At 53.8% G+C, this 49,711-nt stretch carries 83 protein-coding genes; 24 read left to right on the top strand and 59 right to left on the bottom strand.

The features are described from left to right. The first annotated feature begins 445 nt into the window (after positions 1-445). Positions 446-571 (top strand): hypothetical protein, encoded by a 126-nt coding sequence (locus tag KPHS_p300830; protein ID YP_005221031.1) that lies wholly within the window; start codon positions 446-448, stop codon positions 569-571. 141 nt (positions 572-712) lie between these two features. On the opposite strand, the gene KPHS_p300820 is transcribed toward KPHS_p300830, so the two are convergent. After that, on the bottom strand, positions 713-2,083 hold the full coding sequence (locus KPHS_p300820; protein ID YP_005221030.1) for a putative transposase: 1,371 nt from the start codon (positions 2,081-2,083) through the stop codon (positions 713-715). On the opposite strand from KPHS_p300820, the gene KPHS_p300810 reads away from it, so the two are divergent. Next, a complete protein-coding gene (locus KPHS_p300810; RefSeq protein YP_005221029.1) occupies positions 2,082-2,231 on the top strand; it encodes a hypothetical protein in 150 nt (49 codons plus the stop codon). The genes KPHS_p300820 and KPHS_p300810 overlap by 2 nt on opposite strands. Here KPHS_p300810 and KPHS_p300800 read toward each other — a convergent pair. Then, the gene (locus KPHS_p300800) at positions 2,198-3,334 is read right to left on the bottom strand and encodes a hypothetical protein (RefSeq protein YP_005221028.1); all 1,137 of its coding nucleotides are present in this window, start codon (positions 3,332-3,334) and stop codon (positions 2,198-2,200) included. The two genes, KPHS_p300810 and KPHS_p300800, sit on opposite strands and share 34 nt — an antisense overlap. Positions 3,335-3,384: 50 nt before the next feature. Beyond that, positions 3,385-3,612, bottom strand: coding sequence for a hypothetical protein (locus tag KPHS_p300790; RefSeq protein YP_005221027.1), 228 nt, complete (start codon positions 3,610-3,612; stop codon positions 3,385-3,387). A 23-nt stretch (positions 3,613-3,635) separates the two neighbouring features. Between KPHS_p300790 and KPHS_p300780 the strand changes: the two genes are divergently transcribed. Beyond that, the gene (locus KPHS_p300780; protein YP_005221026.1) at positions 3,636-3,809 is read left to right on the top strand and encodes a hypothetical protein; all 174 of its coding nucleotides are present in this window, start codon (positions 3,636-3,638) and stop codon (positions 3,807-3,809) included. A gap of 497 nt (positions 3,810-4,306) precedes the next feature. Here KPHS_p300780 and KPHS_p300770 read toward each other — a convergent pair whose 3' ends face one another. Together KPHS_p300770 and KPHS_p300760 are read right to left on the bottom strand one after the other, a co-directional pair. After that, a complete protein-coding gene (locus KPHS_p300770) occupies positions 4,307-4,849 on the bottom strand; it encodes a hypothetical protein (protein ID YP_005221025.1) in 543 nt (180 codons plus the stop codon). Between the two features lie 12 nt (positions 4,850-4,861). Beyond that, positions 4,862-5,635 carry an extended-spectrum beta-lactamase/aminoglycoside modifying enzyme fusion protein gene (locus KPHS_p300760; RefSeq protein ID YP_005221024.1) on the bottom strand — a complete coding sequence of 258 codons (774 nt, stop codon included), beginning with the start codon at positions 5,633-5,635 and terminating at the stop codon, positions 4,862-4,864. Between KPHS_p300760 and KPHS_p300750 the strand changes: the two genes are divergently transcribed. Both KPHS_p300750 and KPHS_p300740 read left to right on the top strand, forming a co-directional pair. Then, positions 5,626-6,330, top strand: a complete 705-nt coding sequence (locus KPHS_p300750; RefSeq protein YP_005221023.1) for a hypothetical protein — start codon at positions 5,626-5,628, stop codon at positions 6,328-6,330. The two genes, KPHS_p300760 and KPHS_p300750, sit on opposite strands and share 10 nt — an antisense overlap. Positions 6,331-6,466: 136 nt before the next feature. After that, the gene (locus KPHS_p300740) at positions 6,467-6,646 is read left to right on the top strand and encodes a putative transcriptional regulator (RefSeq protein ID YP_005221022.1); all 180 of its coding nucleotides are present in this window, start codon (positions 6,467-6,469) and stop codon (positions 6,644-6,646) included. Here the strand turns inward: KPHS_p300740 and KPHS_p300730 are convergent. Next, the gene (locus KPHS_p300730; protein YP_005221021.1) at positions 6,605-7,618 is read right to left on the bottom strand and encodes a class I integron integrase; all 1,014 of its coding nucleotides are present in this window, start codon (positions 7,616-7,618) and stop codon (positions 6,605-6,607) included. The two genes, KPHS_p300740 and KPHS_p300730, sit on opposite strands and share 42 nt — an antisense overlap. A 144-nt stretch (positions 7,619-7,762) precedes the next feature. On the opposite strand from KPHS_p300730, the gene KPHS_p300720 reads away from it, so the two are divergent. Together KPHS_p300720 and KPHS_p300710 are read left to right on the top strand one after the other, a co-directional pair. Then, positions 7,763-8,218, top strand: coding sequence for a dihydrofolate reductase (locus KPHS_p300720; protein ID YP_005221020.1), 456 nt, complete (start codon positions 7,763-7,765; stop codon positions 8,216-8,218). 151 nt (positions 8,219-8,369) lie between these two features. Beyond that, positions 8,370-8,492, top strand: a complete 123-nt coding sequence (locus KPHS_p300710) for a hypothetical protein (protein YP_005221019.1) — start codon at positions 8,370-8,372, stop codon at positions 8,490-8,492. 13 nt (positions 8,493-8,505) lie between these two features. Here the strand turns inward: KPHS_p300710 and KPHS_p300700 are convergent, their stop codons facing one another. Continuing rightward, positions 8,506-8,619: a hypothetical protein gene (locus KPHS_p300700; protein ID YP_005221018.1), complete on the bottom strand. Its 114-nt coding sequence runs from the start codon at positions 8,617-8,619 to the stop codon at positions 8,506-8,508. Between the two features lie 57 nt (positions 8,620-8,676). Between KPHS_p300700 and KPHS_p300690 the strand changes: the two genes are divergently transcribed. The 5 genes from KPHS_p300690 to KPHS_p300650 all read left to right on the top strand — a co-directional run bounded on the left by KPHS_p300690 (position 8,677) and on the right by KPHS_p300650 (position 12,573). Next, positions 8,677-9,456, top strand: a complete 780-nt coding sequence (locus tag KPHS_p300690; RefSeq protein YP_005221017.1) for an aminoglycoside adenylyltransferase — start codon at positions 8,677-8,679, stop codon at positions 9,454-9,456. A gap of 163 nt (positions 9,457-9,619) precedes the next feature. Next, on the top strand, positions 9,620-9,967 hold the full coding sequence (locus tag KPHS_p300680) for an Orf3/QacEdelta1 fusion protein (RefSeq protein ID YP_005221016.1): 348 nt from the start codon (positions 9,620-9,622) through the stop codon (positions 9,965-9,967). Next, the gene (locus tag KPHS_p300670) at positions 9,961-10,932 is read left to right on the top strand and encodes a truncated dihydropteroate synthetase (protein YP_005221015.1); all 972 of its coding nucleotides are present in this window, start codon (positions 9,961-9,963) and stop codon (positions 10,930-10,932) included. Before KPHS_p300680 ends, KPHS_p300670 begins: the two co-directional genes overlap by 7 nt. Before the next feature lie 216 nt (positions 10,933-11,148). Beyond that, positions 11,149-12,363: a putative chloramphenicol and florfenicol resistance protein (CmlA) gene (locus KPHS_p300660; RefSeq protein ID YP_005221014.1), complete on the top strand. Its 1,215-nt coding sequence runs from the start codon at positions 11,149-11,151 to the stop codon at positions 12,361-12,363. Between the two features lie 27 nt (positions 12,364-12,390). Beyond that, positions 12,391-12,573: a hypothetical protein gene (locus KPHS_p300650; protein ID YP_005221013.1), complete on the top strand. Its 183-nt coding sequence runs from the start codon at positions 12,391-12,393 to the stop codon at positions 12,571-12,573. On the opposite strand, the gene KPHS_p300640 is transcribed toward KPHS_p300650, so the two are convergent. Continuing rightward, complete coding sequence (locus tag KPHS_p300640) at positions 12,570-13,196, bottom strand: tetracycline repressor protein class G (protein YP_005221012.1); 627 nt, start codon at positions 13,194-13,196, stop codon at positions 12,570-12,572. The genes KPHS_p300650 and KPHS_p300640 overlap by 4 nt on opposite strands. A gap of 103 nt (positions 13,197-13,299) precedes the next feature. Between KPHS_p300640 and KPHS_p300630 the strand changes: the two genes are divergently transcribed. Then, positions 13,300-14,475 (top strand): tetracycline resistance protein, encoded by a 1,176-nt coding sequence (locus tag KPHS_p300630; RefSeq protein YP_005221011.1) that lies wholly within the window; start codon positions 13,300-13,302, stop codon positions 14,473-14,475. A gap of 98 nt (positions 14,476-14,573) precedes the next feature. On the opposite strand, the gene KPHS_p300610 is transcribed toward KPHS_p300630, so the two are convergent. Further along, entirely contained in the window at positions 14,574-14,852 is a 279-nt protein-coding gene (locus KPHS_p300610) for a hypothetical protein (protein YP_005221010.1), read from the bottom strand. On the opposite strand from KPHS_p300610, the gene KPHS_p300620 reads away from it, so the two are divergent. After that, positions 14,808-15,287, top strand: coding sequence for a putative LysR-type transcriptional regulator (locus KPHS_p300620; protein YP_005221009.1), 480 nt, complete (start codon positions 14,808-14,810; stop codon positions 15,285-15,287). The genes KPHS_p300610 and KPHS_p300620 overlap by 45 nt on opposite strands. A gap of 91 nt (positions 15,288-15,378) precedes the next feature. Here KPHS_p300620 and KPHS_p300600 read toward each other — a convergent pair whose 3' ends face one another. Together KPHS_p300600 and KPHS_p300580 are read right to left on the bottom strand one after the other, a co-directional pair. Continuing rightward, positions 15,379-16,224, bottom strand: coding sequence for a transposase (locus KPHS_p300600; RefSeq protein YP_005221008.1), 846 nt, complete (start codon positions 16,222-16,224; stop codon positions 15,379-15,381). After that, entirely contained in the window at positions 16,221-16,874 is a 654-nt protein-coding gene (locus KPHS_p300580) for an ISCR15b transposase (protein YP_005221007.1), read from the bottom strand. The genes KPHS_p300600 and KPHS_p300580 overlap by 4 nt, the downstream gene beginning before the upstream one ends. Between KPHS_p300580 and KPHS_p300590 the strand changes: the two genes are divergently transcribed. Beyond that, positions 16,826-16,984, top strand: a complete 159-nt coding sequence (locus tag KPHS_p300590; RefSeq protein ID YP_005221006.1) for a hypothetical protein — start codon at positions 16,826-16,828, stop codon at positions 16,982-16,984. The two genes, KPHS_p300580 and KPHS_p300590, sit on opposite strands and share 49 nt — an antisense overlap. A 154-nt stretch (positions 16,985-17,138) precedes the next feature. Here the strand turns inward: KPHS_p300590 and KPHS_p300570 are convergent, their stop codons facing one another. Next, positions 17,139-17,516 (bottom strand): GroEL-like/integrase protein, encoded by a 378-nt coding sequence (locus tag KPHS_p300570; RefSeq protein ID YP_005221005.1) that lies wholly within the window; start codon positions 17,514-17,516, stop codon positions 17,139-17,141. 35 nt (positions 17,517-17,551) lie between these two features. On the opposite strand from KPHS_p300570, the gene KPHS_p300560 reads away from it, so the two are divergent. After that, the gene (locus KPHS_p300560; protein YP_005221004.1) at positions 17,552-18,100 is read left to right on the top strand and encodes a putative Na(+)/H(+) antiporter; all 549 of its coding nucleotides are present in this window, start codon (positions 17,552-17,554) and stop codon (positions 18,098-18,100) included. An 80-nt stretch (positions 18,101-18,180) separates the two neighbouring features. Here KPHS_p300560 and KPHS_p300550 read toward each other — a convergent pair whose 3' ends face one another. The 5 genes from KPHS_p300550 to KPHS_p300510 form a co-directional block, all read right to left on the bottom strand. After that, positions 18,181-18,936, bottom strand: a complete 756-nt coding sequence (locus KPHS_p300550) for an RmtB (RefSeq protein ID YP_005221003.1) — start codon at positions 18,934-18,936, stop codon at positions 18,181-18,183. Positions 18,937-19,105: 169 nt separating this feature from the next. Then, positions 19,106-19,966, bottom strand: coding sequence for a beta-lactamase (locus KPHS_p300540; protein ID YP_005221002.1), 861 nt, complete (start codon positions 19,964-19,966; stop codon positions 19,106-19,108). Between the two features lie 182 nt (positions 19,967-20,148). Then, the gene (locus tag KPHS_p300530) at positions 20,149-20,706 is read right to left on the bottom strand and encodes a hypothetical protein (RefSeq protein ID YP_005221001.1); all 558 of its coding nucleotides are present in this window, start codon (positions 20,704-20,706) and stop codon (positions 20,149-20,151) included. A 304-nt stretch (positions 20,707-21,010) separates the two neighbouring features. After that, entirely contained in the window at positions 21,011-21,715 is a 705-nt protein-coding gene (locus KPHS_p300520; protein ID YP_005221000.1) for a putative transposase, read from the bottom strand. 46 nt (positions 21,716-21,761) lie between these two features. Next, positions 21,762-21,959, bottom strand: coding sequence for an ArsR family transcriptional regulator (locus tag KPHS_p300510; RefSeq protein ID YP_005220999.1), 198 nt, complete (start codon positions 21,957-21,959; stop codon positions 21,762-21,764). A 425-nt stretch (positions 21,960-22,384) separates the two neighbouring features. Between KPHS_p300510 and KPHS_p300500 the strand changes: the two genes are divergently transcribed. Continuing rightward, the gene (locus KPHS_p300500) at positions 22,385-22,513 is read left to right on the top strand and encodes a Fip (protein ID YP_005220998.1); all 129 of its coding nucleotides are present in this window, start codon (positions 22,385-22,387) and stop codon (positions 22,511-22,513) included. A 173-nt stretch (positions 22,514-22,686) separates the two neighbouring features. Here KPHS_p300500 and KPHS_p300490 read toward each other — a convergent pair whose 3' ends face one another. The 11 genes from KPHS_p300490 to KPHS_p300390 are packed head-to-tail and all read right to left on the bottom strand — an operon-like array spanning position 22,687 to position 29,593. Further along, positions 22,687-23,220, bottom strand: a complete 534-nt coding sequence (locus KPHS_p300490; protein ID YP_005220997.1) for an endonuclease — start codon at positions 23,218-23,220, stop codon at positions 22,687-22,689. Further along, positions 23,220-24,215, bottom strand: coding sequence for a protein TraG (locus KPHS_p300480; RefSeq protein YP_005220996.1), 996 nt, complete (start codon positions 24,213-24,215; stop codon positions 23,220-23,222). Before KPHS_p300480 ends, KPHS_p300490 begins: the two co-directional genes overlap by 1 nt. Before the next feature lie 41 nt (positions 24,216-24,256). Then, on the bottom strand, positions 24,257-25,417 hold the full coding sequence (locus KPHS_p300470) for a protein TraF (RefSeq protein YP_005220995.1): 1,161 nt from the start codon (positions 25,415-25,417) through the stop codon (positions 24,257-24,259). After that, positions 25,417-26,301 carry a TraO gene (locus tag KPHS_p300460; RefSeq protein ID YP_005220994.1) on the bottom strand — a complete coding sequence of 295 codons (885 nt, stop codon included), beginning with the start codon at positions 26,299-26,301 and terminating at the stop codon, positions 25,417-25,419. The genes KPHS_p300470 and KPHS_p300460 overlap by 1 nt, the downstream gene beginning before the upstream one ends. Positions 26,302-26,311: 10 nt before the next feature. Next, entirely contained in the window at positions 26,312-26,614 is a 303-nt protein-coding gene (locus KPHS_p300450) for a protein TraE (RefSeq protein YP_005220993.1), read from the bottom strand. Then, a complete protein-coding gene (locus KPHS_p300440) occupies positions 26,568-27,056 on the bottom strand; it encodes a hypothetical protein (protein YP_005220992.1) in 489 nt (162 codons plus the stop codon). Before KPHS_p300440 ends, KPHS_p300450 begins: the two co-directional genes overlap by 47 nt. Positions 27,057-27,067: 11 nt before the next feature. After that, positions 27,068-27,631, bottom strand: a complete 564-nt coding sequence (locus tag KPHS_p300430; protein ID YP_005220991.1) for a hypothetical protein — start codon at positions 27,629-27,631, stop codon at positions 27,068-27,070. After that, positions 27,624-28,052 (bottom strand): hypothetical protein, encoded by a 429-nt coding sequence (locus KPHS_p300420; protein ID YP_005220990.1) that lies wholly within the window; start codon positions 28,050-28,052, stop codon positions 27,624-27,626. Before KPHS_p300420 ends, KPHS_p300430 begins: the two co-directional genes overlap by 8 nt. Further along, on the bottom strand, positions 28,049-28,396 hold the full coding sequence (locus KPHS_p300410; protein ID YP_005220989.1) for a hypothetical protein: 348 nt from the start codon (positions 28,394-28,396) through the stop codon (positions 28,049-28,051). The genes KPHS_p300420 and KPHS_p300410 overlap by 4 nt, the downstream gene beginning before the upstream one ends. Before the next feature lie 11 nt (positions 28,397-28,407). Continuing rightward, on the bottom strand, positions 28,408-29,079 hold the full coding sequence (locus tag KPHS_p300400) for a hypothetical protein (RefSeq protein YP_005220988.1): 672 nt from the start codon (positions 29,077-29,079) through the stop codon (positions 28,408-28,410). After that, positions 29,060-29,593, bottom strand: coding sequence for a hypothetical protein (locus tag KPHS_p300390; protein YP_005220987.1), 534 nt, complete (start codon positions 29,591-29,593; stop codon positions 29,060-29,062). Before KPHS_p300390 ends, KPHS_p300400 begins: the two co-directional genes overlap by 20 nt. Positions 29,594-29,610: 17 nt before the next feature. Here KPHS_p300390 and KPHS_p300380 point away from each other — a divergent pair, with 17 nt between their 5' ends. After that, positions 29,611-30,270 carry a hypothetical protein gene (locus KPHS_p300380; protein ID YP_005220986.1) on the top strand — a complete coding sequence of 220 codons (660 nt, stop codon included), beginning with the start codon at positions 29,611-29,613 and terminating at the stop codon, positions 30,268-30,270. On the opposite strand, the gene KPHS_p300370 is transcribed toward KPHS_p300380, so the two are convergent. From KPHS_p300370 to KPHS_p300310, 7 genes are all read right to left on the bottom strand, one after another. Continuing rightward, on the bottom strand, positions 30,227-30,556 hold the full coding sequence (locus tag KPHS_p300370; RefSeq protein ID YP_005220985.1) for a hypothetical protein: 330 nt from the start codon (positions 30,554-30,556) through the stop codon (positions 30,227-30,229). The two genes, KPHS_p300380 and KPHS_p300370, sit on opposite strands and share 44 nt — an antisense overlap. A 5-nt stretch (positions 30,557-30,561) precedes the next feature. Then, positions 30,562-30,708: a hypothetical protein gene (locus tag KPHS_p300360; RefSeq protein YP_005220984.1), complete on the bottom strand. Its 147-nt coding sequence runs from the start codon at positions 30,706-30,708 to the stop codon at positions 30,562-30,564. Between the two features lie 3 nt (positions 30,709-30,711). Beyond that, positions 30,712-32,175 (bottom strand): ATPase, encoded by a 1,464-nt coding sequence (locus KPHS_p300350; RefSeq protein YP_005220983.1) that lies wholly within the window; start codon positions 32,173-32,175, stop codon positions 30,712-30,714. Between the two features lie 73 nt (positions 32,176-32,248). Beyond that, positions 32,249-33,181 carry a hypothetical protein gene (locus KPHS_p300340; protein ID YP_005220982.1) on the bottom strand — a complete coding sequence of 311 codons (933 nt, stop codon included), beginning with the start codon at positions 33,179-33,181 and terminating at the stop codon, positions 32,249-32,251. 194 nt (positions 33,182-33,375) lie between these two features. Continuing rightward, positions 33,376-33,546: a hypothetical protein gene (locus KPHS_p300330; protein ID YP_005220981.1), complete on the bottom strand. Its 171-nt coding sequence runs from the start codon at positions 33,544-33,546 to the stop codon at positions 33,376-33,378. A gap of 196 nt (positions 33,547-33,742) precedes the next feature. After that, complete coding sequence (locus KPHS_p300320; protein ID YP_005220980.1) at positions 33,743-34,240, bottom strand: hypothetical protein; 498 nt, start codon at positions 34,238-34,240, stop codon at positions 33,743-33,745. A 2-nt stretch (positions 34,241-34,242) separates the two neighbouring features. Further along, on the bottom strand, positions 34,243-34,731 hold the full coding sequence (locus tag KPHS_p300310; protein ID YP_005220979.1) for a hypothetical protein: 489 nt from the start codon (positions 34,729-34,731) through the stop codon (positions 34,243-34,245). A gap of 96 nt (positions 34,732-34,827) precedes the next feature. Here KPHS_p300310 and KPHS_p300300 point away from each other — a divergent pair, with 96 nt between their 5' ends. Continuing rightward, positions 34,828-35,163: a hypothetical protein gene (locus KPHS_p300300; RefSeq protein ID YP_005220978.1), complete on the top strand. Its 336-nt coding sequence runs from the start codon at positions 34,828-34,830 to the stop codon at positions 35,161-35,163. Between the two features lie 14 nt (positions 35,164-35,177). Here KPHS_p300300 and KPHS_p300290 read toward each other — a convergent pair whose 3' ends face one another. From KPHS_p300290 to KPHS_p300260, 3 genes are read right to left on the bottom strand one after another with little or no spacing between them, the layout of a single operon-like run. Further along, entirely contained in the window at positions 35,178-35,648 is a 471-nt protein-coding gene (locus KPHS_p300290) for a hypothetical protein (RefSeq protein ID YP_005220977.1), read from the bottom strand. Beyond that, positions 35,641-36,012, bottom strand: coding sequence for a hypothetical protein (locus KPHS_p300280; RefSeq protein YP_005220976.1), 372 nt, complete (start codon positions 36,010-36,012; stop codon positions 35,641-35,643). The genes KPHS_p300290 and KPHS_p300280 overlap by 8 nt, the downstream gene beginning before the upstream one ends. 10 nt (positions 36,013-36,022) lie before the next feature. Next, positions 36,023-36,217: a hypothetical protein gene (locus tag KPHS_p300260; protein YP_005220975.1), complete on the bottom strand. Its 195-nt coding sequence runs from the start codon at positions 36,215-36,217 to the stop codon at positions 36,023-36,025. 27 nt (positions 36,218-36,244) lie between these two features. Here KPHS_p300260 and KPHS_p300270 point away from each other — a divergent pair, with 27 nt between their 5' ends. After that, a complete protein-coding gene (locus KPHS_p300270) occupies positions 36,245-36,436 on the top strand; it encodes a hypothetical protein (protein YP_005220974.1) in 192 nt (63 codons plus the stop codon). 121 nt (positions 36,437-36,557) lie between these two features. Here KPHS_p300270 and KPHS_p300250 read toward each other — a convergent pair whose 3' ends face one another. After that, positions 36,558-37,106, bottom strand: a complete 549-nt coding sequence (locus KPHS_p300250) for a transcriptional regulator (protein YP_005220973.1) — start codon at positions 37,104-37,106, stop codon at positions 36,558-36,560. A 162-nt stretch (positions 37,107-37,268) separates the two neighbouring features. Here KPHS_p300250 and KPHS_p300240 point away from each other — a divergent pair, with 162 nt between their 5' ends. Then, positions 37,269-37,619, top strand: coding sequence for a hypothetical protein (locus KPHS_p300240; RefSeq protein ID YP_005220972.1), 351 nt, complete (start codon positions 37,269-37,271; stop codon positions 37,617-37,619). A gap of 4 nt (positions 37,620-37,623) precedes the next feature. Continuing rightward, positions 37,624-37,926: a Cro-like protein gene (locus tag KPHS_p300230; RefSeq protein YP_005220971.1), complete on the top strand. Its 303-nt coding sequence runs from the start codon at positions 37,624-37,626 to the stop codon at positions 37,924-37,926. A gap of 26 nt (positions 37,927-37,952) precedes the next feature. On the opposite strand, the gene KPHS_p300220 is transcribed toward KPHS_p300230, so the two are convergent. The 19 genes from KPHS_p300220 to KPHS_p300040 form a co-directional block, all read right to left on the bottom strand. After that, a complete protein-coding gene (locus tag KPHS_p300220; protein ID YP_005220970.1) occupies positions 37,953-38,246 on the bottom strand; it encodes a putative plasmid-like protein in 294 nt (97 codons plus the stop codon). A gap of 87 nt (positions 38,247-38,333) precedes the next feature. Continuing rightward, positions 38,334-38,606, bottom strand: a complete 273-nt coding sequence (locus KPHS_p300210; RefSeq protein ID YP_005220969.1) for a DNA-binding protein HU-beta — start codon at positions 38,604-38,606, stop codon at positions 38,334-38,336. 57 nt (positions 38,607-38,663) lie between these two features. Next, positions 38,664-39,191 (bottom strand): SNase-like micrococcal nuclease, encoded by a 528-nt coding sequence (locus tag KPHS_p300200; protein ID YP_005220968.1) that lies wholly within the window; start codon positions 39,189-39,191, stop codon positions 38,664-38,666. 16 nt (positions 39,192-39,207) lie between these two features. Continuing rightward, complete coding sequence (locus tag KPHS_p300190; protein ID YP_005220967.1) at positions 39,208-39,354, bottom strand: hypothetical protein; 147 nt, start codon at positions 39,352-39,354, stop codon at positions 39,208-39,210. A 67-nt stretch (positions 39,355-39,421) separates the two neighbouring features. Next, positions 39,422-40,279, bottom strand: a complete 858-nt coding sequence (locus KPHS_p300180; RefSeq protein ID YP_005220966.1) for a hypothetical protein — start codon at positions 40,277-40,279, stop codon at positions 39,422-39,424. Then, positions 40,266-40,496 carry a hypothetical protein gene (locus KPHS_p300170; RefSeq protein YP_005220965.1) on the bottom strand — a complete coding sequence of 77 codons (231 nt, stop codon included), beginning with the start codon at positions 40,494-40,496 and terminating at the stop codon, positions 40,266-40,268. Before KPHS_p300170 ends, KPHS_p300180 begins: the two co-directional genes overlap by 14 nt. After that, positions 40,496-41,014, bottom strand: coding sequence for a formate-dependent nitrite reductase (locus KPHS_p300160; RefSeq protein YP_005220964.1), 519 nt, complete (start codon positions 41,012-41,014; stop codon positions 40,496-40,498). The genes KPHS_p300170 and KPHS_p300160 overlap by 1 nt, the downstream gene beginning before the upstream one ends. After that, positions 41,011-41,457 carry a Fe3+-siderophore ABC transporter permease gene (locus KPHS_p300150; RefSeq protein ID YP_005220963.1) on the bottom strand — a complete coding sequence of 149 codons (447 nt, stop codon included), beginning with the start codon at positions 41,455-41,457 and terminating at the stop codon, positions 41,011-41,013. The genes KPHS_p300160 and KPHS_p300150 overlap by 4 nt, the downstream gene beginning before the upstream one ends. Then, positions 41,457-41,816, bottom strand: coding sequence for a hypothetical protein (locus KPHS_p300140; RefSeq protein ID YP_005220962.1), 360 nt, complete (start codon positions 41,814-41,816; stop codon positions 41,457-41,459). The genes KPHS_p300150 and KPHS_p300140 overlap by 1 nt, the downstream gene beginning before the upstream one ends. A 56-nt stretch (positions 41,817-41,872) precedes the next feature. Continuing rightward, a complete protein-coding gene (locus KPHS_p300130; protein YP_005220961.1) occupies positions 41,873-42,301 on the bottom strand; it encodes a putative lipoprotein in 429 nt (142 codons plus the stop codon). A gap of 33 nt (positions 42,302-42,334) precedes the next feature. Next, a complete protein-coding gene (locus tag KPHS_p300120; protein ID YP_005220960.1) occupies positions 42,335-43,195 on the bottom strand; it encodes a Protein-disulfide isomerase in 861 nt (286 codons plus the stop codon). Positions 43,196-43,210: 15 nt separating this feature from the next. Further along, positions 43,211-44,170: a peptidase gene (locus tag KPHS_p300110; protein ID YP_005220959.1), complete on the bottom strand. Its 960-nt coding sequence runs from the start codon at positions 44,168-44,170 to the stop codon at positions 43,211-43,213. Next, positions 44,170-45,024, bottom strand: a complete 855-nt coding sequence (locus KPHS_p300100; protein ID YP_005220958.1) for a hypothetical protein — start codon at positions 45,022-45,024, stop codon at positions 44,170-44,172. Before KPHS_p300100 ends, KPHS_p300110 begins: the two co-directional genes overlap by 1 nt. 4 nt (positions 45,025-45,028) lie before the next feature. Next, positions 45,029-45,322 (bottom strand): hypothetical protein, encoded by a 294-nt coding sequence (locus KPHS_p300090; protein ID YP_005220957.1) that lies wholly within the window; start codon positions 45,320-45,322, stop codon positions 45,029-45,031. A 10-nt stretch (positions 45,323-45,332) separates the two neighbouring features. Further along, positions 45,333-45,806, bottom strand: a complete 474-nt coding sequence (locus KPHS_p300080; RefSeq protein YP_005220956.1) for a hypothetical protein — start codon at positions 45,804-45,806, stop codon at positions 45,333-45,335. A 96-nt stretch (positions 45,807-45,902) separates the two neighbouring features. Beyond that, the gene (locus tag KPHS_p300070) at positions 45,903-46,424 is read right to left on the bottom strand and encodes a hypothetical protein (protein ID YP_005220955.1); all 522 of its coding nucleotides are present in this window, start codon (positions 46,422-46,424) and stop codon (positions 45,903-45,905) included. A gap of 2 nt (positions 46,425-46,426) precedes the next feature. Next, positions 46,427-46,948 carry a hypothetical protein gene (locus KPHS_p300060; RefSeq protein ID YP_005220954.1) on the bottom strand — a complete coding sequence of 174 codons (522 nt, stop codon included), beginning with the start codon at positions 46,946-46,948 and terminating at the stop codon, positions 46,427-46,429. A gap of 4 nt (positions 46,949-46,952) precedes the next feature. After that, on the bottom strand, positions 46,953-47,561 hold the full coding sequence (locus KPHS_p300050; RefSeq protein ID YP_005220953.1) for a hypothetical protein: 609 nt from the start codon (positions 47,559-47,561) through the stop codon (positions 46,953-46,955). Continuing rightward, positions 47,558-47,686: a hypothetical protein gene (locus KPHS_p300040; protein YP_005220952.1), complete on the bottom strand. Its 129-nt coding sequence runs from the start codon at positions 47,684-47,686 to the stop codon at positions 47,558-47,560. Before KPHS_p300040 ends, KPHS_p300050 begins: the two co-directional genes overlap by 4 nt. Positions 47,687-47,829: 143 nt before the next feature. Here KPHS_p300040 and KPHS_p300030 point away from each other — a divergent pair, with 143 nt between their 5' ends. Together KPHS_p300030 and KPHS_p300020 are read left to right on the top strand one after the other, a co-directional pair. Further along, a complete protein-coding gene (locus KPHS_p300030) occupies positions 47,830-48,945 on the top strand; it encodes a phosphosulfate sulfotransferase (PAPS reductase)/FAD synthetase (protein ID YP_005220951.1) in 1,116 nt (371 codons plus the stop codon). 17 nt (positions 48,946-48,962) lie between these two features. After that, positions 48,963-49,397, top strand: a complete 435-nt coding sequence (locus KPHS_p300020; RefSeq protein YP_005220950.1) for a hypothetical protein — start codon at positions 48,963-48,965, stop codon at positions 49,395-49,397. Positions 49,398-49,483: 86 nt separating this feature from the next. On the opposite strand, the gene KPHS_p300010 is transcribed toward KPHS_p300020, so the two are convergent. Beyond that, on the bottom strand, positions 49,484-49,648 hold the full coding sequence (locus tag KPHS_p300010) for a hypothetical protein (RefSeq protein YP_005220949.1): 165 nt from the start codon (positions 49,646-49,648) through the stop codon (positions 49,484-49,486). Positions 49,649-49,711 lie beyond the last annotated feature (63 nt).

Genomic DNA, 49,711 nt, shown 5'->3' with positions numbered 1-49,711 from the left:
ATTTCCCCGAAAAGTGCCACCTGACGTCTAAGAAACCATTATTATCATGACATTAACCTATAAAAATAGGCGTATCACGAGGCCTGTGGGAGGAAAATAAAGTGTCATCCTAACTACAGGACCCTGCAACGTAGCAATTCCTGCAAAAATCCATTTAAAACAATGACTTATTTCAATTCTGCCATCTGCAAGCGTTTTGTGGGGATGGAGGCCGGAATCATTAAAGTATCATCCTAATTTTCGCTCAACCTTGGAAAATGCTGAGAATCGTAAAAATAAAGTTTCATCCTTTCCGCTACTAGTTCAAGGCTTTCTTCCGGCCGCCGGCAACAACGCTGCTTGGCTGAGGCGATCCACTTGCGCTACCGCTCACTGATCAGATCGAACTTGAACTCGACGAGCAGCCAACCATCAGGCCGAGCGTGATCGCCAAAAAAAACGGATCATGCGAAATCCTTCGTTGAGTTTGGCGCGGGTTTTAGCAAATCAGCTGGCCCGCGATCCGGTTGAGAGTGATCCGAAGCGGTCCTTGACGACCGGCACAAATCGGCCGATTCTGTTGAAAAAGTAGCTTTAGCGGCAGCCTGCCGATCAGGTGTGCCTGCTGTCGAAGTGGCTGCAAGCCACTTCAAGTTGCCTTCCGGCGTTTCACTGAGCGTCCTTGCTCAGGTTTAAGGGTTAATTTGAGGGTTTCTGCTCGTAGCAGGCATACCTATCCCGTCAGCGGTGGCCCTTGAGGCAAAAGCTTGGCCATGCGGCGCAGGTTCTGCACCATCGCAGCCAAGGTGAATTCGTCAGTGGCACCCGTTAGGCCACGCAGTCGTAAACGGTCGAGTTTCATGATCCGTTTGAGGTGGGCGAAAAGCATCTCCACCTTCTTTCGTTCGCAGCGAGAGACGAGGTACTCCGGTGTCTTGGCGATGCGTCGAGCCACGTCGCGGGCAGCCTCATGGATGCTGCGGACGATCTTCCGATTCGGCGTGTTGGGGCAGCATTTCGCTTTCAACGGGCAGGTGGCGCAGTCGGTTTGGCTGGAGCGGTAAATGACGGTTTTGGCCTTAGTTACCCGCGACCTTTGCTGGGTGAAGGCGCGCCATTCACTGCGTAGCGGTTTGCCGGCTGGGCAGCGATATTCATTGGCGTCCTGACTCCAGTGAAAGTCGTTACTGGAGAGGCTGTCGTCCTTGCGCTCGGTCTTGTCCCACACCGGCACATGCGGTTCGATGTCCTTTTCTTCGACCATCCAGGCCAGCATCGGGGCGGTGCCATAAGCGGTATCGCCGATAAGGCGTTCCGGTGTGAGATCGAACTGCGCCTCGACACGCTCGACCATCGTCCTAGTCGAATCGACTTCGGCGGTACGGTGCGCCGGGGTAGCTTCCACGTCCATGATCACACCGTGCTCAGTGTCGATCAGGTAATTCGTGGAGTAGGCAAAAAAGGCCGGGCCACCTGGCGCTGCTGTCCAACGGGACTGAGGATCAGTGAGCGAAATTTTCTTGGGAAGAGCCTCAGCCAGCGCCTCTTCATCAAGGGCTTCGAGGTACTCGCGCACTGCGCGGCTGCTGAGCTTTGGATCGTTCCAATCGACCTCATCTCCCGCCACCCCACGTTGCCGGCTGGCATCCGCCTTAATGATGCTGGCGTCGACGGCGAAACCTTCACCCTTGACTAGGCCGGCTGCCATGCAGCGCCGCAGCACCTCATTGAATAACCAGCGGAATAGATCGCTGTCACGAAAACGCCCATGGCGATTCTTCGAGAAGGTCGAGTGATTGGGGACTTCGTCTTCCAGACCCAACCGGCAGAACCAGCGATAGGCCAGGTTCAGGTGCACCTCTTCGCACAATCGCCGCTCGGAACGAATGCCATAGCAGTAGCCGACGACCAGCATGCGCACCATCAACTCCGGGTCAATCGAGGGACGCCCGATGGGGCTATAGAAATCTGCCAGGTAGGCACGTAGATCACTGAGATCCAAGCACTGGTCGATGCTGCGCAGGAGATGTTGGGCCGGGACGTGATCTTCCAGATTGAACGAGTAGAACAGGCGCTGCTGTCCTCCCGGTAACTGTCCCATCATGCTGTTCGCCCCCACGCTCGCTGACAAAGCAATTTTGCCAACGGCATGGGGAGGCCGCTACTTTTTCAACAGAATCGGCCGCACACAGCCATTCGGCTCAACAGAACCCTGCCTTTACCCCACCAAACTCCGGAAACTCGCCCGGTAGTCCGTCGGCTTGAGATGCACATGTTGGCTGAGGTCGCCGGGTAGCGTGAACAGGCGCGGACCGTCCCGAAACTGGAACACGCGATACAGATGGAATTGATCGCCCGCCTCCTTGGAGAATTCGAGTTCGTTGTGGCTGACCAAGAAAGACGAGCCTACCCCGCCATTGGTGGTTTTCACCTCGATGAAGCGCTCATGGGCGTCCTCTTCGAACGACAGGATGTCGAACCCCGCACCGTCTCCCTGGGTGTCGGACACCCAATCCAGCCGCTGAAAAAGCTCTGGGTGGCCGAGCTCGGTCAGGCGTTGCTGTTCGTAGCCAATCACCCACTGCTCCCCTGCCCGGCCCAGCTTGCGGTTGGCTTCATCGCGAGCGGCATAATCGAACTTTCGCGGTAGGCGTTGCCGTAGAGATGCCGGGGTACGCACAAGCACTTCACGGGCGGGTGGTTCTACCAAAGCCGCTCGGTAGGTTTTGTCACCCGGAAGTTTTACCTCCTCCAGGGCATCGACAAGAGCGCCGACCGTCTGCTGATGTTCCAGAACGTAGGCGTGTACGGATTTACGCAGCAGCAGTTGGCTGTTGCCGCGTGGCTTGTAGCCGTTGATATAGGGCAGGCCCAGGGCATCGAGTACGGCGCTAATGTTCTGGTGCTTGAGCTCGACTGAAGACTTGCTGCGACCGTTCAGCAGTTGGCGCAGTGCCTGGTTGTGCTCGGACTTGTGGTACGGCTCCCCAGCCGCCTCGGCACGCAGCATGTCGAAATAGTCTTCGACCGTGGCCAGGACCTCTTCTTCGGACCAGTCTTCGCCGATGCGAATGATGCGAAACCCGAGCCGCGTCAGCGCCGGAACGACGGTCGTCTCGCCACCGGAGAAGCTGTCAGCAGTGAGCGGGCCCTGCTCGGGAAATTGCTTGCCGAAGGCCACACCGGCGATGGCCTTGGAATCGCAATCGGTGCCGGTCTTCGGATCACGTACCAGGAAGTCGCGGGACTTGCCGTAGCCGTGGCGCGCCAGGAATTTCGTGCGGCCCAGTTGCACGAACTCATCGATGGCAGCCTGCACGGCGGCGGGGCTTCGAAGCTGGGAGAGTTGAGACACAGGGTCCTTCCTTACTGTCATGGTGTGCCGGGAACCGCCGAGCCACGAGATTATGAGTAGCCCCTGAACAGAAACGTCACGATAAAAGCCGTGAACGCCACCAGGCCCATTAAATCCCTTGCGTATTTGCAGCCCGTGCTGTCCAAACCTGTACCAGGTCCGATCAACACGCTCCAACCATTGAGGTACGAAAACACCGCCTGACCGAACAAAAAATGCGTGATAGCCGCCGCAGCCATGACGCCGGAATCGTCAGACAGGCTGTAGCTGTTGACCATTGCCCTGTACGCCTGCATCTGAAATGGCTATTGCCCTGATGGGAGCCGGCTTTTCAGCCACCGACACCAGCGATGCCGTCAATATTCTTTACCCGATAACCATGACCGTACAAGCTAACAAGGCCTGGCAAGCCAGCGGACTTAAAAAGCTTTTTTTCTACCATCCCACAAAAAAGTTCGTGGTGGAGAAAAGATAAGCTATGCAAGGCTTTAGGAGACGTGGTTTTCAGGATGACGAAGAACGATTCGGCGCTAGGTGCAACATAGGTGCATCGCACGAGCGCTAGGAACGGCGAAAAAAGGCGGACGTGGCGAAATCGGTAGACGCAGCAGACTTTAAAATTGGAGTGCCCGCGGGGAAATCCGCGGAGTAGAACCGCTCAAAGTCGGGGAACGCTAACGGGCAATACCCTAAGCCAATCCCGAGCCAAGCCCCTTCGGGGGAAGGTGTAGAGACTGGACGGGCGGCGCCTAAAGCCTTCGGGCAATGGCGAAGGGACAGTCCAGACCACGAACGTCATCAGACGGCGGCGAAAGTCGAGGTGGTACGAAAATCTGCTTCTCTGTGAGAGTACGGGTTCGAGTCCCGTCGTCCGCACCACAAAGCCAAACATCCCTGCGATGATCGACCTCTGGGCGTTTGGTCGTGAGCCCGCCACCCTCGCGCTACGCTTTGCGCAGGCGTCGAAGGCGATCAGGTGCGCCCATCGATTCCGTCGAGCACCATCGCTGCGAGTTCATCGCTGGTGTGTGCACCACTATCGAGAACACGGGTTGTGCATGGAAGCCGTTCCCTTGCGGCCAAGCATCGGGCGACATTCGCTAATCGCCACTCTCGAATCTCCGCATTTCGATTCGGGTCAGGATGCATGGTCTGGTTCGCGATCCGGTGACGCAATAGGTCCTCGTTGAGCGTCAGAAAGATGTGCAGCAGCTGATCGTCGATCCGCCTTACCCCGTCGAGTATCTCAGTCAGATAGTCCGGGTGCACGAGCGTCATTGGGATGATGATGTCCTGCGAGTAATTCCTTCGAATCTCCCTGACCGCCGCGATCGTAAGTCCCCTCCACAAGGGGAGATCCTGATAGTCTCCGCTCGCTGGCATGGGGACCGTTTCTTTCACCACGAACCCGATTTCCTCGGGGTCAAAGATCAGCGATTTGGAACGCCGATCGCGCAGCCGCTTAGCGAGCGTCGTCTTTCCGGCGCCGAAAGGTCCGTTGATCCAGATTATCATTGTCGACGGCCTCTAACCTGAAGGCTCGCAAGAGCGCTCGACGGCCTCGTGCGGAGGCACGATCGGAGTGGTTCCGAAATGCTTCTCAAGATAGGTGACGCCGAACGTCACGATGTCCTGCGCGTCGAACAGGTAGCACTGAGCAAAGCCCACGACACCTTCTCGATGGCGACCGAGCTTCACGTAAGCATTTGCTATAGTTTCAACCGCATCCGGCTTTCCTTCGATAGCAAAGCAATCGAGAATGCCGTTTGAATCGTAATCCGATGCCGTTTTCCAGGCGACTTCACCGTCTCTTCCAAGCATCGGCATCTCATACGTCACCCACCGTTTGTTGGGGATATCGGCAACCGCCTCGGCGTAGTGCAATGCGGTAACGGAGTTTAGCGGCGCACCCAACAGCAGGGCCTTCCCGCCAAGGCGAACGAACCGCTCGACGGGCGATCCTTCCCCCAAGGCGTGACCGAGTTCGTGAGGCTCCGTCAGCGTTTCAGCCAGCGGACCAACCGCGACCATCGATGCATCGGGGTGCGCGCTGCGCCGCGCGCCGGGGGCTTGAACCAGAAATTGATTCAGCAGGCCGAACCCACGGTAAGTCCCGGCTGTTGCGGGATCGAACGGCAGCCAGGTACGGCGGGCTTCGTCATCCAGCCGAGCGCCATTCAGAGTCTCCTCGTAGGGTGATCGGTCCCACGACGCGTATCCCATCACAGGGCACTGTTGCAAATAGTCGGTGGTGATAAACTTATCATCCCCTTTTGCTGATGGAGCTGCACATGAACCCATTCAAAGGCCGGCATTTTCAGCGTGACATCATTCTGTGGGCCGTACGCTGGTACTGCAAATACGGCATCAGTTACCGTGAGCTGCAGGAGATGCTGGCTGAACGCGGAGTGAATGTCGATCACTCCACGATTTACCGCTGGGTTCAGCGTTATGCGCCTGAAATGGAAAAACGGCTGCGCTGGTACTGGCGTAACCCTTCCGATCTTTGCCCGTGGCACATGGATGAAACCTACGTGAAGGTCAATGGCCGCTGGGCGTATCTGTACCGGGCCGTCGACAGCCGGGGCCGCACTGTCGATTTTTATCTCTCCTCCCGTCGTAACAGCAAAGCTGCATACCGGTTTCTGGGTAAAATCCTCAACAACGTGAAGAAGTGGCAGATCCCGCGATTCATCAACACGGATAAAGCGCCCGCCTATGGTCGCGCGCTTGCTCTGCTCAAACGCGAAGGCCGGTGCCCGTCTGACGTTGAACACCGACAGATTAAGTACCGGAACAACGTGATTGAATGCGATCATGGCAAACTGAAACGGATAATCGGCGCCACGCTGGGATTTAAATCCATGAAGACGGCTTACGCCACCATCAAAGGTATTGAGGTGATGCGTGCACTACGCAAAGGCCAGGCCTCAGCATTTTATTATGGTGATCCCCTGGGCGAAATGCGCCTGGTAAGCAGAGTTTTTGAAATGTAAGGCCTTTGAATAAGACAAAAGGCTGCCTCATCGCTAACTTTGCAACAGTGCCCCCTCGGCTACCACCTCCATTGTCGTTTTCAGAAGACGGCTGCACTGAACGTCAGAAGCCGACTGCACTATAGCAGCGGAGGGGTTGGATCCATCAGGCAACGACGGGCTGCTGCCGGCCATCAGCGGACGCAGGGAGGACTTTCCGCAACCGGCCGTTCGATGCGGCACCGATGGCCTTCGCGCAGGGGTAGTGAATCCGCCAGGATTGACTTGCGCTGCCCTACCTCTCACTAGTGAGGGGCGGCAGCGCATCAAGCGGTGAGCGCACTCCGGCACCGCCAACTTTCAGCACATGCGTGTAAATCATCGTCGTAGAGACGTCGGAATGGCCGAGCAGATCCTGCACGGTTCGAATGTCGTAACCGCTGCGGAGCAAGGCCGTCGCGAACGAGTGGCGGAGGGTGTGCGGTGTGGCGGGCTTCGTGATGCCTGCTTGTTCTACGGCACGTTTGAAGGCGCGCTGAAAGGTCTGGTCATACATGTGATGGCGACGCACGACACCGCTCCGTGGATCGGTCGAATGCGTGTGCTGCGCAAAAACCCAGAACCACGGCCAGGAATGCCCGGCGCGCGGATACTTCCGCTCAAGGGCGTCGGGAAGCGCAACGCCGCTGCGGCCCTCGGCCTGGTCCTTCAGCCACCATGCCCGTGCACGCGACAGCTGCTCGCGCAGGCTGGGTGCCAAGCTCTCGGGTAACATCAAGGCCCGATCCTTGGAGCCCTTGCCCTCCCGCACGATGATCGTGCCGTGATCGAAATCCAGATCCTTGACCCGCAGTTGCAAACCCTCACTGATCCGCATGCCCGTTCCATACAGAAGCTGGGCGAACAAACGATGCTCGCCTTCCAGAAAACCGAGGATGCGAACCACTTCATCCGGGGTCAGCACCACCGGCAAGCGCCGCGACGGCCGAGGTCTTCCGATCTCCTGAAGCCAGGGCAGATCCGTGCACAGCACCTTGCCGTAGAAGAACAGCAAGGCCGCCAATGCCTGACGATGCGTGGAGACCGAAACCTTGCGCTCGTTCGCCAGCCAGGACAGAAATGCCTCGACTTCGCTGCTGCCCAAGGTTGCCGGGTGACGCACACCGTGGAAACGGATGAAGGCACGAACCCAGTGGACATAAGCCTGTTCGGTTGGTAAGCTGTAATGCAAGTAGCGTATGCGCTCACGCAACTGGTCCAGAACCTTGACCGAACGCAGCGGTGGTAACGGCGCAGTGGCGGTTTTCATGGCTTGTTATGACTGTTTTTTTGTACAGTCTATGCCTCGGGCATCCAAGCAGCAAGCGCGTTACGCCGTGGGTCGATGTTTGATGTTATGGAGCAGCAACGATGTTACGCAGCAGGGCAGTCGCCCTAAAACAAAGTTAGCCATATGAACTCGGAATCAGTACGCATTTATCTCGTTGCTGCGATGGGAGCCAATCGGGTTATTGGCAATGGTCCTAATATCCCCTGGAAAATTCCGGGTGAGCAGAAGATTTTTCGCAGACTCACTGAGGGAAAAGTCGTTGTCATGGGGCGAAAGACCTTTGAGTCTATCGGCAAGCCTCTACCGAACCGTCACACATTGGTAATCTCACGCCAAGCTAACTACCGCGCCACTGGCTGCGTAGTTGTTTCAACGCTGTCGCACGCTATCGCTTTGGCATCCGAACTCGGCAATGAACTCTACGTCGCGGGCGGAGCTGAGATATACACTCTGGCACTACCTCACGCCCACGGCGTGTTTCTATCTGAGGTACATCAAACCTTCGAGGGTGACGCCTTCTTCCCAATGCTCAACGAACAGAATTCGAGCTTGTCTCAACCGAAACCATTCAAGCTGTAATTCCGTACACCCACTCCGTTTATGCGCGTCGAAACGGCTAACCATTCCGTCAACGGGACGCCAAAATGCTGCGCATTTTGGTTCCCTCCGCTGCGCTCCGGCTCTCGTTACGTCCAACGTTAGCACCACTGAAACCCAGCATGGTTAGCTCATGTTTATTCAAACGGCATTTAGCTTTTCAGGCGTTATTCAGTGCCTGTTTTGCCTTTTTCCGGGCTTCGCCTGCATGGGCTGCGCAGGTTTTCAGTCTTTTTGGCCTCTAGCCCTTGCGTAGCAAGCGCAAGCAGCTATCGTTTTTGCAGTGCTGTGCCGCCTCGGTGGCGCAGCGTTTTTTCACGGTTAGCGCCCGTCGCCAAATTCAAGTTATCCGTTTTGGCTTCTGGTTCTAACATTTCGGTCAAGCCGACCCGCATTCTGCGGTCGGCTTACCTCGCCCGTTAGACATCATGAGGGAAGCGGTGACCATCGAAATTTCGAACCAACTATCAGAGGTGCTAAGCGTCATTGAGCGCCATCTGGAATCAACGTTGCTGGCCGTGCATTTGTACGGCTCCGCAGTGGATGGCGGCCTGAAGCCATACAGCGATATTGATTTGTTGGTTACTGTGGCCGTAAAGCTTGATGAAACGACGCGGCGAGCATTGCTCAATGATCTTATGGAGGCTTCGGCTTTCCCTGGCGAGAGCGAGACGCTCCGCGCTATAGAAGTCACCCTTGTCGTGCATGACGACATCATCCCGTGGCGTTATCCGGCTAAGCGCGAGCTGCAATTTGGAGAATGGCAGCGCAATGACATTCTTGCGGGTATCTTCGAGCCAGCCATGATCGACATTGATCTAGCTATCCTGCTTACAAAAGCAAGAGAACATAGCGTTGCCTTGGTAGGTCCGGCAGCGGAGGAATTCTTTGACCCGGTTCCTGAACAGGATCTATTCGAGGCGCTGAGGGAAACCTTGAAGCTATGGAACTCGCAGCCCGACTGGGCCGGCGATGAGCGAAATGTAGTGCTTACGTTGTCCCGCATTTGGTACAGCGCAATAACCGGCAAAATCGCGCCGAAGGATGTCGCTGCCGACTGGGCAATAAAACGCCTACCTGCCCAGTATCAGCCCGTCTTACTTGAAGCTAAGCAAGCTTATCTGGGACAAAAAGAAGATCACTTGGCCTCACGCGCAGATCACTTGGAAGAATTTATTCGCTTTGTGAAAGGCGAGATCATCAAGTCAGTTGGTAAATGATGTCTAACAATTCGTTCAAGCCGACCGCGCTACGCGCGGCGGCTTAACTCCGGCGTTAGATGCACTAAGCACATAATTGCTCACAGCCAAACTATCAGGTCAAGTCTGCTTTTATTATTTTTAAGCGTGCATAATAAGCCCTACACAAATTGGGAGATATATCATGAAAGGCTGGCTTTTTCTTGTTATCGCAATAGTTGGCGAAGTAATCGCAACATCCGCATTAAAATCTAGCGAGGGCTTTACTAAGCTTGCCCCTTCCGCCGTTGTCATAATCGGTTATGGCATCGCATTTTATTTTCTTTCTCTGGTTCTGAAATCCATCCCTGTCGGTGTTGCTTATGCAGTCTGGTCGGGACTCGGCGTCGTCATAATTACAGCCATTGCCTGGTTGCTTCATGGGCAAAAGCTTGATGCGTGGGGCTTTGTAGGTATGGGGCTCATAATTGCTGCCTTTTTGCTCGCCCGATCCCCATCGTGGAAGTCGCTGCGGAGGCCGACGCCATGGTGACGGTGTTCGGCATTCTGAATCTCACCGAGGACTCCTTCTTCGATGAGAGCCGGCGGCTAGACCCCGCCGGCGCTGTCACCGCGGCGATCGAAATGCTGCGAGTCGGATCAGACGTCGTGGATGTCGGACCGGCCGCCAGCCATCCGGACGCGAGGCCTGTATCGCCGGCCGATGAGATCAGACGTATTGCGCCGCTCTTAGACGCCCTGTCCGATCAGATGCACCGTGTTTCAATCGACAGCTTCCAACCGGAAACCCAGCGCTATGCGCTCAAGCGCGGCGTGGGCTACCTGAACGATATCCAAGGATTTCCTGACCCTGCGCTCTATCCCGATATTGCTGAGGCGGACTGCAGGCTGGTGGTTATGCACTCAGCGCAGCGGGATGGCATCGCCACCCGCACCGGTCACCTTCGACCCGAAGACGCGCTCGACGAGATTGTGCGGTTCTTCGAGGCGCGGGTTTCCGCCTTGCGACGGAGCGGGGTCGCTGCCGACCGGCTCATCCTCGATCCGGGGATGGACCGGCGATTGGTCCATGGCGAAACGGCCGACCTTGCGCCGACCGGCTTCGGGCAACAGGTCCGCGAAGCCATGGACCAGCGCCGCGAGCATCATATCGAACAGCGCGACGCCACGCGCAACAGGGACGGCCGAATCTTCTACCGGCGCAATCTTCTCGCCACCCTGCGCGAGCGGGAAGTTGCGCGCGCCGGTGCGGAGATGGCCGAGGGCAAGGCGCTGCCGTTCCGCGCCGCCAAGGATGGTGAGAGTGTCAGCGGCAAGTTCACCGGGACTGTCCAGCTAACGAGCGGCAAGTTCGCCATCGTGGAAAAGAGCCACGAGTTCACCCTTGTCCCGTGGCGGCCGATCATCGACCGCCAGCTCGGCCGCGAGGTCGCGGGTATCATGCAGGGCGGTTCGGTGTCGTGGCAGTTAGGGCGGCAGCGGGGGTTGGGGCTATAGGAGCCAACGATACCGCATTGCAACGCAACAACTAATTCGATAAGATCTGCTATTCAATTTCGTAATCGTGGAGCCATCAGCATGGGAAATTCCAAGTCAGCAGACAAGTAAGCCGCAACATCAGAATTGTTGTTGCGGCGCTCTGTAAGACCAATCCCATCTGATTGCTGACGAGCAGACGCTGCCCGGTATCCTTAATCGAGAGGTTGATTCGTCATGACCACCACACGCCCCGCGTGGGCCTATACGCTGCCGGCAGCCTTGCTGCTTATGGCTCCCTTCGACATCCTCGCCTCGCTGGCGATGGATATTTATCTTCCAGTCGTTCCGGCGATGCCGGGCGTCCTGAACACGACTCCATCCATAATCCAACTCACGTTGAGCCTCTACATGGTGATGCTCGGTGTGGGCCAAGTGATCTTTGGGCCACTCTCCGATCGCGTCGGGCGACGGCCGATCCTGCTTGTAGGCGCAACGGCTTTCGTTGCTGCGTCTCTGGGAGCGGCTTGTTCTTCAACTGCATTAGCCTTTGTTGCGTTTCGTCTGGTTCAGGCTGTTGGAGCATCGGCCATGCTGGTGGCCACCTTCGCGACCGTGCGCGACGTATATGCCAATCGTCCCGAAGGTGCCGTCATCTACGGCCTTTTCAGTTCGATGCTGGCGTTCGTGCCTGCGCTCGGCCCTATAGCCGGTGCGCTGATCGGCGAGTTTTGGGGATGGCAGGCGATCTTCATCACACTGGCTGCACTGGCTTCGCTCGCACTCTTAAACGCCAGTTTCAGGTGGCATGAAACCCGACCGTTGGATCAGGCCAGAACGCAACGATCTGTTTTGCCGATCTTCGCGAGTCCGGCCTTTTGGGTTTACACGGTCGGATTTAGTGCCGGCATGGGCACATTCTTCGTTTTCTTCTCGACAGCCCCCCGTGTTCTCATAGGCCAAGCCGGCTATTCCGAGATCGGATTTAGCTTGGCCTTCGCGACTGTCGCGCTGGTCATGGTCACGACAACCCGCTTCGCAAAGTCCTTCGTTGCCAAATGGGGTATCGCGGGATGCGTAGCGCGCGGGATGGCGTTGCTCGTTTCCGGCGCGATCCTGTTGGGGATCGGCCAACTTTTCGGATCGCCGTCATTTTTCAGCTTCATCCTGCCGATGTGGGTTGTCGCGGTCGGCATTGTCTTCACGGTGTCCGTTACCGCCAACGGCGCACTTGCGCAGTTCGACGACATCGCTGGATCAGCGGTTGCGTTCTACTTCTGCATCCAAAGCCTGATAGTCAGTATCGTCGGGACATTGGCGGTGACGCTGTTAAACGGCGATACAGCGTGGCCCGTGATTTGTTACGCCACGGCAATGGCAGTGCTGGTGTCGTTGGGGCTGGCGCTCCTTCGATCCCGTGATGCTGCCACCGAGAAGTCGCCAGTCGTCTAGCCGACGACTGGAAGCAAGCCCGCTCCGATGCGGCGCAATAATCTTCGAAACCTCGTGAATGGCGGTATCCTGTCTGGCAAGATACCGCTCATTTCCCTTGTCCCGTGGCGGCCGGTCATCGACCGCCAGCTCGGCCGTGAGGTCATGGGCATCGTGCAAAGCGGATCGGTGTCGTGGCAGTTGGGGCGGCAAAGGGGCATAAGCCTCTAATCTGTTGTAGATGAACGCAGCCGCTCGAAACCAGCGATGAGGCTGTCGAGTCCGAAGTTGAACGCAGCATCCATGCCGTCTGTTTCCAACTCGTGAAACAGATCGTGCAGGAAGGACGACGGTGCTTGCTCGGACACATCTGGCCTGTCCGGAACTCTCTCATCGGCATCAGATGCCTGCTGCTCGAGAACGGAACCGACCACATAGTGACTGACCGCCCGGAGCGCCCAAACGGCGCGCTTCGGACAAAAGCCCTCCGCGCAGAGAAAGCGTATTTGCGTCTCGGCGGTGCCAAAATTCGGTTCTGTCGGTCGAGTGCCGGCATGGATACGCGCGCCGTCCCGATAAGAGAGCAACGCCGTTCTGAAGCTCAGGGCATTCTCTTTCAGGAACACCCGCCAGTCCTCATTCTCTTCGGGTAGCGAGCGGGTATGGCGTTCCGCCAGCATCGCCTCGGCGAGCGCATCAAGCAGCGCTCGCTTGTTCTGGAAATGCCAGTAAAGCGCAGGCTGCTGAACCTTGAGGCGTTCAGCGAGCTTCCGCGTCGTCAGGCTGTCCATGCCAACCTCGTTCAACAGCTCTAGCGCCGCCGCGATCACGGTGCCCTTGTCCAGTTTGGTCATTCACGTTCCTTCGCCAGTGCTTGACAATTTATCACCGATAAGTTATATGTCCATCTCCTTATCGTTGATAAAGTCGCTCCATTGAGCGGCGCTGGAGTTTCAGGTGCGCAGCTCTGCCATCATTGCCCTGCTGATCGTGGGTCTTGACGCCATGGGTCTCGGCCTCATCATGCCCGTCCTTCCGACGCTTCTGCGTGAGCTTGTGCCAGCAGAGCAGGTCGCTGGACACTATGGTGCCTTGCTGTCGCTCTATGCATTGATGCAGGTCGTCTTCGCGCCCATGCTTGGACAGCTTTCGGATTCTTACGGTCGGCGTCCGGTACTTCTGGCTTCTCTTGCAGGAGCCGCAGTCGATTACACGATTATGGCATCAGCGCCGGTCTTATGGGTGCTCTATATCGGCCGACTCGTGTCCGGCGTCACGGGCGCAACCGGAGCTGTAGCAGCCTCAACCATTGCCGATTCGACGGGGGAAGGTTCTCGCGCACGCTGGTTCGGCTACATGGGGGCCTGTTATGGGGCGGGCATGATTGCCGGGCCAGCACTTGGTGGCATGCTCGGTGGTATCTCTGCTCATGCCCCGTTTATCGCCGCCGCCCTTCTCAACGGGTTCGCGTTCCTGCTTGCCTGCATTTTCCTCAAGGAGACTCATCACAGCCATGGCGGGACCGGAAAGCCGGTTCGCATCAAACCATTCGTTCTGTTACGGCTGGATGATGCATTGCGCGGGCTAGGTGCGCTTTTCGCAGTTTTCTTCATTATTCAACTGATCGGCCAAGTGCCTGCAGCCCTATGGGTCATATATGGCGAGGACCGTTTTCAGTGGAACACCGCGACCGTTGGTTTGTCGCTCGCGGCGTTTGGGGCAACACATGCGATCTTCCAAGCGTTTGTTACCGGCCCGCTTTCAAGCCGGCTTGGAGAGCGGCGCACGCTGCTGTTTGGCATGGCTGCGGATGCGACTGGCTTCGTTCTTCTGGCTTTTGCCACGCAGGGATGGATGGTGTTCCCGATTCTGTTGCTGCTTGCCGCCGGGGGTGTTGGCATGCCGGCCTTGCAGGCAATGCTCTCAAACAATGTCAGCAGTAACAAGCAAGGGGCTTTGCAAGGAACGCTAACGAGCCTCACCAATCTAAGCTCTATCGCAGGACCGCTTGGCTTCACAGCACTCTATTCTGCCACCGCCGGGGCATGGAACGGTTGGGTTTGGATTGTCGGCGCGATCCTCTATTTAATATGTCTGCCAATACTACGCAGACCATTCGCAACTTCATTGTGATTTAGTCATGGCGATTTGGCATGCGTAGACTTAGGAGAAATGACGGATTAAATCTGTTGAGCAATCATCTCCTTTCGGGGCGAGTGCCAATGATGACCTTAGTTCACACTCTCGCTGTCGCCGAATATCTCAACTTCCGTCACGCCGCCAACGCGCTCGGCGTTGCACAGTCCAGCGTCAGCGCCCGCGTGAAGGCACTGGAAGAAGACCTCGGCATCCTCTTGTTCGAGCGTCATGCGCGCGGCGTTCGGCTGACCGAGGCCGGACGCCATTTCGTCGAGCGGATAGCCGTAGGTATTGACCAACTCGACCATGCGGTGAAAACCGCCGGCATGGCGGCAGCCGGAGAAAGCGGCCGGCTTCGTATCGGTATCCATGCCCTGATTCCGCATAGCTTCCTCGCAAAGCTGATCGGCCAATACCGCAAGGATTACCCCGATGTTGAAGTCGAGATCGCCGAAGGCCCGGCCCGTGAAGCGGTGGTGCAGCTTCGCGCCGGCAGGTTGGACGTGGCGTTCGTCGCGGGCACGCCCCAACCACCCGACTGCCATTCCCGTCGCACATGGACCGAACCGCTCTTGGCGGTGCTACCGGAACGGCATCCGCTCGCCAAGCGGTCAGCCGTCACATGGCCCGATTTGGCAGGCGAGACGTTCCTTGCGTATAGGAAGTTCAAACGCCCTTTTCGGGCAGTCTGCTGGGTAGGCGGCGGTCGCGCAAGCCCCGTTTTGGGCACGGATCGGACGTCTGTGAGTGGGATTTCGGCATCGCGGGGCCACGCAGCGGCGTTGTCAGCAGCCATGCTTCGCTGATTCCCGACAGCGGGCCGAGCGCCGCCCTGCGGATCGTGGCCGCATCGGCTCGGATTCCGGTTTCGCCGTCGGCTGTGCAGCCGGCAGATCGTCACGCGGCTTGCACTGGCGGCGCGCGCGCTGCGGGCCTGTAGTGCGCTTCTTCCCGCGCGCCGTGCTTCTCGAAGTGGGCGAGGATGGCGCGGATGGCGGTGGGTTCCTCGATGCTGGCGACGATCCGCACGGTGCCACCGCAGTGGACGCAGGCGGTGACGTCGATGGAAAAGACCCGCTTGAGCCGTTGCGCCCAGCTCATCGCACGGCGCTTCTCCTCGGGGCTGCGCGGCGCGTCGTGGGCGCTGACGTCCACTGGCGCCGCATCGCCCGCAGGCCGCTTGCCGCGCCCCGAGGGCGTCAGCTGCGCACGCAGGTTTGCATTCGGGGCGAATACGCCGTGGAAGCGGGTGAGATGCGCGCGAGGTGGCGGGACCAGCGCCGCCAGCTTGGCGATGAAATCCACCGGATCCCATTCCACATGCGTGGTGCCATTGCGCCACGGGGTCTTGAGCTGGTAACGCACCCTGCCCTGGAGCGCTATCGACAGCCGCTTCTCGCTGATCGCCGGGCGCGTGATGTAGCGGCACAGCTTTTCCCGCTTGTGGCTTTCGTGTGCTTCGGCCGCCACGCCGGCATGCAGTGAGAAGCCGCCGACCTTGCCGGCTTCGCCCTCCAGCGAACCGGCGTCACCGGGCAGCGTTTGCAGCGTGACGACCTTGCAGCCAGCGTCGCGGCCGGTGGCGATGCGGTAGGTGATCGAACTCATCCGCAGCCCATCCATGCTGTCGTCGCCTGCAGCGCTGTCTGCCAGGAAGGCCGATTCGCCCTCCCCTTCGAGCCAGCCTTTGCGCGTCAGGTGCCGACACACCCGGTGCGCGATGGTAGCTGCCAGCTGGGTCAACTGCGCGGTGGTGGGCGCACGGGGCGCGGTGCAGGCGCAGTTCGCGCCGCGGCAGCTCGGTGGCTTCCACGTACACGCCGTCGAGCCACAGCATGTGGAAGTGGATGTTCAGGTTCAGCGCGCTGCCGAAACGCTGGATCAGCGTCACCGCGCCGCACTGGGCGCTGGCGCGGTCGATGCCGGCTTGATCGGCCAACCAGCCGGCGATCACGCGCTGCACGATGCCCAGCACCGGGCCAATGGCTTCTGGCTTGCTGGCGAACAGGAAACGCAAGGGGTACGGAAAGCTCAGCACCCATTGCCGCACAGGCCGCGGGCCGAACACCTCCTCGACCAGGTGCCGCGCACTCTCGGCCATGCGTCGCGCGCCGCAACTCGGGCAGAACCCGCGCTTCTTGCAGGAGAAGGCCACCAGCCTCTCTGCACGGCAGTGCTCGCACACCACCCGCAGGAAGCCGTGCTCGAGTACGCCGCAACGCAGGTAGGCATCGAACGCCTCGCGGACATACCCGGGCAGCGAGCGGCCCTCCGCTTCGATCCGTGCAATGAAGTCCGGGTAGTGCGCCTCTACCAACGCGTACAGCAGCGTGCGCTCGGGCGCGTGGCGCGCGTACCGCGAACCGGTGTGGGCGGACGGCAGTGGCGCGCATCCCGCGGCTTGCCGCCGGGATGTGGCGAGGCGCGGCACGCAGCGCTCCGGTGCGGGGACGGCTGCTCAGTGTTGCGCCTGTGTTCGCACGTTCGTATCGGTGCGTTCTGATCTTCGCGTCAGACATTGCCGCGGCGCGGGCACAACAAAAAGCCCGGCATCGCTGCCGGGCTCCGGCCCCGTCCTTGGGGCCTTGATGTCGGGTCGTTGCCGGGATCGGACCGCGCTGGCGCGGTCCGGTTCCCTGACGACCGGGCCAACCGGATCAGAAATCCATGCCGCCCATGCCGCCCATACCGCCAGCACCCGGCATGGCCGGCTCTTCCTTCTTCGGCACTTCGGCCACGACCACTTCGGTCGTGATCGCAAGGCCGGCGACGGAAGCGGCGTGCTGCAGGGCCGAGCGGGTCACCTTGGTCGGGTCCAGGATGCCCATGGCGATCATGTCGCCGAACTCGCCGGTGGCGGCGTTGTAGCCGTAGCTGCCTTCGCCGGCCTTGACGTTGGCCACGATCACGCTCGGTTCTTCACCGGCGTTGGCCACGATGGCGCGCAGCGGGGCTTCCAGCGCACGGCGGGTGATGGCGATGCCCAGGTTCTGGTCTTCGTTGATGCCCTGCCAGGGCAGATCCGTGCACAGCACCTTGCCGGCCGGCAGCCCTTTTTAAGCGGGTACATATGCGTGATACGATCAAGGTGCTCCTGCTGCTGGGCGCATCCTTTGCGCTGGTTGCGTTGGAGAAAACCCTGGGCGAAAGGGCGCTATTTTCCGGATTGCTGGCGGTGATGGGGATGGGCGTCACCCTTTTAAAAACCAACGCCCCGGTTGCAAAGCGTATATCCGGCAAATTTTCAAAGCTTTGGGTGGCGGCAGAAATCTGGCTGTTTGTGCTGGTGGGTGCAACGGTCAACATCCGTTACCTTTTCTCCGCCGGGCTAAGCGGCATGCTGCTGATCACAGCTGCGCTGCTGTTTCGCATGCTGGGCGTGTGGATGAGTACGCTGGGTACAGACCTATCCCGGAAGGAGCGCCTGTTCTGCATGATTGCCTATCTGCCCAAGGCAACGGTGCAGGCTGCAATCGGCGCTATTCCGCTGGCGATGGGGCTTGGCAGTGGGGAAACCATACTTGCGGTGGCGGTTCTTGCCATTATACTTACAGCGCCGCTGGGGGCGTTGGGCATCGAGCTGAGCTATAAAAGGCTGCTTCAAAAACAGCAGTCGTAGTGTGCTTGTTCGATAGAACAAAAGAGGAACGAAAAATATTTTTCGTTCCTCTTTTTTAGATGATTTGCCTTCTGATTGGCTTATCCATTCTTTTTTATCAAGTATATAAGTTCTGTTCCGATGGTCTTTTTATCCTCAATCTCAAACTCGGCGGGCAAGCCGCCCTCGAACCATGCGGCGTAGTTCGCCTCCATGCCTTTTCCACGCCCGCCTAAACTACGCGTGGGAAAGCTGACAGCCATGCGCGGGGTATTGAGGGATTGTAAAAGTGCCATGGCAGAACCGGCCTGCTCCCGCTCCAGCAGGGGCAAAAGCTTAAAAATCAGCGCCAGGTCGCCGGCTTCGGCGGGCGGCGCACACAGCACATCCTGCAGGGCAAAGGTAAAATCCCAATCTTTTTCCCTAGCAAAGGGGGTGATGACATCCCCCAATCCCTGGTGGATATCACAGCCCCACACGGATGCAATGCCGCGCTCGTATAGCGCCAAGGGGTTAAGACCGCAGGCGATATCCAGCACGCGGCGGGGAGTTTCGGCTGAAAAGATAAAATCGTACAGGGTATCCAGCTCGGCCAGTCGCTCCTTGGTGGAGGCATGCAGCGACAATGCCTTTTTTACATCGCCCGCAGAAAGCGCGGCGGCAGCAGCCTTGAGCGATTCCGGGGTGACATATGCCCCGCAAATTCCATGCAGCCGGGTGCGTGCAGCCTCTACGGTCTGTTTGGGGGATTTATGCCGCCCCCATTCCTCAGTCAGGATGCGCCGCACGGTATCCGGGCAAAGGGCGCGGTATTTTTTTGAGGCCAGGATGGAGGTGAGGGCATCGTTGATGTTCATCGGTGTCTCCTAAATCGTTTTCGGGGTCTGACGCTCAGTGGAACGAAAACTCACGTTAAGGGATTTTGGTCATGAGATTATCAAAAAGGATCTTCACCTAGATCCTTTTAAATTAAAAATGAAGTTTTAAATCAATCTAAAGTATATATGAGTAAACTTGGTCTGACAGTTACCAATGCTTAATCAGTGAGGCACCTATCTCAGCGATCTGTCTATTTCGTTCATCCATAGTTGCCTGACTCCCCGTCGTGTAGATAACTACGATACGGGAGGGCTTACCATCTGGCCCCAGTGCTGCAATGATACCGCGAGACCCACGCTCACCGGCTCCAGATTTATCAGCAATAAACCAGCCAGCCGGAAGGGCCGAGCGCAGAAGTGGTCCTGCAACTTTATCCGCCTCCATCCAGTCTATTAATTGTTGCCGGGAAGCTAGAGTAAGTAGTTCGCCAGTTAATAGTTTGCGCAACGTTGTTGCCATTGCTGCAGGCATCGTGGTGTCACGCTCGTCGTTTGGTATGGCTTCATTCAGCTCCGGTTCCCAACGATCAAGGCGAGTTACATGATCCCCCATGTTGTGCAAAAAAGCGGTTAGCTCCTTCGGTCCTCCGATCGTTGTCAGAAGTAAGTTGGCCGCAGTGTTATCACTCATGGTTATGGCAGCACTGCATAATTCTCTTACTGTCATGCCATCCGTAAGATGCTTTTCTGTGACTGGTGAGTACTCAACCAAGTCATTCTGAGAATAGTGTATGCGGCGACCGAGTTGCTCTTGCCCGGCGTCAACACGGGATAATACCGCACCACATAGCAGAACTTTAAAAGTGCTCATCATTGGAAAACGTTCTTCGGGGCGAAAACTCTCAAGGATCTTACCGCTGTTGAGATCCAGTTCGATGTAACCCACTCGTGCACCCAACTGATCTTCAGCATCTTTTACTTTCACCAGCGTTTCTGGGTGAGCAAAAACAGGAAGGCAAAATGCCGCAAAAAAGGGAATAAGGGCGACACGAAAATGTTGAATACTCATACTCTTCCTTTTTCAATATTATTGAAGCATTTACCAGGGTTATTGTATCATGAGCGGATACATATTTGAATGTATTTAGAAAAATAAACAAATAGGGGTTCCGCGCACATTTCCCCGAAAAGTGCCACCTGACGTCTAAGAAACCATTATTATCATGACATTAACCTATAAAAATAGGCGTATCACGAGGCCCTTTCGTCTTCAAGAATTTTATAAACCGTGGAGCGGGCAATACTGAGCTGATGAGCAATTTCCGTTGCACCAGTGCCCTTCTGATGAAGCGTCAGCACGACGTTCCTGTCCACGGTACGCCTGCGGCCAAATTTGATTCCTTTCAGCTTTGCTTCCTGTCGGCCCTCATTCGTGCGCTCTAGGATCCTCCGGCGTTCAGCCTGTGCCACAGCCGACAGGATGGTGACCACCATTTGCCCCATATCACCGTCGGTACTGATCCCGTCATCAATGAACCGGACTGCCACGCCCTGAGCATCAAATTCCTTTATCAGTTGGATCATATCGGCAGTGTCGCGGCCAAGACGGTCGAGCTTCTTAACCAGAATGACATCACCTTCCTCCACCTTCATCCTCAGCAAATCCAGCCCTTCCCGGTCTGTTGAACTGCCGGATGCCTTATCGGTAAATATACGGTTTGCTTTCACACCTGCGTCTTTGAGTGCTCTGACCTGAAGATCAAGAGACTGCTGACTGGTTGAGACCCGAGCGTAACCAAAAAGTCGCATAAAAATGTACCTTAAATCGAATATCGGACAACTCATGTCTATTATTACAAATTTACGATTTAATAGACATATTAATGTAACAGTTTTACGATGTCCGATAATTTATAACATTTCGTACGGTTGGAAAAATGTTACTAAATGCCCGTCAGGCAGGGAGGCCGATATGCCCGTTGACTTTCTGACCACTGAGCAGACTGAAAGCTATGGCAGATTCACCGGTGAACCGGATGAGCTTCAGCTGGCACGATATTTGGCACTGTTGCAAAGTTAGCGATGAGGCAGCCTTTTGTCTTATTCAAAGGCCTTACATTTCAAAAACTCTGCTTACCAGGCGCATTTCGCCCAGGGGATCACCATAATAAAATGCTGAGGCCTGGCCTTTGCGTAGTGCACGCATCACCTCAATACCTTTGATGGTGGCGTAAGCCGTCTTCATGGATTTAAATCCCAGCGTGGCGCCGATTATCCGTTTCAGTTTGCCATGATCGCATTCAATCACGTTGTTCCGGTACTTAATCTGTCGGTGTTCAACGTCAGACGGGCACCGGCCTTCGCGTTTGAGCAGAGCAAGCGCGCGACCATAGGCGGGCGCTTTATCCGTGTTGATGAATCGCGGGATCTGCCACTTCTTCACGTTGTTGAGGATTTTACCCAGAAACCGGTATGCAGCTTTGCTGTTACGACGGGAGGAGAGATAAAAATCGACAGTGCGGCCCCGGCTGTCGACGGCCCGGTACAGATACGCCCAGCGGCCATTGACCTTCACGTAGGTTTCATCCATGTGCCACGGGCAAAGATCGGAAGGGTTACGCCAGTACCAGCGCAGCCGTTTTTCCATTTCAGGCGCATAACGCTGAACCCAGCGGTAAATCGTGGAGTGATCGACATTCACTCCGCGTTCAGCCAGCATCTCCTGCAGCTCACGGTAACTGATGCCGTATTTGCAGTACCAGCGTACGGCCCACAGAATGATGTCACGCTGAAAATGCCGGCCTTTGAATGGGTTCATGTGCAGCTCCATCAGCAAAAGGGGATGATAAGTTTATCACCACCGACTATTTGCAACAGTGCCGTCCAGCGGATATCAGCGCTGAAAGATGATGGCTGAGCGTGGAGGCAGGAATCTCAAGGTGCTTCTGCAGTTCGCCAACCGGCAGGCCTTCATGACCCGCCCTGACCAGCTCCCGGTATATGCTGAGACGTGTCGGGTGGCCCAGTTCTCGAAGTGCGTTTGCAGCAGTGTTTAAATCCATAATACCTCCTTTATCTATATTTCCAGAATAATAGAAATATAGCCTGCGTCAATCGTTTCTGCCGTGAGGGTACCGCTTTCCCAATCATGCTCTGTCCGCCAGGTTATGGGGGGCAGAGCCAGAGCACTACCGAAATCCTTGCGAATACCCGTGCAGGGAATAATTTCCGCCCCCTTTATGGCCGGAAAAAAAACTGATAAACGTCGCCTTTTCAGAAGGTTGCTTTCTTAACGTGGTTTTTCGCATGGTTGGACCTCAGACCCCATATAGGCAGCGCTAAGGGCAATCCGTGGGTACAGGATATTAACCACCGCGTTACTTTGTGGTTGCCCTGGCGGATAGGCTTTGTACGAGGAGGGAACCATTCTATTGCCAGCGGCGTTCTGGCCGGTGAGGGTGAGGTAATACCCGATACGGTTTATGATATGCGGTATTTGCTCGATATTGTCAGCACTGACGGGTATTACTGGTACATGAGCGGGAAGATCTGCGAGAGAGTCAGTGACTACCGTACAGCCGCCTTTTTTGAAATAGGCCGCCTGCTTACACTGTGATTCCTTCAAAATATCTCAACGAAATTTCCCGACACCTGTTTAAGCTATCTTGCTGATATTTCTGTTTTTCGATTTTTGCCGGCGCGATGCCGGCGACGTTGGCCAGCTGCCCCGTGCGCGATACTGAGATCAGTTTCTTTGAACAAAAAAAACCGCCTTTCGGCGGTCAGTATTCAGTAGCTGGAACGGTAGTCTCTCCCCCGATTCCAGCGGTCTTGCCAGTGTTCGAGGAATGATTCAGCGAGCTTAGGCATGTTCCAGATCACCACCGCATTCTCCGAGTTTTTCGTTTCGGCCGCTTTGGTGAAATTAAAGCTGCCAGTTTCAACGGTCACATTATCCACGATGATCACCTTGTCATGCTGGATAGGGAAATCACTGTCAGTACGCAAAGGGATGCCGCTGTTCGCTATGTAGTTCATGGCCGCAATGCTGGCGCGCCCCGTATTGCCCCTTTCATCAATTACGATTTTCACATCAACTCCCCGTTTTTTGGCTGCTACCAGTGCCTTCATAATATCCGGGGCGGTAAAAGAATAAGCCATCATCCGTATCGAGGTTTTTGCGGAGTCAATGGCGCTCAGGACGAGAACGCGGGCGCTTCCTTCAGGCGAGTAGCCAACCTGAACGGATGGTTCCACCGCAAAGGCGGGCAGGGCGGCTGTCGTAAATGCTGCGGCCAGAAGCCAGGTTGCTAAGTTTTTCATTACAGGCTCCCGTTCACACACTGCATTTTATATTCAGGGTCAAAATAAATTTCTTTGATTTTCCGCTTTTCCATATGCACCACAACGTCAATGGTGGAGTAGAGCATTCGCATAATATCGCTCATATCGAGCATACGGCCGATAGGGGTCGCTTTGATAAGCAGCCCAATACGGTTAAAGGCATCGCGCGCAGAGTTAGCGTGCGTTGACATAACACCGCCTGGATGGCCGGTATTAAGTGCTTTAAGATAATCCCACGCAGCATCATCCCTAAGCTCAGTCATGATGATACGGCCCGGTGTCAGACGCATACAGGCTCGCAGGGCATCAGTGGCGCTGACGCGGCCGATCTTTCCTGCATCGCCGTACATCATATAAACGGCTTCTACAACGTGATCGACCGTGACTTCGTGAACGTCCTCTAAAATAATTACACGCTCGTCTTTATGTAGCGATTTTAACAGCGCGCGCGTGAGTACCGTTTTCCCCGACCCGGTTTCACCGCAGATCACGATAGTGCGTTTCTTCTCAACGGCGGTTTGCAGGAATGCGGGCCATTTTTCGCTGCTGTGCAGCTCTTTAAGGAAAAAATCATCATCCGTTAGGCTTTGCTTGCTGCCGGTAATCTTCCGGCAGTCACTGAAAATCCCCTCGCTGGTCAGCTGCTCCAGATTTTTATCGGCCGCCAAATCCTTACGAAACGCTACGGCCGTTGTACCGTCAATCACCGCAGGGGGCAGACAGATAACGCCCCTGATCCCGCCAGGCAGGATCACGTCATTAATGGCCTGCATGGTCAGCTTGTTGCTGCTCACCAACGATTTAGCAAGGTTCCTAATAAAATCTGCCGTAATTGCCGCGTTCTGCACAACCCTGCGGCCGCTGAACGTATCACAGATAACTTCCTGAAAGCAGTTAATGCGAATTTCAAAAACAGTAGGATCTTCTAAATACTCGCGCAGTGGGCCAAGTTGATAGAAAGCTGCATCAGTCATGATTACTCCTGAAGAAAAGCGGGCGCTAAGCGCCCACTTTTTTAGTTGTCTGCGAGCGTATAAACGCCGCTGAAATCGAGGTCGCGGGCAACAAAAATGCTCACCGCATCACCCTGCTGATCGTAGAGGGTAGGGGGGATAGACATGTAAGAGCGAAGTGCTTCAGACGCCAGCTGCTCACCGCTGTTTTCTGTGCTGTTGTACTGAATGTTATTACTCTGCGTCTGGTTAACCAGCGCCGTTAAGGTGTCAGAGAACAACGAAATCATGATCGCACCACGCAGACGCTCCCACATATGGGTATCCACCTGGCCCGGAATCCCCGCGCTGCCGAGTGAGTTCGTTCCGGCACTGTCAATATTAACGATTGTCCCGTCCTGGTCATTGCGGATACGCTCCCAGAGAACAAACACGCGCGCCTGGCCGTCTTTGATACCACCGGTAATCTGCCCGTCAACCCATGAGCCTTTATCAATCAGCCTAACGAGTCCATCAGCTGAGTAAACGTCCTGTGAAACCCGGCAGGAAACCTGACCCGGAACAGTGGTATCCAGCTCGGTGCCGGTACCACAGGGGATCATTTTGCCTTTCGGAACAGTCAGGCTGGGATTAGCCATGACTCCAGCGCGGCTAGCCTTCAGCCTTGCAGGAGTCAGGTTTTTAGCGAGTGCTGAACTACCTTCGCTTGTTTCGTTGTCCTGGGGCTGCACTCCGGGACTATTGCTTGTAGCCGCCTGATTAGTCTGGGCCAGCTCGCCGCCCAGACGACGCTGCATAGCCAGTTCTTCAGGCGAAGGTTCTTTACGCTTATTAGAGGTACGCGCGGCGGTATTGCTGCTGCCCGCATCTGCATCTGCCTGTGCGGCAGCCTGCACAGCACGGGCATCAGTGGCGCTATTCTGCGCAGTTGCAGGTTTATTAACATCAGGATCGCTGTTAAAGCTGTAGTTTGGCAGTGTATTGGCCTGTTGCGCTTTACCACCGTCTTTATCAGCTTCAGCTTTAGCCGGGGTGCGAATTTTACCCATGACCGTAATCCCGATGAATACCAAAGCAAGCAGCGCCATCAGTATGACAAAGGCTTTCATACCAGGAGCCGAACGGCGGTTACTGCCTTTAAATCCGCCACGCTCGCTTTCGAATTCACCGTCTCCGGTGTTTTCATCGAGTTCCTGATCTACATCGACACTTTTACGGGCCATCAGTTATCCTCCCCAATTTGAACCCTGCGCACATCCGGGGAAGCCGTGCCGGTTGCTACCGCACCGGCGCCCGGCGCGAAATTATTATTACGAACGCCAACGACTTTATCGCCCAGACGAATACGCCACTCTTTAGCGACGGTTTCCACCTCGATGATGTTGCGGTTCTCACCCACAACATGAGAGTTAGGCAGCGTTTCTTTGCCACTGGCCGAAATCATGTAGACCTGCGGTAACTCCGCATTGGCCGGAAACTCAAACCGGGTAAAGCGGTAGTTATCCCAGACGTGAACCGGCTGGATGCTGCGCATTTCAGGCTGTTCGCTCATTACGTACTGATAGTTCTTCGCCCCCGCAAAAGCCGTCTGCTTCAGCTTCTGCGTAATGCGTTTTTTATCAGCCGCGCTTTTGGCTTTTTCCTGCTGCTCAAACGGATATTCATAGGTCAGCTGAAGAACGGCCTGGCGCACAGCCCACGGCGTTTCAATAAAGGATTTTGATACCGTACCGTCTGCATTTTTCTTCGTTTCTTCACCGATGAAATGGAGGACGATGTTATAGGTGCGCTTATCGGTGACGATCACCAGGTTGGTATCACTCATGGCCTGTTTCGGCTTCACAAAAAAATGGTTCATTTTGTGCGCAAACGTCCAGCTTTCAGAATCGCCAAAAGCATGAGTGATATAGGTTTCGTCAGGCGCGACAACAATGTGGGTAGCCACACCGGCGATAGCGTCAATTTTGACCACATTAACAGGGTTATAAACAACGCTTTTAATGCGATAGTCATAAGGAGAATTGCGGCCAACCTCAAGCGCCATAACGTTAGTGGCCGCGCCTCCCAGGACTGACAAAACGACTGCTGAAAGAAGTAGTTTTTTCATGGGGCAGCCCTCAGTTAACTTCAGGGTTGACGCGATAACTCGTCACGCGGAAACCCAGCGGGTTGACATAACGCTGCTCAGCATTCATCGCCAGCGATTTATATTCATACCCCATAATGGCAATCCAGCGCTGCGGCTGATCATCAACGGGATTGCTGCGCACGCGGCGAACCGTAGTAAAGCGTATCGTTGCTACGCCGTGCGGTTTATCGAGGATCACAGAGTTAATCTTCACGCGGGTCGTTTCACTGTCGCCCAGAACCTTATCAAGACCGTTGCGGCCCTTGAACTTGCTCTGGTAAGACTCTGCCACGTTCGGCGTGGACATTAAGCCAACGGCCGTTATGCTCTCTAGTTGAACGACGGATCTCTTCCGAAACTCCACGCAAAAAACCAATTACATTGGCCCGGAATGTACGTCTCTTCTCCTCTATCTCAAGCAAGTAACTCAAGTAGAAGTAAAACGGTATCGAGACGAACAATGACAAAGGGAACCAGCCTTTTTCGCTGGCAGAAACAAAGAGTCTCGGCTCAAACATTTTCATGGCGAGGGTCGCCATTAGCACAGAGACAACTACTGGAGTCACCGCCATCAAAAATCGGGAATGAAGGTACGCCATCCAGACCCCAGCGACTAAAGCTGTTAGCGAGAGGAACATAGCAACAACCAACGGGCTCGCATCAATGGCGATTAGCCCTATCTGGACGATAATGACGAAGCAAAGAAGCAATATTCTGTATAAAAATGACCGCATTCCAACCCACCTCAATCCAAGATAATCTTGCGCTTATCTTTCTGAATTTCGATAGGCTGCTCCGGTTCACTCAGAACACCCTCTGACGCTTTCAGATCTTGAATACTTGGAAAGCCCTTCCCTGCTCCTGCTTTTCTTGGTCTCTGCTCTGTTACCTCAATCGCTATTTCATCCCCCTCCCGGAACTGCGGGTAACAACCAGCGCGGTTGGCATAGCGATTCAACGACATTTTGAGCAGCCGGTATTTCTTTGGGCAGGTTATTTGTACTGACGCATCAGAGCTGCAAGCTGCGTCAAGCCGCCGGAAAAATTCCTCCGGTATCCCCTTTACAAGGAGATCGCTCAACTCATCCATAGGCCTTGAGCCGGTTGGCATCGGATATGGCAACCTCCGGTATTCTCTGTAGATGTACCGCTTGATGACGATATGAAAGACGAATGCGGCAAAGCCCCACAAAGGGCCATTAAGGAGCCCCGCAACGATAAGTAGCACCGACGGGAAGGGAACCCCTACGAAACTCGGCAGGACTTTAATCTTTACCATCGGCGTTGACCGACGCACACTCTCACTCATTTGCTGACCCTTTACGTGCAACCTTGTACTGCACTTTCAGATCGTAACCATACACTTCCTGATGAAGGACTTTCACGGGGACACCTTCAACGGTCCCCAGGTACACGCTCAGCTCAACTTCCGGAACATCGTCCCTGAGACCCAGTACATTGCGCCACCCAGTCGATGTCTTCTGGCAGTGAGCGCCCACCCTGTCATGCCGGTAGTAAATGTCTTTGTTATCTCCTTGGCAGATGAAGAATCCACTAACCTGCCCCGTCCTTAACACCCACTTGCGGTTGTGGAAGGTAGCTTCTTTCTCCACCTCAGTGGACTTGTCTATAGCCACCGGGCTTACCACCAGCTCTTGTGCGGCCAAATCAGACACAAGGCCTATTACCAACGCGGATAACAGAGCGGCCATAGCCGCCCGTGTCATCATACTGCCGCCTCGTGAGTGGCATCGGCAAAGAATTTGCCTTGTTTGTAGATCTCGTCCTTCTCGAACGAGATAGCATCCGCACGACTGCTGAATGGGCCATAGCTTTTACCGTCGATCAGCACCTTCCACTGGCAACGCCAAACACGAGTCCATGCCGCAATCTTTGACTCGTCTGAACAAAGTCCGCGAATAACATAGAACGCAATCATTAGAATGCCGCTCGTCGGCACGATGCGCGAAACCCTTGTTTTACTGTATTCCTGCACTTCAAGGCCTTTGAAGGAAACCTCATCGGCAAACCCGCAGACCTCACCATTTTTGATTACGATGCGCTTTTTGCTCATAACCGACCCCACTAATCCAAAATAATTTTGCGCTTGCCTGGCTGTACTTCGATTGGCTCTTCCTTTTGCACCTTTGGTGCCGGAGCTGATGAGCTGACAACCACCGGTTCTCTTTCTGTGTTTTGTTGCTGGCGCTCACGGAGTTCATCCACTGAGGGAGGCTCATTGCTTGGTCGTTCAGCCCTTTCTGCACGTCGGGCTTCTCTTAACAACTCATCAATTTCGGAGTCGCTCCGGTTATTCATAAAAGCTCTATAGGCAAAGAAAATCAGCACCGGTACTATTGCCACCAAGAAGAAAGGAAATGAGCTTCCGCTATCTTCCACTGGCTTGGTACTGGCCGCGCCTGTATCGAATACGGTACGAATAACCGTTGGCGCGGTCATGATCATAATTGCAGGCATTATCCCCATCACAATTCCTGATGGGCTCTGCCTCATAATTCCACTAGCAACCCCAAACACCAGCATCAATCCCGCTATGACTTTGACGAAAGAGCTATCCATTAGACCGATCATGGAGTCACTTACCTCCTCGAACGGACTTTGAAACGCACTGGTATTGCGGTCAGTGTCTTGTGCAGCATTAATCTGCTTGGGAGGTTCACTCTTTGGTGCAGTCACTATGGATGACGCTGATTGTTGGCTGGCAGCCTTCTGCGTTTCACCATCCTGCTTGACCACCCCCAGATCCTGAGTTTTTGACGTGCGTTTGTGCTGGTGGTGCTAACTGGTATTTGACTGCCAGGTTGTTGCCGTGGACTTCAATGGTTTGCAGGGAGATGGGTTTACCTTCCAACTTGGTCAGAGCTTCTTGGAGCGGCAGCTCCTGAGCATCAGTCATACCGCCCATAAAGCCATTAAACCCGTCATCATGAATACGGCATCGCAGCCTTCCCGAATAGCTACGGTATTCACCTGGGCAAACAAAATAGCCGCCCTGAGGGCCATCCAGTTTGCGCCATTTATTGCTTTTGAAGGCCTCCACTTTGGTCACAACTGGCTGACCGTCATGGTAATCAATGACCGTTTTGCTCTCCGGGCCAGTGTCCTCTATCTTCTTGCTGCCTGAGTCATCTGAGAGCATTTGCCCCACCATAACGCCAGTCACAAAGTCACTGGCAAAGGCCGCAGGAGCTGCGACCATGAGACCAACCAGCAAAAGAAGGGGGACGCGCCCTGTCCTTCTCATCACCATTCGTTCTGTTCCGTTTCGTGCTGGGTTTGACCAGCATTGAAGTGGTACTCGGGTTTCAGCTCTTTTTCTTCGACTTCGAGCTCTTCCGGGCGAATACGCTGTTCCAGCGCTTCACAGGTCTTACCCTGAAACCCCGTGAAATCGGCAGCAATCTTGCCGCCCTTGATCTTGATGTTTACCTTTTTCACTTTGTCACCTCGTCGTTAAGTTCAACTAATCTGATTGCCTTGGCGCTATTACCAAACAGCTTCCTCAGCTTCCAGTTCCAAAGTGCCATCGTGATGCTGCTTCACCGTCACGCTGAAACCTTCCTCTTTCAACTGCTGCTCGTAGTGGAAGGCAATGTAGCGATCCTGCACCTTGCTGCTTGCCTGCTGCGTCCAGCGGCCATAAGAGCCGTAGTTTTCCTGGTACTGCTCCCAAACACCGTTTTTTTCCTTGTAGCCAATCCGGTGCTCCTTGTTGTTCTGGTCGATCAGAACAATCGGGTATTTCTCGAAGGTGTAGCCAGCGCCCACGCGGTACAGCTTTTCGTTTTCAACAACAACGCCAACTCCCTCCAGAGCCTTCAACAGCAGCTCTTTGTCTTTGTAGGCGACCTGCACCTTGCCTTTTACGATATGGCTCATCTCATCACTCCTGAGTTGTTTCGGGTGTCATGCCGTGTTCCGACATAACAAAGTTAAGCGCGGCAATGGAATAGTCTTGCCCGAGAGAAACTTCGATCTTTCCTTCTTTCTCCAGCTTTCGGCCAAGCTCGGTAAGGTTTTCCATCATGGGGATGAGCTTGAACAACGAACTCATGTAGGTGATCGATGTGGAAACGTCTCGGGCGAACTGGTCCAGCACCTTACTCTTGTCGATAACCAGAGGCTCTGGTCTATCCACTCCATCTTTTTCTGACTGGAGTTTGCTGCACAGCTTGAGCAGCTCAATCCCCTTCTCAATGTCTTGTTTGTACATAACGGTCAATTCTCCTCTCTGCCGTTTTGATGCTCTCTCCTGGCCGCACCAGCTCGCTCCCTAGCCCACTCAGCTAGAGCATTGATTAAGTCGCTGACTTCTGAGTGGAATATCAATGACACAGCAAGAGCAGTCCAAAAAATCCACTCCATCGCTTAGTCCTCGATGGCAAGTTTGCGTCCAGAGCCATTCTGCTCTTGAACATCGAAGTTATTGGCCGGATAGAAGCCTTGATCCCGCAAACTGCGAATCTGGTTGATGTCTTCCCGGCGAGTTTCACTGGTCGGGGTAATGCGAGTGACCGCATCCACCAGCGCTTCATTGTTGAGCTCTTTGTCCTGAGCGTTCGCCAGATACATCGCGTCAATGACGGCCTGTTCAATCTCTGCCCCGGTGTATCCCTCGGTGGTACGAAGTAGCGTAGGCATATCGAACGCGGCGATGTTGGCCTTCTGCTTGGCGAGGTGGATCTCAAAAATCTTCTGGCGCTCAGCCACACTTGGCAGATCAATGAAGAATGCTCGGTCCCAGCGGCCAGCTCGCATCAATTCAGGAGGCAGCGACTGAACCCGGTTGGCCGTCGCCACAATGAAGATCTTCTTCTTGCGCTCTTGAAGCCAGTAGAGGAAAGAGCCCAGCAGGCGCTTGGATACTTCGTGTTCGCCATCGGCATTACCAAAAAACTTCTCCATCTCGTCAATCAACACAACAACGGGTGCGATCTGCTCAATGGTCTGCAATGCACGATTGAACTGGCGCTCGGTTTCACCGAGATACTTGCTATAGAAACGGCCCATATCCAGGCGAACCAAGGTAGTGCCAAGTACACCGGCAGCGGCTTTTGCCGTCAGCGATTTACCACCACCAGGTACACCGGCCAGAAGGACACCTTTTACCGGAAGGTCTTTGTCCCAACCGGCTTTACGTATCTGGAGGAACTCCTTGAGGTTTTCGAGACCACCGACATTCCCAATATCAATGGCCTCAAGCACATCGAGGCCGACATCACGCAAGATGTGAGCTTTTTCTTTTCGGATCTCGCCCAGGTATTCTTCACCCTTGAATTTCAAGTAAGCGGAGTAGGTGAAGACGTTCTTCATCTGGGTGTGTGACAAGCCCAAGGCGTGGTTTGCGATGACAGCACGTTCGTTGCTCTCGAAGACTCCACCATCTTTCACGTTATCTTCACAGGTCTGGAGCAGTTTCAGGATTTCCTGATTGCTCATAGCCGGGAGATCGATGTGATAAACGAACTCTTCATTGAAGACGTCTTTGCCAGCGATGATGTAGTTGATCCCCTCATTCTCCAGATAGGTCAGTGATGACTTGAGGGCTGGGAGTGTTTCCGGGTTTGCACGTTGGCGGTCGAAAAAGAAAGTGTCGAACACGACAACTCCGTTTTTGGAGGACTTCTTGGACTCGTCCACCATTGCCTTCATCGTGCCTGGATCAGGCAGCTTCTTGAATGGCATTACAATAAAGTGCTTGCCGACTTTCTTTGCAATGTCAGAGAAAACGCTCTCTGCGCGGCCCAGCTCAAAAGTGCTAACGTTGATGACTGGAAAGGACAACTTGATTGGAATCTCAAGTTTGTCCATTTGCTGTGTAATATCGCTCATCGCTTATCCTTTAAATAAATTTCGACTTGTTGATCACCTCACATCATAAGTTCATTTTATGATGCTGTAAATATCACCTTCCAACTCTGTAGCTGTTCACGGCGGACTCAACGCGCTTGACTGACACGTCTATACCATTTGTCACCAGCAACTCATGCACTTGGCAACAGGCCTGTTGTTTCAGGCCAAAGAACTCTTCGTTAACACGGGCATACTCTGCTGCCGAATTGGAGGCGGCTCGTCTTAGATCTGGCATCAGAGATTCAACGCGAGACTCTACTTTGTCCAGAGAGGAACTGGCAGACGACAAGCTGAACAGCGAGAAGACGCTCCCAAAGTCGAAACCATCATTCAAACCGGCAAAGTCCATACCCAGATCGATAAACTCAGTTGCCATTGAGTGGTGCAGTGAGCCCACAATGTCACGATGATCCCCCAGCGCATTTGCGAAGGCTTTCACAGCTCTCTTCGCATCGTCTATTTCACTGCTGGCCGAGGAGTTTGACATCGACGACATGACGGAAATGCCCTTGTTGTCAGTCACAAGGTCGAGAACCTCCATTGTTTGTGCTGATGAAACACTGGAAGAGGCCTCACTGATTTCACGTAAGGCTTTTTGCCCCATGTCCACCAGTCGCTTGTTGCTCTCGTGGAGTCGAGATGCGGCGTCAAGCCTATCTTGAGCTTGGGTGATTCGTTCCAGAATCTGGCTACCGTCAATCGCTTGCTTCACGGCCCGAGAAACCAATCCCTCTTTGAGCTGGTCTCTCCCACGGCGCAAATACCGCAAATCGCTGTTATGGCCTTTTAGTGCTGAACGTATAACGGCGATGTCTCGACGAAACTGCCAGAACGTTATAATTTTTTGCCAGATCCCCAACTGAGCACGCTGTTGGCAAAGAGCTTCGTACTCTGCACCTTTCTCTTCAACCTGGCTGAGAGCTGCGGTAATCCTGTCTTGATATTGCCGGTCGTCAGCCAAGTAACTTTGAATTGCTTGTTCCATCCCGTACCCCAAAAACTTTCACATGTGAAAGTTCATTCTTTCTTTGTTCTGCCAGTACAAAGTATTTTGCCTTAGAACGACCTCACACCCCGCCCCTGCTCACGCCCATTTTGGGCAATTACAGATTCAGCATTTACAGGCTTATAATGTGATGCCGTAATAGACAAATAAAAAACGGCATAGCCGTTTTTACCTTACTTTGCTTTGCTCCGGCCCCCGCATAGTGCATTACCAATGCGTGATGAAAAATCCTTCCATTCTGGACTGTTCCGGTAGTCATCCTGTCCAGTTGCTTGTTCCTGGCTGGTCGATGCGAATTGATTGAGAGCATCCGGGCACGAAGAGCAGACCCCGATACCTTCCACTCTATTCACGCGAAGCCAGTGACACGGTTGACCGTTTTCAACACAAGCGTGATCATCGGTGCATCCGCACCCTATACATTTAGCAGTGAGCATAAGCGCCTCCCCAAGTAAATTAACAACATCATAGTATCATTATGTGATGCTGTAAATATTAAAAAGAAAGCGGCCATAGCCGCCCTTCCGAAGTAATTTTCCTTTAGTGGTTGTCTTGGCCCTGTTTCCAAGCGACGAATGCCTGCACTAGCGGTACGCCATCATCACTCAAGGCATTCCCTTCTATCCATCCGCCTCGTATGACGACAGACTGCCCTGATTCCAAGCCAAAAGGTTCCCACTCAGAAGCCACCGGGGAACCGTCCACCAGCAGGTCGAGATCTTCAATCCATTTATCCCGGCCATCCAGAGTTTTCCAAACTGAGTCATCGACCCAAAAGGCCTTGATTTGTTCTGGTGTGGCATTGGTCCAATCGTTGTCTTTCCCGTCAGCAAGTGAAAGTACAGAGTCAACCGTTTGCTGCCAGTTCGGCCAATCTTCTTCGACAACAACGCAAGTAAGCGAGCTCTTGCCATTTGCTCTGCGGCCATCATCAACCTTCCGGATCAGCCTTTCCAGTGTCGCCAGCTCCTCATCGCAGAGCACGGCCTGTGCATCGCTTATCTTTGCCACGAAGTAACGTGCTTCAAGCATCGACATAATTATTTTCCTCCCCAGGGCACAAGTTTTGTCGAATATCCAAGCATTAGTGGGTGCTTCGGGTCCCCCGAACCAGTCACGCCAAATGCCAATACCGGCTTCCCAGATGCAACGAGCTGCTCTAAAAGCCTGTCCAAATGAACATGCAAAGACTTAGGCAGCTTAGTTCGGCTCCCCCAGCAGGGCACCAAGACATCAGCATCCCGAATAATCCTTTCCAAGTGGATTTCATTTTCAGGCCCGACAGGATCAACCGCCGTAGCCAGCTCTCGAACGTCGGTCGCCCGAAAAGCAAAAGCATTACCGACTATGAATCGCCTCCCTCCGTTGACCTTGGTAAACCCTATCCACTTTCTGACCGTGTGATCGTCCTCGGTGGCCGTGGCCGTAGAGCCGTTTACACCAAAATAACCGAACACAAGGCCTTCGGGTTGCACATCCCTTTCCAGACGGTATCTGTACATGCCGCACTTGCTGATAATTGCACTCAAAGTGTCACCTCTTTTTGAATGAAAAATGCCCTTTCACAGTTGCATTTTTTAATGCTGTGATAGGATAAAAGTGTAAGTTGAAAAGGAGAGATGACCATGAAACATGTACTGAATATCGCGCTGATGGCTGTTGTTATTCTTGGCCTGGCTATGCTTGAGGCCACCAACTGGGGTTACGCAGTGCTGGCTATCCCGGCAGTGATTTGGGCCAAGTCGGTGCTCAACCTTCTGCACAAACTGCCGGTTCTGGCTGCTGCTTTTTGGATTCTGGTTGCTGTTTTCGCGTGGCAAGCGGCACTTGTTGGTATCCTGTTCTATGGCGTACTTGCGACCCCTAAAGCGCCAGCAAACACCAATGGCAAGAAAAGCCGAAAAGCCAATCTGATGGGCACTTACAGCTACGACTTTAAAACCGGCGAATGCTTTAGCTAAGACTGGCTCCACGGTTATTTCTCCTCAGCCTTCCTGATGGGCGCTCTCAGCGCTCTCAGGACAGCTTCTTCAAGAGCTGCGGCCCCTGCCCTATCACGTCGCTTTGTTAATGCCCCATATTGCTTCCTGATGGGTAGCATCAGCTCTTCGAGTTCATTGCGCTTCCTATCGTCGGCTTCAAGTTTCTCGCTTCGCGCCAAGGCTTCGGCTTGCTCGCTTTTTGCTTGCCACTCTATCTTGTCGCCTTGCACTTCCCATGCTTTAACGTAATGAGCATCATCCAGACCTTTTGCTCCGTTGTCCGAAAACGAGGCCCCTGAGTAAATGCCACCGACAACCCAGCGCCTTTTGCTTTTTCCCTTTGAGAAATACATCTCACGGCCTAAAACACCATCGCGCAAAGTGGCTACCGAGATAAATAGCCCAGCGTCCCCTTTCCTAAAGCCGCAGAACACAAACTCAAGCGGTTCGTATAAATCACTCATGCTGATCACTCCGAAGAACAGACAAGACCTTCTCAGCTCGCTCCTGGAGGTCTATGAGTTCGGCAGCATCATTACCGCTCAATGACATGTCCCCGCCATAGAGGCGATACTCAACGCTGTCCATCGCCTGGCGAAGCAATCCTAGAAGAGCATTCACGTTTGCCGGTGTTGATAGGGCGACGGCTTCACCTTTCAGCTCACGTCCATTAAATTCCGACCACTCGGCTATGCCTGTCAGTTCGCAACAATTTGAGCAGGACATACTGGCAACATTCTGGGGATCGTCTGGACAGTGTTCATTGATGACAAAGTTCATCTCGTCACTGCCGCACTTTCCACAAATGATGTGTACTTTTTTGCCCATGCTGCTGCCCTTAGTGGAGAGTCTGCTCTTCCACAACAATCATCCCGTCAACCAAGCTGATTGTGGCGGGACCGCAGTTACCCAGCACCTCAGCTTTGACTCCGTTGTTCAACGCGACATAAAGCCGTCTCGCCCCGTTGGTGACGCGGATGCCTTTCTGGTCGAGTTGTTCAAGCATTTCTTCGTAGGTAATTTTTTCGTCCATCAGTTCTCCTCAGCAAGGATCTCGTCGATGAGGTTCTTTGCTATCAATCTGGCATCCAAAGGGACAGCCAGGCTGTCAATTCTGCCTCTTTCATGGGCAACAATGAGTTGCGCCTTCCAAGCTATCCCGGAAAGAGAAGCATCAGGTTCTTTACCTGAGCTTCTCATACATCTTGCGTTTCGGTACGCCGCCAGCCACTCAGGTCTGGTTGAGTTATAACGCCCAAGGCCAGCTTTTCGTTGGAAGCACATTCATCGCGCACCTTTACAGATTCATTTTATGATACTGTAAACAATAAAAAGACACCTTGCAAGACTTTCACATGTGAAAGTTTTCTGGTTTACATCTGCTCGCTTGGATCAAACCCCAAAGCCTTGCACACGTCATCCAGGTCATCGAGCGTGAAGAATCCCAGCGTCAGTTCCCCGGAGCGCTTCGCGGGGTTATAGCGAACTTTGATAGGCCTACCCGTAGCATCGCTCATCAGGGTCTCCAGGCGCTTAATGTCTGCATCCCTGTCCACTTCTTTGCCCTTCGCTATCGCCTCAAATTTATGAACCGGTGTCCTGGTATGCAGGAGATCCCTCAGGAGCTTTTCTCTCTTGCTGAAAGGTAACTTAGCCACGGCCCTCACATGCCCCAGGGTGATCTTGCGTGGATTTCTGAGCCAGAGTGTTAGCTCTTCCTCCGATAGCGTACCGGCGCGTTTCAGGTGTGTAACCGTATAGACCTTCTCAATACCCAGATCCTCTCTGATCTGACTGTTTGAACGCCCCTCTCCGCTTAGGAACGCGACCACATAGGCCTTTTCTGCATCAGTCATGCCTGGATGCTGGTGGTAGTAGTCAATGGCTTCTCTTGCATCGAGCAGTAGGGGTAGGTTGTTCATTCAGGACACCTTTTAGTCACATGACTATATCGAGGCTTATTCTACCCCCTATTTTAGTCACATGACTACTTACTGACATTTCGGCCCCCATCGCCGCCGATTTTTCTTGATTATAGGTTTGAATCTATATAGGATTGCACCTATATTAAGTAAGGAGAAATCATGTGGGTCATCGAGACAACCGACACCTTTGATGAGTGGTTCGATGCTCTGGATGATACCGATAGAGCAAACGTGCTGGCTTCGATGATGGTGCTGCGAGATAGAGGCCCCATGCTGTCGAGGCCATACGCGGATACTGTTAACGGTTCATCCTACAGCAACATGAAAGAGCTTCGGGTCCAAAGCAAAGGAGATCCTATCAGAGCGTTCTTTGCGTTCGATCCAAAGCGTAAGGGGATTCTTCTCTGCGCCGGTAACAAGACCGGGGACGAGAAAAGGTTTTATGAAGTAATGATCCCAATTGCAGACCGTGAGTTTGCGGCGCACTTGGATAAATTGAAGAAGGAGTGACGTTATGGCAAGAACTCTTGACCAAATGCTGGCAACAGAAAAGCCTGAGGTTGTTGCCAAAGCACAGAAAGCGGCCACTGAGATGTTACTGAACATCCACTTGGCAGAGCTTCGTGATCGCATGAACCTTACCCAGGGGGAAATTGCTGCATCTCTGGGTGTGAGACAGCCGACAGTCTCCGAGATGGAAAAACCTGGACGAGATCTCAAGCTGTCGTCCATTAAGCGGTACGTTGAGGCCTCCGGTGGCAAGCTACGCCTCGATGTTGAACTTCCGGACGGCACCCACTACGGCTTTGCCGTTTAACTCGATACGCCCCGTTATGGGGCGTATTACTTCTCTTGCTCTTCTTCCAGCCGTTTTCGGTATATCTCTCCTGCACGTTCCCTGCCATCGTCGGTCAGCCTAAAGGCCAGCTTTAGAGAAGCATTCCGGTACTTGTTCAACAGGCCGTTCTCCACCAGCGTGTGGCATGACGTTCGGAAGTTCGTTCCATGAATACCGCTCTGGCGAGCTGAATTGATCATCTCCAGTATTTTTACACCTGGTACAGGCTCGGCTTTTCCACCGGCCTCAATTGCGTATAGAATGAACAAAACGTCTTTTTGAGTTGACGACAATCTCATCCCTTCCCCTTATTCATGTCTGATATGAATAAGGCTCCCACGAAGGAGCCTTATGTAAACCTTATTCATGTGTCACATGATTAAGATCTAGTTCACGGAGTCTTTCAACCCCTTACCAGCTTTGAACCCAGGAATGTTGGCCGCCGCGATCTGGATGTTCTCTCCAGTCTGGGGATTCCGCCCGGTTCGCGCTGCGCGTTCCTTAACGTGGAAAGTACCAAACCCAGTGAGCGCTACTGTCCCACCCGCTTTAAGCTCCTCTGTCACTGAGTTGATCAGCGCATTTACCGCAGCTTCGGCCTTTGCTTTGCTAATGTCAGCGTCTTCGGCCACTTTCATAATCAGTTCACTTTTGTTCATCGTTATTCCTGTTTGTTTTCTTGGTTACTGTTTACACCTGCATACTCTGGGGTGTGGTTAGTGCTTTCTTCGCCACTCCCAAGGGGGAGTTCTCTCCGATTCCGGTAATGCCCAGAGACCTCGCTTATCGGCTTTGGCTTCGGCCTCCAGCTTGAACAGCTCCGGTGTTTTGGCGTACTGCCGGTACACCCACGCACTCCCAGAACGGACCATTTCGGCATTGACCCATTTGCCATCGACATAAAGGTTGGCGACCAGACGGCCATAACGGTCTTTGTCGATTTGCTCGACTTTAATCATTCGACCAAACACCAGATCGGACAACGCCTGTTTCGCCTTTGAGCCGTAGGGTTGTTTCTTCTCTGGGGTGTCGATTTCCGCCAGCCTTACCCGGTACTGGATTTTGCCGCTCCGGCAATCTTTCCCGGAGTCACAGCTTTGTTCAGTCAGGACCTTGACCGTATCACCGTCAGACACCCCCACAACCTTCGCAGTAAAGGTTTCTGCCCATACCTGAGGGGCCACCACCAGCATGGCTACCAGGAACGCTGAAACCCCCGTATTTTTCACAAAACCTAACCTCATAATCACTCCATCCAAATTACTTTTTTTTCCCAGCCGGTAGAGCCTTGGCCCAACAGAGCCTTGTTTCATCCACCTTGCTGTCTACGATTCGACAGGCATCCCAGTTAAGAGATGACCAGTGAGCAATGGCAGAGGCCAACCAGTACCACGGTGCCGTAAACACCGGCTGGCCCCCTTCCTTCGTTTTAAATACCTGGTATCGCATGTTGATCCTCCTGTTTGGGTGAGGCTTAGGCCTCGTAATAGAAATTTTTTGTGTCCGGATAGGGTTTAAAGCAATGAGCCGTGGCTCTCCCCAGGGAAAGCACTGAAGCCTCAGCTTCCGGCGCTTCCTCAGTGTCTTCACGAAATTCCCCGCCAAGTTGCTTCACCCATTCGGCAGCGAGCTGCACACCTTCATCAAAGGGAACTTTGTTCTTTTGAAGCACATCCAGATAGGAAAGCAGCAAGCAGTGAGGCGTAATGACGGCGGTGTTCCAATCGGTTGCGAGCCGTGTTTCGTCCATATCTGCATACCAGGCATCAACCTGATGTTTCAATCCGATCTCGGCCATCATGCCGTGCTTACCGGCGACCTTTCTGCCTTCCTCTACCACATCAACCGGGGCGTCCCAGTAGAGGACTCCCCCGTCCGCTTCTTGGGTCGCACAGGTTGCACCTTGCGGCCAATGCCTCCGTTCCATAACGAGCTCGCAGAGCGTTTGGTTGCCTACAGGAGCCTTGTAGTCCTCATCGAGATTCACCACGATGGTTTCCGGCTCCTGTTCAACCGGTGGCAGGTATCTGGCGACCAGAGGCATTGTCAAAATCACAGCCCCATCCATGTGAAAGGATGTTGGAGCCTTCACTATTCGGTCCATTACCCAGCACCAAGCATGAAGCAACCGATCCTCTACCTTGTCGTCAGCCTCAATCTCTTGAACGAACTGGTTGAAACGAACCTGACTATCCAGAAACAGGCCTGTGCTCTGACACTTATCGCTGATCGTATGAATGAGCTCCGCCTGCTCCAGAAGCATTTCTCGGGTGACTTCCTCCACATCACCAAATGCGTCAAACAACTTTGTCATGTAGTCACGAATTTGCATGTTCTTCCCCCTCGGCATCGAATTGCTTTGCAAGCTCAGGATCACCGGCCCAGCGAAGGGCGTCTCCCATATGCGTGAAAGCGCGTTTATTGTTATCCTGCTTATTCACCCTGACCGGCGTCTTTTGGTCACGAGGCTGTAGTAGCCAGTACCCGGCCTCTTCCCTGATTAGTTCTGCGGCCACCAGAAAGCCGTTCTTCGTTGCAATGATCATCATCAGCTCCCGTGGTTAAGCCAGTAGGCATAGATAGTGATGGCAAGGCCTCCCGCGAGCACAATGACTGCGGCGGTACGCTGGACCCACTTCGATGCACCAAACCGCGCCAGGTGTCTCCCCAGGAACTGGAAAGGTGCTGTCTTTCCGATAGCGCGAATCACCCAGGAGATTGCCAACAGAAGGATGGCTGTGGCCGGGTATATACCAACCCCTAAGAGATTCATCTCTCCGACCGCGAGCTGATAGATGAATGCCAACAGCATGGCTACCGCAGTCAATACAGCTACAACCTTGGTCCCGTTTCGCCAGTCCCACGCTCGACGTGCGTCACTGGTAAAACTCACCATCGAGACAAGGAACGGCATAAATGGCAGGTTCATGCTGGTGGGTTTATCCATGAATGCGTCAAGACCCACAAACATGGCCGTCATCACCACATAGAACAACAGGGCGGGGACAAGCATGTCGCGTAAAGACCGAACCTGGTTGGCGTTCGCGTTTTGAGTATTCGTCGTCATTGTGTTTGCCCCTTCAACATTCCCCATAGCTGACGGTGAAGATCAGCGATTACCTTGTACGTCCCCTTCACTGCTGGTTGCTCAAGGGTCTTGAGCATCCACAAAGCAATAAACAGGCTGGAAAGCAGTGCCACCACCAACTGGATGTTGTGGCTACTCAAATAGACGGCATAGCCGTTTAGGCAGGCACTCAATAGCAACCAGACCCTGGCCGTCATCAGCCCCCAGCGGTGATAGGTCACGAGCAGGTAGGCTGTTACGACAGAACAGAGTGTCATGGCACCAGAAGTGGCTAGGTAAACGACCCATGTACTGGCCTCGCCAGTGACGTAAGTGCCACCAACGGAGAAGGACAAGCCAAAGATCCAAATTGCTGCATTCCGGAGTAGGGCATCAACAATGATGTAACTAGCAGCGAGATTGATAATTCCGCGTTTTAGCATTACCCCCTCCCGTTATTCTGATACCTGCCCAGCTCAGCCCTGAGCCTATTAATTTCTTCCGTGGCTTCGGCCAACTGCTCCCGATACTTCTTGAACTGCTGATATGAATGCCAGGACTGTCCTTTCGATACTGACTTCGTGATGGCGGCGACCTCATCCGGCGTCAACCGGGTGAGCTGCTCTTCCGGATAGATCAGGATGGTGTTGCTGTCCCAGTCAAAGCCTGCGTGAATAGCTTTCACCCCCACTGTAGGGGTTCCACCAATCCCACCTGGCTGGTGGATGACAAGCCTCAAAGGCGCTGAGGCCTTGTGTGGATGAAGGCTATCGAGAGCCTCTTTTGCTTCTTGTAACTCCATAGATTCACCTCATAGTGAAATCAGGCCCCGGAGAGCCTGACTTTCACATGTGAAAGTTAATTTGCCTTCTGCTGTCTGGCAGAAACCCTCAAGGCCAGCGCCTTTTGCATGTCGGGCTGCTGGAAACGCACCTTGGTCCGATCAGGCCAACTGTCCATTTCATTGCACCGCAGGGTGTCTATGGCCGCATCACGGTAAACCTGATAGAAGTCGGTTCCACCTATGGAGTTAATTGCCATCATGGCGGCAAACATCGGGTTACTGTTCATGACGCTTGTAAGAGTCTCGGGGGTCATTGGGGTGTCGCATGACTTGTTGAGGGCAACCAGCAGGTCATTACCAACCAGGGCACAGGCAGCGCATACCTGTTTGGTATCATCCAAGGCCTTCGCGTATTCGTTGTTTGGCTGAGGGACGCTTGAGCAAGCCGACAGGACAAGCAGCCCCGCCAGAAGGCATCCCAATTTAGTTGTAATCTTGATCATCAGTTCTCACTCCACTTTCACATGTGAAAGTTTTTATTGGTTCGCGGAGTCGTCTTGTTGCGACTCAATCATCATTTTTCGCATCACGGCCATGATGGCTTGCGCCGGTTGAGCGCCGCCGAGAAGCTGGCTCTTGCCGGTATGGTTGTCCACTACAAAAGTGGCTGGTGTCCCGTTGACGCCATAGCTCTTGGCTTTCTGGATGTCAGCTTCAACCTTGTCTTCGTACTTTCCTGAGCCGAGGCACTCCCGGAACGCATCCAGATCAGCACCAACACCAGTGACAACAGAGGCCAGGTCAGCAACACCGCCACCATTCCCCTGGGTATGGTGGAAAATGTCGTTAACGAAGACCCAGAAGCCACGGTTGCCCTTCTGCTCAGCAATACATTCAGCGGCCAGAGCTTCCTTGTGAGCTGCCGGGTTATGGAAATCGAGAGGCATGTGCTTCCACTGCCAATTCACATTGCCTTTGCTGGCATCCACAATTTGTTTGGGTGTGTCGTGGAATCGCTTGCAGAATGGGCACTCCATATCGGAGAACTCCACCAGCGTGAACCGAGCACCAAGGTCCCCGTAGATGTGTTTGCCTTCTTCGACCTTCTCAGGTGCTGCCTCGAACTGGGCATACTTCTGATCGATGTCGGCTTGTTGTTTCTGCGCGACAAACTTGTTGATGCTTTCGGCCACAGCAGCTTCAAACTCTGCCTTGCTTTTGAAGGTGACGCCTTCGGCATCCTTCACCTGGTTGACCGTAGACTTCACGTTGGCGATCTCTTGCGCCAGATCCTTCTCTTTCACGAACTGGTAGATCCCGAACCCGGTTCCTACGAGCCCCAAAAGAATGGCGGCAACAACCCCGAGACGTAGTGATTTGGTACTTTGTTCTGTCATATCAAACTGCTCCTATCAGTAAACTTTCACAGCGCTGAGTTCTTGCACGAAGGAACTGGCTTCGAGCTTCGCTCGTTGGGTCAGTCGCCGGATGATGTCTTCGGTTGGTGTGTAGTCCACCAAGTTGCTCTGGTGGATGACGTCTCGCGCCACGGAGTTCAAACTACCCAGGCCATCAATCAGCCCAATGTCTTTGGCCTGCTCCCCGTTCCAGAGCAATCCAGAAAACACCTCTGGGTCGTCTTTCAGTCGATCACCCCGCCCAGCCTTCACTCGTTCGATGAACTGCTGGTGGGTTTTCGATAGAACGCCCTCCCAGAATTTCTTCATGTCAGAGGTAAGAGGGGAGAATGGGTCGAGAAGCGCTTTGTGCTCTCCGGAAGTGATAGCCCGGCGCTCGATGCCGAGCTTGTCCATCAAGCCGGTGAATCCAAACCCCGAGCTGATGACGCCGATAGAACCGACAAGGCTGGCGCGGTCAGCATAGATTTCATCCGCAGCAGAGGCGATGTAGTAACCGCCAGAGGCACCGATGTCATCAATGATGGCGTAGACCTTTTTCTCCGGATGAAGGGCTCGCTGCGCCTTCACTTCGTCATAAATCCGTCCTGCTTGAACCGGGCTACCGCCAGGGCTGTTTATGCGAAGCACGATAGCTTGTGAGTTCGGGTTGTCGAATGCAGCTTGGATGGACGGGATAAGGTGATCAGCATCGGCCAGAGTGCCAGCAGCAATTTCACCACGGATGTTGATATACGCGGTGTGAGGGGCTCCTGCCTTGGCGCTTTGCCACGGCATCCCACCCGGATTAGATGCCAAAATGATGAAGCCGATCATGAGAAGCACGAAACCAGATGCGCGAAGCACACGCAACATGGTCCGCCAGCGCCGGTCTTTCACCTGCTCTTTATGCAGGGTGAACATGTACTTCTCAATGAGTTCTTTCTCCCAGGGGATCTCTTTGTTTTCTGCCATTAGTTTTTCCTTTTGCATGTTTCGATTATCAGTCCCCAGAACTCTTCATCAGCGCTATCAGCCCGGTCTTTGACTTTCTGGTAAACAAGGTTGGTGTTGAGCTGATGCTCACGACAGAACTGAGCAATGTTGCTGTAGGTCCTGTCCAGATAGGTGAAGGGTTTCCCTTTACCTTTTTTCTTGGCGAGGATGAGCTTCCACTCATCATTGGAGAGTTTGTCTGCGGCCTTCCCGGTGTCCGCAATGCGCCTACGCACCGTTACCGGATCAAGTCCATGTGCTCTGGCTATGCTGGCAACGCAGTTGAACTTCCGACCGTCAATCATGACAGTAGGCAAATCACCAGCGGCAGCCTCCTTGAATCGGAAACCTCTGTAACCTGGTTTGAAGATCCCAGGAGCAAGTTGCTCACGGAACTCGATTGCTTGTTCTGACCTGACAAACTTGCTGTCGATTTTGCCGAGCATGTACTTAGCCCGAGCGATTACCTGGTAAAGCGTCTTCTCCAGGAGCATGGCGTCAGCAGCTCGACTCGGAAGACCTATGTCGTCTTCTTGCTCGATACCCAACATTTCTGCATGGCTGGAGCCTTCTGCATGTCGGAAACAGCCGTCGTACTCAAAAAGAAAGGAGGCCAAACCTCCTCTCAGCTTTGCTTTGAACCGGGTGTTGGCCGCGTTCTCTGGCGCTGGTGCCAGCTCGGACACTTCAAGCCCTAAATTTGCGGCCAACTTCCGCAGGTCTTCCTCTCCAATTCGGCATCCAGGCTGCATAACCTGCGCCAGAGCAGATTCATCAGCACATCCGCGTTCTTTCAGCTCAGCCAAGAGGTAGGGAACTCGTACTACCCCCATAAGCTCAAGCTCCCTGAATCGCGTGGACCACCAGCTCACAGAGTTTCCCGTACACAGGAGCAAGGCAGAGTGAAGCCATCACCATGCCAAAGGCTTTCGATGGAGCCTCTTTGGCGAACTTGGTCAACCACGGCATCATGCCGCACAGAGCAGCAACCATAGCGCCAGCCACCCCCAGGGAAGGGAATGCCATCACTTGGGCCAGAATGAAGAAACACTGGGCGTATGCCGCATGGGTCATCGCCTTCTTATCTGCTGCCGTGAACTCCACGGCATCTACGCTTTTGACTTTTTCCATCACATTGTCCTCATGCAACATCAGGTTTTCCGAAAAATTTCTCATACACTTCGAGGTCGAAGGCCAGCATGGTCTTTGCCGCCTTTTCACTAAGCTGGTGGAGGCTAAGCATCTGAACCTTGTCAGTGCCGGTCACTTGCAGATCCACCGCGAACCACGTCCCACCTTTGGTCACGGCCAGAACTTGCACCGCCCAGGGCTTATCCAGTCGTTCGGGCGGAGTGATCATGTTCGACACTTTGGCGACCGTCGCGGTTGAACCTACCCAGTGCTTGTCGAACGCAATGACGTTCAACGCTTCAAACGCATCCTTCGCAGCTTTAAACCGGCTCCGGACAGCATCTTGTTGCTTCCAAGCCATGAACTGGAGAAGGGTCATTCCACCAGCCATAAGGGTGAGAAAACTCAAGCCATTGGCGGCAGCTACGACCGTCGCTACCAAGGACCCCAACATGACGAAGCGGTTATGTTTAAGCTGGGCCACTATTCACCTCCTATACCAACCAGCGTACAGGACTTTTCAAAAATGCAACCCCGCCTAGCTGCCCAATTCGGGCAACCCTGATTCAATCCAGAACTTTCACATGTGAAACTTTCCGCCACAGGAACAGGAGGTTTTTACCTGACCAGAACGGATGGATTGATAGCGGTGCCACAGCTTGACCACTTCTTTTTCGCTGAGAAGGTTTGTCTTGATGTAACGGACTCTATCCCCGTCCGCTGTCTCAACAACGGTTCGGACATAGCCGTACTTGGCAACGGGTGCCTTGTACTTGTGTGACAGAATTACCCGGTAAACCGAGAGCTGGATAATGTCCGACTCATAGATGTGGTTTACCTGGCGCAGCTTGGTGTCCAAGGGAATGAGAACCCCATTCTTGGTTTGGTACACCTGATCAACCCTGCCGTGCATGGGCACCGGCTGTGTGGTTGATATGTCCTGTTCGGACAAAAACAGAGTGGCCGAGCGCAGCTCATAAGGCATGTTCTCTGATTTCCACCACGCCCAGGTGTCTCCAATGCCGCGTTTGCGCCATTGGTCCACTTTCGCAATGACGAAAGGGGCGATGATCAGGACGAATATCCAGAGAACTGGCTTCATGACTACCTCCGGCCCCTAAACCACTCTGGATGATTGGATACATCCATGCTCTTAACCTGTGATGAGAAGACCAGTAGCTCTTGGGTCGTCAGGACGGTCTCAGGAGCCCGAGCGATGAAAGGTCTCAGCAATTCAGAACCCGCATAGATATTGATGACCATATGCAATCGCTCTGTTGCTCCAGAAACTCTCCGCCAGCTCCGGTAGGTTTCTGTTGATTTGGCATAGCCAACCAAGGCAGGAGCCAGCGTGTCGGACTCCTTCGTATTCAACTTCCCTTTTGCTGCCTTCGATACGAACTCAGCGATCACCGAAGCCAGCATGTCGGAGGTAAGGTGAAGCGGCAGCTTTATCGTGTCGAAGTCAGCCTGCTTGATGGTGAACAGGCGGATGTGATCGTTGCGGTAGTCACGCACATAGATGACATGACTCTCAAATGGGTTGGAGTGGTTAAAGGCATCCATACCCCAGCCTGCGGCCTCAAGATGTGCGTTTGATACTGACTTGTCGTAATCAAATTCCACGCTATTACTCTCCGTCTTGTCGTTCAGGAACTTTCACATGTGAAAGTTTTCCGTCGGTCATGATGTCCAGGACGGCTTTGCCCAGTCTCATCCCTTTATGGTTTTGAACCGGGTCTCCCTTGTAGAAAAGTCCTGGCTCGTTATCGGGATGGAATACCCCGTGAGGAATGTTGTCGTGATCGCCCAGCCACATGCGTAGCCTCAGATCCACCAGCCACCCATCATCCAGGACAACCCAGAAATGCGGTGTCACGATGTCCTTGGTCTGTTCGTTTCGCACAAAGCCATACATGCAGTCATGAGGTACACCCGCTTCATTGAGTAGGTGGCTTACTGCCCATGTCATACCGTCACATTCCATCTGGCAGTCATCCAAGGTCATAAGGACGGCTTCCAGTTCCCGGTGCCACTCCGTCATTTGCTTGGCCGCAGGTTTTACCACCAGCTCGTTTTTGTTTTCTGCCAAGATGATGTCTTCCTCGTCAATATTGCATTCGTCTATCGCTTCCGAACGGATGGATACCGCTTCATCCCAGTCATCGCTCGATCCGAAAATGCTCCAACCCTCAAGACCGTAATTCACCCATACGATGAACCGCTTTATCGTTTTCATGTGCGGCCCCCTTTAACCGTGCAACGTTCCCACATACTCACCCCTTCAAACCGTAACCCCACCAAAAAGCCACTTCTTGATGATTTCCAATCAGCAGCGGCAGGTTGCCCCTGAACTAACCTCACCGAAAAACCACCTTTAGATTGCTTTCTGGTGCTTATCAAGTTCTCCTGAGTGATTAGTCGTTCTGAAAACTTTACTTTTCACAGTATCATTTTATAATACTGTAAATCATAAAAACAACCCAGTAAAGAAAAAAGAGCGACTTATGTTGAGACGAGAAAACCAAGGAGATTTGTTCGATGACCAGGTGGTGTTGCCATCACTGGAGTCGGTTCTTACCGGCATATCTTCCAGTCAGCGTTGTGACGATAGAACAACGTACTTCTCCGCTCCGGATGTGGACCTGAGTTTGTACGATCACATCATTGTTTGCCTGTCTGGAGGCAAAGACTCGATTGCTGCGTACTTGCGGCTGGTGGACATGGGTGTTGATAAGTCAAAGGTGGAGTTCTGGCACCATGATGTTGATGGTCAGGAAGGCAGTTCGTTGATGGATTGGGCCTTCATGCGTGATTACTGTCGTCAGCTCGGGGAAGAACTGGGTATCCCAATGTACTTCTCGTGGCTTGAGGGCGGCTTTGAGGGCAAAATGCTCAAAGACAATGCCTATAGCCACCCCCATCGTGTAGAGACGCCTGAGGGGCTTCTGGTGCTGCCTAGAGACCATAAGCGCTCTAAGCCTGGTACGCGCCTTCGTTTCCCTCAGCAATCGCCATCACTCCAAACAAGGTGGTGCTCATCAGCCTTGAAGATCGATGTTGGCCGCAGAGCTCTTAATAACCAGGAGCGCTTCAAGGGGAAGAAGATCCTTTTCATCACTGGTGAGCGCCGGGAGGAAAGTGCAAACAGATCCAAGTACAACCAGCTTGAGGCTCATGCCTGTGACAGAAGATATGGGAAGACTGCACGGTTAGTTGATGCCTGGAGGCCCGTTCTTCATTGGACTGAGGAGGAGGTATGGGAAGTAATCGAGCGTCACCGCATCCTGGCCCCAGTCCCTTATCGCCTTGGCTGGAGCCGGTCGTCGTGTATGACCTGCATCTACAACTCACAGCGTATCTGGTCCACGATCCGTCACTACTGGCCTGAACGAGCTGGGAAAATTGCTCAGTATGAACAAACCTTTGGTGTGACGGTATCAAGAAAAAAAATCGACGTAATAGATTTAGGTTCTGCTGTTGCGCCGATACAGATTAGTGATGTTGAGGCATTGGAGCAGGTATCCAGAGAAGATTACACGCTCCCGATTTTTGTGCCGGAGGGGCAGAAGTGGGTTCTCCCTGGTGGCGCATTTGGCCGAGAGGCCTGTGGTTCTGATTGATTTGTGCAGAGGTGGCAATGTTGGATTTTGTTTTTTTGGTGTTTTTGGGGTTGGGCATATCTACGGTGCTGGTGCGTCGGTCTTCCCGTAAGGGGATGGATCTTGAGCTGACATGGCTCCAGTCGTTGAAGGTCGTGCTGGTTCGTGGAGCTGTTGCATTGGGCCTGGGTTTTGGCATTGGCAGGCTTGTATTGATGGGGATGCAGTATGGTTTCCTGAGTGAGTCTGTCCTGAGGGAACATGCACTTGTCTCCGTAGCGGTGGTTCTGATCTGTGGGCTTGGTTCGTTCGTTGCGTTTCAGTGGATCATCGGGAGGATCTCTGGAAGATCGATCAGCGTCGTTTCTGTGATCAAAGCTGTGATGTACGAGTCTGGTTACTTTGTGCTGTCGATGCTTATCTTGTTGGTGATACTCGTCCTGTTCGGCCTTGCATACGAGACTTTTTTCTAAAAAAACAGTGTTGATTATTTTTTGTTCAGTGATCAAAAGGATAAATATAAAGATCTTTAGATCTTTGTATAAAGGATTAAAAACGGTTAAAGACAGGTTAGGCGTTCTAAATCACCACTCAACACATTGATATTACTGGTGTTTTCATATTTATTCCGTGCAACAAACCCATAGGTTGCCGTGCAGCGTTCCCATAGGTTGCCGTGCAACGTCCCCACATACCCTTGGATCTTATCCACTGTTATCCACACGGAACCCCTCTTTTTTCCACAAAATCCTTACAAAACAGAGCTTTCGTGCAGCGTTCCCACATA

Origin of the sequence: Klebsiella pneumoniae subsp. pneumoniae HS11286 (assembly GCF_000240185.1) — a bacterium.
Classification (GTDB): Bacteria; Pseudomonadota; Gammaproteobacteria; order Enterobacterales; family Enterobacteriaceae; genus Klebsiella; species Klebsiella pneumoniae.
Note: the sequence above shows the minus strand (reverse complement) of the source record. Positions and strands in the feature narration are given on the sequence as shown.

Excerpts from the sequence above, each read along its gene's own strand:
- KPHS_p300830 (YP_005221031.1), top strand. The coding sequence starts at position 446 with ATGCGAAATCCTTCGTTGAGTTTGGCGCGGGTTTTAGCAAATCAGCTG.
- KPHS_p300810 (YP_005221029.1), top strand. The coding sequence starts at position 2,082 with ATGCTGTTCGCCCCCACGCTCGCTGACAAAGCAATTTTGCCAACGGCA.
- KPHS_p300820 (YP_005221030.1), bottom strand. The coding sequence starts at position 2,083 with ATGATGGGACAGTTACCGGGAGGACAGCAGCGCCTGTTCTACTCGTTC.
- KPHS_p300790 (YP_005221027.1), bottom strand. The coding sequence starts at position 3,612 with ATGGTCAACAGCTACAGCCTGTCTGACGATTCCGGCGTCATGGCTGCG.
- KPHS_p300780 (YP_005221026.1), top strand. The coding sequence starts at position 3,636 with ATGGCTATTGCCCTGATGGGAGCCGGCTTTTCAGCCACCGACACCAGC.
- KPHS_p300770 (YP_005221025.1), bottom strand. The coding sequence starts at position 4,849 with ATGATAATCTGGATCAACGGACCTTTCGGCGCCGGAAAGACGACGCTC.
- KPHS_p300750 (YP_005221023.1), top strand. The coding sequence starts at position 5,626 with ATGAACCCATTCAAAGGCCGGCATTTTCAGCGTGACATCATTCTGTGG.
- KPHS_p300760 (YP_005221024.1), bottom strand. The coding sequence starts at position 5,635 with ATGGGTTCATGTGCAGCTCCATCAGCAAAAGGGGATGATAAGTTTATC.
- KPHS_p300730 (YP_005221021.1), bottom strand. The coding sequence starts at position 7,618 with ATGAAAACCGCCACTGCGCCGTTACCACCGCTGCGTTCGGTCAAGGTT.
- KPHS_p300720 (YP_005221020.1), top strand. The coding sequence starts at position 7,763 with ATGAACTCGGAATCAGTACGCATTTATCTCGTTGCTGCGATGGGAGCC.
- KPHS_p300710 (YP_005221019.1), top strand. The coding sequence starts at position 8,370 with ATGTTTATTCAAACGGCATTTAGCTTTTCAGGCGTTATTCAGTGCCTG.
- KPHS_p300680 (YP_005221016.1), top strand. The coding sequence starts at position 9,620 with ATGAAAGGCTGGCTTTTTCTTGTTATCGCAATAGTTGGCGAAGTAATC.
- KPHS_p300670 (YP_005221015.1), top strand. The coding sequence starts at position 9,961 with ATGGTGACGGTGTTCGGCATTCTGAATCTCACCGAGGACTCCTTCTTC.
- KPHS_p300660 (YP_005221014.1), top strand. The coding sequence starts at position 11,149 with ATGACCACCACACGCCCCGCGTGGGCCTATACGCTGCCGGCAGCCTTG.
- KPHS_p300650 (YP_005221013.1), top strand. The coding sequence starts at position 12,391 with ATGCGGCGCAATAATCTTCGAAACCTCGTGAATGGCGGTATCCTGTCT.
- KPHS_p300640 (YP_005221012.1), bottom strand. The coding sequence starts at position 13,196 with ATGACCAAACTGGACAAGGGCACCGTGATCGCGGCGGCGCTAGAGCTG.
- KPHS_p300620 (YP_005221009.1), top strand. The coding sequence starts at position 14,808 with ATGGCGGCAGCCGGAGAAAGCGGCCGGCTTCGTATCGGTATCCATGCC.
- KPHS_p300610 (YP_005221010.1), bottom strand. The coding sequence starts at position 14,852 with ATGGATACCGATACGAAGCCGGCCGCTTTCTCCGGCTGCCGCCATGCC.
- KPHS_p300580 (YP_005221007.1), bottom strand. The coding sequence starts at position 16,874 with ATGCGCGCCACTGCCGTCCGCCCACACCGGTTCGCGGTACGCGCGCCA.
- KPHS_p300560 (YP_005221004.1), top strand. The coding sequence starts at position 17,552 with ATGCGTGATACGATCAAGGTGCTCCTGCTGCTGGGCGCATCCTTTGCG.
- KPHS_p300550 (YP_005221003.1), bottom strand. The coding sequence starts at position 18,936 with ATGAACATCAACGATGCCCTCACCTCCATCCTGGCCTCAAAAAAATAC.
- KPHS_p300540 (YP_005221002.1), bottom strand. The coding sequence starts at position 19,966 with ATGAGTATTCAACATTTTCGTGTCGCCCTTATTCCCTTTTTTGCGGCA.
- KPHS_p300530 (YP_005221001.1), bottom strand. The coding sequence starts at position 20,706 with ATGCGACTTTTTGGTTACGCTCGGGTCTCAACCAGTCAGCAGTCTCTT.
- KPHS_p300520 (YP_005221000.1), bottom strand. The coding sequence starts at position 21,715 with ATGAACCCATTCAAAGGCCGGCATTTTCAGCGTGACATCATTCTGTGG.
- KPHS_p300510 (YP_005220999.1), bottom strand. The coding sequence starts at position 21,959 with ATGGATTTAAACACTGCTGCAAACGCACTTCGAGAACTGGGCCACCCG.
- KPHS_p300500 (YP_005220998.1), top strand. The coding sequence starts at position 22,385 with ATGCGGTATTTGCTCGATATTGTCAGCACTGACGGGTATTACTGGTAC.
- KPHS_p300490 (YP_005220997.1), bottom strand. The coding sequence starts at position 23,220 with ATGAAAAACTTAGCAACCTGGCTTCTGGCCGCAGCATTTACGACAGCC.
- KPHS_p300480 (YP_005220996.1), bottom strand. The coding sequence starts at position 24,215 with ATGACTGATGCAGCTTTCTATCAACTTGGCCCACTGCGCGAGTATTTA.
- KPHS_p300470 (YP_005220995.1), bottom strand. The coding sequence starts at position 25,417 with ATGGCCCGTAAAAGTGTCGATGTAGATCAGGAACTCGATGAAAACACC.
- KPHS_p300460 (YP_005220994.1), bottom strand. The coding sequence starts at position 26,301 with ATGAAAAAACTACTTCTTTCAGCAGTCGTTTTGTCAGTCCTGGGAGGC.
- KPHS_p300440 (YP_005220992.1), bottom strand. The coding sequence starts at position 27,056 with ATGCGGTCATTTTTATACAGAATATTGCTTCTTTGCTTCGTCATTATC.
- KPHS_p300430 (YP_005220991.1), bottom strand. The coding sequence starts at position 27,631 with ATGAGTGAGAGTGTGCGTCGGTCAACGCCGATGGTAAAGATTAAAGTC.
- KPHS_p300420 (YP_005220990.1), bottom strand. The coding sequence starts at position 28,052 with ATGATGACACGGGCGGCTATGGCCGCTCTGTTATCCGCGTTGGTAATA.
- KPHS_p300410 (YP_005220989.1), bottom strand. The coding sequence starts at position 28,396 with ATGAGCAAAAAGCGCATCGTAATCAAAAATGGTGAGGTCTGCGGGTTT.
- KPHS_p300390 (YP_005220987.1), bottom strand. The coding sequence starts at position 29,593 with ATGGTGATGAGAAGGACAGGGCGCGTCCCCCTTCTTTTGCTGGTTGGT.
- KPHS_p300370 (YP_005220985.1), bottom strand. The coding sequence starts at position 30,556 with ATGTACAAACAAGACATTGAGAAGGGGATTGAGCTGCTCAAGCTGTGC.
- KPHS_p300360 (YP_005220984.1), bottom strand. The coding sequence starts at position 30,708 with ATGGAGTGGATTTTTTGGACTGCTCTTGCTGTGTCATTGATATTCCAC.
- KPHS_p300350 (YP_005220983.1), bottom strand. The coding sequence starts at position 32,175 with ATGAGCGATATTACACAGCAAATGGACAAACTTGAGATTCCAATCAAG.
- KPHS_p300340 (YP_005220982.1), bottom strand. The coding sequence starts at position 33,181 with ATGGAACAAGCAATTCAAAGTTACTTGGCTGACGACCGGCAATATCAA.
- KPHS_p300320 (YP_005220980.1), bottom strand. The coding sequence starts at position 34,240 with ATGTCGATGCTTGAAGCACGTTACTTCGTGGCAAAGATAAGCGATGCA.
- KPHS_p300300 (YP_005220978.1), top strand. The coding sequence starts at position 34,828 with ATGAAACATGTACTGAATATCGCGCTGATGGCTGTTGTTATTCTTGGC.
- KPHS_p300290 (YP_005220977.1), bottom strand. The coding sequence starts at position 35,648 with ATGAGTGATTTATACGAACCGCTTGAGTTTGTGTTCTGCGGCTTTAGG.
- KPHS_p300280 (YP_005220976.1), bottom strand. The coding sequence starts at position 36,012 with ATGGGCAAAAAAGTACACATCATTTGTGGAAAGTGCGGCAGTGACGAG.
- KPHS_p300260 (YP_005220975.1), bottom strand. The coding sequence starts at position 36,217 with ATGGACGAAAAAATTACCTACGAAGAAATGCTTGAACAACTCGACCAG.
- KPHS_p300270 (YP_005220974.1), top strand. The coding sequence starts at position 36,245 with ATGAGGTTCTTTGCTATCAATCTGGCATCCAAAGGGACAGCCAGGCTG.
- KPHS_p300250 (YP_005220973.1), bottom strand. The coding sequence starts at position 37,106 with ATGAACAACCTACCCCTACTGCTCGATGCAAGAGAAGCCATTGACTAC.
- KPHS_p300240 (YP_005220972.1), top strand. The coding sequence starts at position 37,269 with ATGTGGGTCATCGAGACAACCGACACCTTTGATGAGTGGTTCGATGCT.
- KPHS_p300230 (YP_005220971.1), top strand. The coding sequence starts at position 37,624 with ATGGCAAGAACTCTTGACCAAATGCTGGCAACAGAAAAGCCTGAGGTT.
- KPHS_p300220 (YP_005220970.1), bottom strand. The coding sequence starts at position 38,246 with ATGAGATTGTCGTCAACTCAAAAAGACGTTTTGTTCATTCTATACGCA.
- KPHS_p300210 (YP_005220969.1), bottom strand. The coding sequence starts at position 38,606 with ATGAACAAAAGTGAACTGATTATGAAAGTGGCCGAAGACGCTGACATT.
- KPHS_p300200 (YP_005220968.1), bottom strand. The coding sequence starts at position 39,191 with ATGAGGTTAGGTTTTGTGAAAAATACGGGGGTTTCAGCGTTCCTGGTA.
- KPHS_p300180 (YP_005220966.1), bottom strand. The coding sequence starts at position 40,279 with ATGCAAATTCGTGACTACATGACAAAGTTGTTTGACGCATTTGGTGAT.
- KPHS_p300170 (YP_005220965.1), bottom strand. The coding sequence starts at position 40,496 with ATGATGATCATTGCAACGAAGAACGGCTTTCTGGTGGCCGCAGAACTA.
- KPHS_p300160 (YP_005220964.1), bottom strand. The coding sequence starts at position 41,014 with ATGACGACGAATACTCAAAACGCGAACGCCAACCAGGTTCGGTCTTTA.
- KPHS_p300150 (YP_005220963.1), bottom strand. The coding sequence starts at position 41,457 with ATGCTAAAACGCGGAATTATCAATCTCGCTGCTAGTTACATCATTGTT.
- KPHS_p300140 (YP_005220962.1), bottom strand. The coding sequence starts at position 41,816 with ATGGAGTTACAAGAAGCAAAAGAGGCTCTCGATAGCCTTCATCCACAC.
- KPHS_p300130 (YP_005220961.1), bottom strand. The coding sequence starts at position 42,301 with ATGATCAAGATTACAACTAAATTGGGATGCCTTCTGGCGGGGCTGCTT.
- KPHS_p300120 (YP_005220960.1), bottom strand. The coding sequence starts at position 43,195 with ATGACAGAACAAAGTACCAAATCACTACGTCTCGGGGTTGTTGCCGCC.
- KPHS_p300110 (YP_005220959.1), bottom strand. The coding sequence starts at position 44,170 with ATGGCAGAAAACAAAGAGATCCCCTGGGAGAAAGAACTCATTGAGAAG.
- KPHS_p300100 (YP_005220958.1), bottom strand. The coding sequence starts at position 45,024 with ATGGGGGTAGTACGAGTTCCCTACCTCTTGGCTGAGCTGAAAGAACGC.
- KPHS_p300090 (YP_005220957.1), bottom strand. The coding sequence starts at position 45,322 with ATGGAAAAAGTCAAAAGCGTAGATGCCGTGGAGTTCACGGCAGCAGAT.
- KPHS_p300070 (YP_005220955.1), bottom strand. The coding sequence starts at position 46,424 with ATGAAGCCAGTTCTCTGGATATTCGTCCTGATCATCGCCCCTTTCGTC.
- KPHS_p300050 (YP_005220953.1), bottom strand. The coding sequence starts at position 47,561 with ATGAAAACGATAAAGCGGTTCATCGTATGGGTGAATTACGGTCTTGAG.
- KPHS_p300030 (YP_005220951.1), top strand. The coding sequence starts at position 47,830 with ATGTTGAGACGAGAAAACCAAGGAGATTTGTTCGATGACCAGGTGGTG.
- KPHS_p300020 (YP_005220950.1), top strand. The coding sequence starts at position 48,963 with ATGTTGGATTTTGTTTTTTTGGTGTTTTTGGGGTTGGGCATATCTACG.